Raw genomic sequence first — 44,707 nt, forward strand, 5'->3', positions numbered from 1 at the left:
TAGAGAGTATCTTGGCCGTTTCGATGAAGGTAAAGCGCCCGGGCACCCAAAGGGTTGCCGGGGCCGCCCTTTAGCCCTCCCGCGTATTTTGCATATTTCCCTGGTTCGCGCTTGATCATGTTTGGTGTCGGCGTCCAACGGGGCCATTCAGCCTTCCGGCCAACTACTGCCTGGCCGGAAAAGCTCAGTCCAGCTCGGCCTACGCCGATGCCGTAGCGCCGCGCGAAACCGTCTTCTTCCACCAGGTAAAGGAACCTCGCCTTCGGATCGACGACAATGGTTCCGGGTGTGAAACCAGAGAAGGCGACACGCTGCGGCAGAAACTTCGTATCAAGCTCGAACGCTTGATGCGCGGCCGTTGGACCGGACAGGGCAGAGAATAGCAGGACACCAATCATGAACTGACGTCGGTTGGTCATCTCTTATCTCCGAAGTCTGACGCTGAAGGAGATGGTCGCACATGGCCATTGATATTTGGTTGCTCGAGCGGGTTAGAGCATCGCTGCCGGATCGGGATTTGCCAAATACCAAAGAGCGCAGGTCAGAATTCATGCGCCGACTCCCGCAGTTCGATGAGGACGATTTTCAAGGGCTGATCGACAAACTTGCCGCGGCAGAGGTCGACGATACCGTCGGCGGCGGCGGCGGCGGCGGCAATGCGGTTGGAGGGCCAAGTGTCCCAACGAACTGCCAAACATTCTCGATCGGTTCAGCTCGGGCGATCCGGACATCAGGAATTGGCGGGTGATCGGACCTATTGGCCCGCCTGGTAGGGATCAACGAGAGCTGCATCGGGTCGACTGATCTGGACGGCGGTACTCGATGTTTCCCTGGCGAGCTCCTCCGCGCCGAGACGTGCCAGCAAGCTGCGGAATTTGGGGTGCATCCCGCCATCGACATAAGCCATCGCCATCTCGGCGCGGCCTTCTACAAGAAGCTTCTGCACAACCCGCTCGTCGTCGTGTCGCTTTGCCGACACTCGGGGATCGACCCTGGTATTCATGGCAGGACAGGCAGCGGTCGGTTCGAGTGCCGCAGCGCCGTCAACGCGGCGGGCATCAAACACGTAGCGCCCTCCGCAGGCCGCGACCGTCGGCTCCCTGCGGGTGACTTCGAAGACGTCGTATCCGAGCTTAAGGTTGCGCCAGAACTCGATGTTCGGGTCGCCCTGATGCTTCGCCATCTGCTCAGCCGTCATACGGAATGGGAAAGACTGGACCTGAAAATCGCTTTGTCCGATCCGGAAGGCACTTTGCGCCTCGGCGTACACCTCGGCCACGCCATTGTCTGTCATGGCAAAGCAACCCGCGGAGGAACAGGCGCCGTGGACCATGAGGGAGTCTCCGGTGTAACCGAGCGCTCGTTCCAGTTGGTTCGGATAGCCGAGATTAAAGGAGCGGTGATATTTCGAGTTCGGGTTCATCAGGCTTGCCGTAACCTGATAAAACCCCTCGGGCGCCTGCCTGTCGCCGTCAGCCGTCTTCGGCCCTAGCCGCCCTGACCAGCGGCACATTGGATGGGTCTTGTGAAGCGCGTAGCGGCCGTCTGCCCCCTGCCTCCAAACCTCCAGCTCGCTTTCCTCCTTGAATATGCGCATGAGAATCGAACCTTCCGGGCGGGTTCTCTCGGCCACTGCGAGAGTCGCCGGCGCCAGGTCCGTGTAGGCATCCTCCGTGATCGAGACACACCCGCCGATGGACAACAGGGTGATCGCGGTAAACATTGCCCGCGCCACATACGGCAGGGAAGGCATTAGATCGTAGGAGTTCAGGGTCGCGCCTCTCTCAACGGCTGGATTTGGAACCACGCGTCGGCGGCCGGGATCGTGCACCAGTTTCCGCATCTCAGGAGGCATCTTCGCAGTCAGGCGCCGACGCAAGCTCGAGCTTGGATAGTGAGCCCGAGAACGCGTAGTCGCCGTTGTCGATTATGATGTCGTCCGAGATGCCGTTCTCGTACAGGGTGTAGCTTGTCTGGAACAGTGGCAGGCCGTCCAGCTTGCTGTCACTATTGTAATAGGACTCCGCCACCCGCCATCTGCGCAGATCGAGCATCGCAGCGACAGGCGAGGAGGCAGCCTCAGGATTCGCCGGTCCGGGCGGCGTTGCCTCCGCTTCGACGGGGGTGATGATCGCCGTCGTCGTCAGGAGTTTCCCTGCCTCGTTGTCGCCGTCATAGAGACGGGCCTCGACGAGGCTTTCCCCAGCAATCGCCATGTCGATGAGATCCATCGTGTGCGCTGTGGGAAAGACCGACAATGGCAGGTCGAACGTTTCGGCACTTGGCTCGGCAATTTCAACACGCGTACGAGTATCCGTATTTGTCGCGCTGCCGCGGATGACCCATCCCTCGACGTTGTCGACGAAGGTCCGCGTGGTGAAGTGGTAGGCCCTTGCGGCGAAATTCTCGACCGAAACCGTCTGCTGGTCGGTGACGACGGTGGCATCCTCGCGCTCAAAGCGGGCGACGAAGCGGTAGTCCAGCTCGATCTGCTCACAGGCTTCGCGCTCGAGTTTAAGGGCGATGCGTCCGCTGCCACCGACGAGATCGGAGGACTTGCGGAGCATAGACATATCGTAGACAGCCAGATGGGGCACAATGTCTGCTGCCTTGGCAGGGAACGCAAACAAGCTGGTCGCGATCATCGTCAAGATCAGGGCCGAACGAGATCGATCACGAGCCATGATGATGGTCCTCCGGGGGTGATCCCGCGGCAAGCACATTCGCCACAATGGTCCGTTCGCTGCCGTCGAAGAAGGAAACTGTAACGGGCACCATTGCGCCAGGCGACAAGGCCGGCTCCTGCGGGGCAGCCAGGAGATGCAGGCCTGTCTCCTTCATGAGAAGTTCGGAGCGTGCGGGAACGGCAAGACCACCGGACAGGCCCGCTCGTGGCTTGTCCTCTGAATGCGGACCGCGGGAGACGGCGATGCGGGCAACGGCCGGGCTTGTCACCCCGCTGATCGTCACGCTGCTACCGGTGCCGTTCCAGACGACCAGATAGAGGTCGATCGGCTCGGCAGGATCGGGAGACAGGACGAACTCGGCGTGCTCAACCGTCAAGAGTTCGCCTGGTCTGGAAGGGTGCACCGTCCTGGCAGACGCCGATCCGGGTACGAACGTCAGGATTAGCGCAAGGGTACTGACCGCCACGAAGCGTCGATCCATTTGGGCATTCATCCTTGACTAGGTTCGCGACTGATTTCAGCGACAGTTCCGGCGGATTTGAGGCGATCGCCTCGCCGACGACGGCGGTGGGTGTTTGGCGGACCACCGATATTCGATGATCACGACAGCCGTGGCTCAGCGACCGCGATGCTCGTCCGCTTACGCAATTGTATGGCAGGACTTATCGGCACATCGTTTGGATGGCCGGACCGTCCGAAGATCGGAGATCGGGTCCAAACTCCGGCCCGGTCCTAAACGGCGAACGCTCGAACTTGTGAGGGAGTCCGCCAGACTCGATGGCGCTCGGTCACCCGCTGTTAGGCAGACATAGCGGTCGCTGGATCCGGAATTACTCGGATAGGGGTTCCGTCCGGGACCCGTCCGTACAGGTCGATGACATCCTGATTCAGGAGGCGAATGCAACCAGAGGAAACCGCTTTTCCGATCGACCAAGCCTGATTTGTACCATGCAAGCGGTAGAGCGTATCGCGCCCATCCTGAAAGATGTAGAGCGCCCTGGCCCCGAGTGGGTTGTCGAGGGACGGTGGCATTCCACCGTTCGCCGCACTGTATGGCGCGAGTTCGGGTTCACGCTTGATCATCTCGGCCGGAGGCGTCCATGTCGGCCATTTGCGCTTATAGGCGATCGTCGCCCGCCCTGACCAGGAGAAGCCGCCGCGACCGACGCCGATCCCGTAGCGCATCGCCGTTCCTTCTTCCATCACGAGGTAGAGGTACTTGGCGGGCGTATCGACAACGAGCGTTCCGACCCGCTCGGTGGTGGGGTAGTCGACGACTTGCCGCCAGAGCCGTCGATCGAGATTGCTAACGTCGACCGCCGGGATCGGAAAGCGCTCATTGGGCATCGCCCGGTACATCGCGGGGAGTACGGGCTTGGGCTCTGGAGGCTTGATCGGAACGACACGTGTCGGCTCCTGCGTGGAGACGCAGCCCGTGAGCGCAACGCTCGCCATTACCGCAATGAATGCGCGACGGTCCATGCCGGTCGCTCCATCCCGGCTTGCCGAATCGCACGATGGATGGGTGATTGCCGGGGGGCGGCGCGTCTTGGCGTCGATCATGTCTTCTCCTTGAAATAGGCGTGGCCCGAGAGGCCGTCGAGTTCTCATCGGGTTCTTGGATCGGTTCGCTCATGCGCGCAAACGCGGTACGGCGAGCGCGTGAACCGGCCTTAAAAGCACGGATGCGAGAGCGGCGCGGGAGCGATGAATTCGAGCTGCCGCGCTACAAAAGCTTTCGGCTCAGTGCTGTTGTCTAGTAACTACGAGATGGGTGGACGCTCGATCCGGCCGGGGGAGCCTCCGGAGCCCAACTCGATCGACCGCGGAAGGGGGAGCACGGCTCTGCGAGGGCTCTCCACAAACGGCCCCACGACCTGCATTGCAGGAAGTTTGCAGTGGAGGGCGTGGGCCGAACTCGCCTCCTGCGTCGTCGCTGGCGCCGGGCCGTCCATAGTGCCCGCTCCATAGAGCGGATCCAATGAAAGCCGCTCCGCCATGTGGCAGGGACTTTCGACCGCCTCGACCACGGCCGCGGCGTGACTCATCGACCCAAGTAGCAGGGCGGCAAGCAGCGCGAGGCGGAGGAAAATTCCCATGGATGGGTCATAGCAGCGGCTTTGTTGCTCGCAACTTAAAGAGCGAGCAACTTTGTTTGATGTGACACGCATGGCGACATGGTGGTGGCTTCCGCATTGACCAGCCCCCCCCCCTGGGGCGGGAAAGGGTACGAATGTTATGCTTTCAGGAGCTATGCCATGAGGGAGTTCACGTTCTCCGACCTGAACCGCAGCTCGGGCGACATCCTCGACCGCGCGCTGAGCGAGCCGGTGGGCCTGAGGAAGCGCGGGAAGCGGAAGATCGTCATGGTCCCGTCGGAGGCCTGGGACAGACTCAGCCGGCTCGACGAGGGCCACCAGGCGCACTGGGTCGACCAAGCGCCGGAGGAGGACCTCGAGAACCTCATGGCTGGCTTCCAGGAACTCATCGACGCCGGGGAGCACGCCGAGTGAACGTCGGCGGGGTCTACCGCTTCAACTACCTCTGGGACCATGAGGCGGAGCGCGGCGAGGAGAGCGGCCGCAAGATCCGCCGCATCGTCTTCATGATGTAGATCGGCGGGTGGCGGTACCTGTTCCCGATGTCCGGTGACCCGCCAGCGCCGCGCGAGAACGGCGTTGACGGGTGTTCGTGATCGTTCCCGATATGGAGCGCCGCCGGATTGGGCTCGGGCACGACACCGAGAAGCCAATCCAATGCGGAACGCTTTCATCCTCGGTGCGGCCTCTTTTCACCCCTGTGCCGCAATGAGCGCATTCGCGCGGGCTGGGGCATGTTTCGATTTCCAGATTTTTGCGAAAGGCCGGTTCGTTGGCTGCTTGTGGGTGGCGTCGGCAGCAGCTTTTTGCTCGAGTCAGCTTGAGCGCCGCTTCGGCATCTCTCAGCTAGCCAACAGGCGCTCAACTTTTTGCCGCTGGACCTCTGGCGACTCGTGGATGTCCAATGTGCCGTAAAAGCTTCCGTCGCGATCAAATAGGTAGACCCCGGCGGAATGATCGACCGTGTATTCGCCGTTCTCCAGCGGAACGAGTGCGCGGTAGGCCTTGAAAGCCGAGAATGCCTCGTCAACTTCTGCCTCTGTGCCGGTCAGACCAACAATCTGCGGATCAAACGACTTTAGGTATTCGTTGAGCCGCTCCGGCGTATCCCGCTCCGGATCGCCGCTGATCAAGAGTACCTGAAGATCGTCGCCTTGGGGACCAAGATCGTCCAGCAGCACCGAGAGTTCACCAAGGGTCGTCGGACAGATATCCGGACAATTCGTGAAGCCGAAGAACAGCGCTACCGGCTCACCCCGAAAGTCACGCCATTCACGGCGTCGCCCTTCGTGGTCGACAAGAGAAAACTCGCCGCCAATGTTGGCGATACCGGATGACGCTTCTCCGGGGAGGGGAGCCTGACCCGAAGCGCGCATGATGGTGACGCCAGCAGTCGCGCCCACGAACAGGCACAGGACGACGACGGCGCCCCACAACGTTCTGCGAAGGGTTTTCGGGCTCACTGTCGTTTCTCCAGATGGCTATCTGACGCTTCCGCAGGGCGTCCGCCGAAGCCTTCGACTGTGAACTCGACCGGCACGGAACCCGCCTTCTCGAACACGAGAGTTCCTGCGAAGGGCTCGGCTTCCAGAATCGGCTTCTTCATGCCCGTCAACATCACGTGGGTGGCGCCTGGCTTTAGTGAGATGGTTTCGCCCGGAGCGATTGGGAGCCCACCCTCGAGCGGGCGCATCCGTGCGACTCCGTCGACAATTTTGGAGGTGTGCAACCTGAATCCTGCCGAGACGTCCGCGGAACCGCCAATCAGCCGATCCGGCTCGCTGCCGTTGTTCGTGACTGTCAGATATCCCACGCCGGTCTTGGCTGTTGCAGGCGTTGCGCGCGACCAGGGATGACCGATGACCAGGTCCCCGGCCGTTACTTCGTGCGCGGCCGCAGCTCCGGTCAGGGTGAGGACGAGGACGATCGATGTCGGAAACCTCATTGTACTGGAACATCCTTGGACTGCGGGTAGGTGTCGTAGACGGTTGCAGATCCGTCAGTCTGCACGAGAAGTACGTCGTACGGTTCGCCGCTTTCGCCCATGCCGGGAGACCCCACCGGCATTCCGGGCACGGCGAGGCCGATCGCATCCGGTCGCTCTTTAAGGAGGCGCGCCACAGAGGCGGCCGGAACATGCCCCTCGATGACATATCCTTCGACAAAACCGGTGTGGCAGGAAGTCTGATCCTGCTTCAGTCCGGCCTTCATTTTTCGAGCATACAGATCAGCCATCGCGAGGTTGTCGTTCGTCACTTCGAACCCGGCGCCCTCCATGTGTTTAATCCAGCCGATGCAGCAGCCGCAGCCAGATGTGGAAAAGACCTCCACCGATTCGCCTGTCGCCGATGCGACGGACGACATCATGAGTAAGCCTGCCGCAGCCGTCGCGAGCGTGTTCCCAAAACTACGCATCTTGCTCTCCTTGATTTGACACGGATTAGAACCATCGTCGCACCCGGGACCGGTAAGCGACGTATTGGTCTGTGAAGGCACTTTCGAGGAACCGCTCCTCATCCCGGACCTGAATCTCGCAGGCCAGCCAGAAGGCGGTGGCGCAAACGATCATCGCGATCGACGGAACCGCCAGTGCCAGGCCTAGGGCCATTGCGAGCATGCCGAGGAACACCGGGTTGCGTGAGACCCCAAATGAACCCTGCGTGACCAGTGCGTCCGGCGCGGCGGAGGGAACTCCCACACGCCAACGTCTTCCCATGCTGGACTGTGCAAAAACCGTCAGGAACTGGCCTGCCAGCGCCAACGCCAATCCGACTGCGTGCAGCCATTCGAGCTTGCCGACCGGACGCAGGATCGGCCACCTTATCTCTGCGGCGTATCCGATCAGCGCGCCAAGGGCGCCGATGACACTCAGGCGGAACAATCCCTGTGCGACCTGCTGGCGTGAGTTTCCGGCGAAGCCGTAAGCCTTGCCGTCGATCATGGACGACGTTCGGCTGGTTGCAATCATCAGCCAGAAGCAGGTTGTCAGGAGAACGATGAGAGGCCCGAGGCGGAGGACTTGCTCGGTCACGTTGATCATTGCGGCCTCCAGCCGAGCAGTCGCATGGCGTTGGCTGTCACCAGTACCGTTGCTCCTGTATCTGCCAGGATAGCTGGCCAGAGGCCCGTCACGCCGAGTAAAGTCGTCACCAGGAACACCGCCTTGAGGCCAAGCGCGATCGCGATGTTCTGATGAATGTTGCGCATTGCGGATCGCGACAAGGCAATCATGTCCGGAATGTCCTGAACCCGGCCATGCAGGACCGCGGCGTCCGCTGTTTCCAGAGCCACGTCGGTCCCTCCACCCATGGCGATGCCTATGTCTGCGGCAGCCAGGGCGGGGGCATCGTTGATGCCGTCGCCGACCTTGGCAACGAAATGGCCCTCCGCCTGGAGGTCTCGCACCGCCTGCTGCTTGTCCTGCGGCAGCAATTCCGACCGCGCCCGGATCCCCAGGCTCTTCGCTACGGCGTCTCCTGTCCGTCGGTTGTCGCCCGTCAGCATCATGATCAGGACGCCTCGACCGCGCAGGGCCCTGAGCCCCGATGCGGCATCGGGGCGGGGCTCGTCCCGCATGGCGATCAGACCTGCAACCGTGTTACCGGCCAGAAGGACGGAGACGGTCTTGCCCGCGTCGTTGAGAACGGTGATCTTGGTGCTAACGTTCTCGCAGATCTGCGTGCGCCGACCTGCAGCCAGGGGAGAGCCGAGGAATACCCGTTCGCCGCCGACGCTGCCGGCGATCCCTTCGCCCGGAATGGCTTCGGCGTCGAACGCCGGCGGGAGCGGCGCCTTCCTGGCCTTTGCCTCCTGCAGAATTGCCATAGCCAGCGGGTGGCTTGATCCCTGTTCCAGCGACGCGGCCAAGGAAAGTATGTCCCGCTCCGCTCGGCCGATCGCGATCACGTCGGTGACCTCGGGCTTTCCCATCGTGATTGTCCCGGTCTTGTCGAGCGCGACAGCGGTCACTCTGCCGAGGTTCTCCAGTACCGCACCGCCCTTCATGAGGAGACCTCGGCGGGCACCGGCGGACATTCCGGCAGCGATGGCCGCAGGGGTCGAGATGACGAGCGCGCAGGGGCAGCCGATCAAGAGGATGGCCAGACCCTTGTAGATCCAGTCGTTCCAAGGCTCGGCGAAAAGGAGCGGAGGCAGGATCGCCGTCAGCGCCGCGAATACCAGGACGCCAGGGGTGTAGTAACGGGAGAACCGGTCGATGAACCTCTCGGTTGGGGCCTTTGCCTCCTGGGCCTCCTCCACCAGCCGCACCACACGCGCGATGGTATTGTCGGAAGCGGCGGCAGTGACCTTGATCCGCAGCACACCGCTTGCATTGATCGTGCCCGCGAACACCGTGTCGCCGACGCTCTTGCGCTTTGGTACGCTCTCTCCTGTCACGGGCGCTTCGTCGACCTCGCCGGCTCCCTCGGCGATGACGCCGTCCGCCGCAACGCGATCGCCGGGGCGCACCAGAATTATGGAGCCGACGGCCAGTCCGTCGGCGGCTACCGCGACCGTCTCGCCGTCCCGCACCAGAAGCGCCGTCTTCGGCACGAGGTCCGTCAGGCCCTGAATATTCTTCCGTGCCCGACCGGCGGCCACGCCCTCCAGCATCTCGCCGATCAGAAACAGGAGGACCACGGCCGCTGCTTCTTCCGTCGCGCCGATGATCACCGCGCCGACGGCGGCAATCGTCATCAGCATCTCGATGGAAAACGGCGAGCCGTAGCGAGCTGCTGCGGCGGCGCGCCTTGCGATCGGAACGAGGCCAACGGCGAGTGCTAGCAGGAAGGCCCAGCTCTCAAACGCTGGAAAAGCCACGCCCGCCAGATAGGCAATTGCCAATGCGAGGCCGCACGTCAGCGTCAGAACCGCCTTGGGCGTTCTCCACCACGCTTCATCGCCAGCATGCTCGTGGGCATGCGAATGATGGTTCGGATTCTCGCCATCAGTGGGAGCCGCCGCATTGCCGGTTCCTCGGACGCCGCGGCTAACTTCTCCGATTCCGTAACCGAGGTTCTTTACCTGGCGGATGATTGCTGCCGGAGTGAGCGCCTTCTCGTGTGCCACCGTCATCGTGCCGGCCGCGACCGACACGGCTACGTCTCCGACGCCTTCCAGACGTCGCACAGCCTTGTCGATCTTCGACGCGCACGAGGCACAATCCATGCCGCTGACGCGGTAGCGTGTCTGCTGGAGTTCTGCCGCCATCGGTGGGTCCCATCTTCTGCCACCGGATGGCTACAACCTCCAGCGGCTAGAGGAGCAAGCCCCTGATCGTAGAAATGTTTCACAAGATATCAGCCGACCATCCCGGTGTGCATCAAAGGCGCCTTGAATGACAGGATGAGGCCCCCGCTTTGGCCCGCCGAACCCTTCCGATTCTGTCGCCCGGAGCTAGGTTCATTCAAGCCTTCGGATCGTTGAGCGCAGGGCAGGAAAGCCTGATGAGAGCAACAGAAGTTCATTATCTGCCATCGCACCATCGCCAACACGACAGCTCAGGGGACGCGGCATGAGTAGTTTCTGGCAGGTCTTCTTCCTGTCTCTCCTGCCGGGAGCGGGAAATTTCGCCGGGGCGCTCGTGGCAGAGTTCTGGAAGCCGTCTTCCCGACTACTGAACTGGGCGCTGCATGCCGCTTCCGGAATCGTCATCGCGATCGTCGCGGTCGAACTAATCCCCGAGGCCGTAGACGTTCTGGCCGGCTGGTGGCTCGCGGCAGCCTTCGCGGCGGGCGGCGTCTCCTATGTCATGATCGAGGCCCTCGTGGAGGGACTTCAGAAGGATGGCAGCCGCGGGAACCGAACGGGGATGTGGATGATCTACGTCGCCGTCGCGGTGGATCTCACCAGCGACGGCATGATGCTCGGAACGGGCTCGGCCGTATCCAGCAACCTTGCGATGGTTCTGGCGTTCGGCCAGGTATTGGCCGATGTCCCGGAAGGCTACGCCGCGATGGCCAACTTCCGGGACAAGGGGGTGCCCCGACGGCGTCGGCTGCTTCTTTCGGCGTCGTTCATCCTGTTTTGTGTCGGGTCCGCCCTCGTCGCATTCTTCATACTGCGAGGTGCGGGAGAGAGCGTGAAGATGGCAGCCCTTGTCTTCGTTGCCGGCTTGCTGACCGTGGCAGCCGTCGAGGATATGCTGGAAGAGGCGCACGAGGCGCGCGAGGACGACCGGGGATCCGTGCTTGCTTTCGTGGGGGGCTTCACCCTTTTCACGCTTGTGTCAGCCGGGTTGGAAACCGTGACGGGTGGCGAAGCCCGCGCAAGCGAACCTATCGACGCTCGTATTTTCGCAGGACAGCAAACCCAAACGATGCCTGATGCGGCGGCCTTTGCCGAAGGCTATCAAAATAGCCTCTTGTCGCTCTTGACCTTCCAGTGAGGGGAAGCCCCATCTGTTCACTGCGATGGTAATGGACCATCGTGACGCTAGCCGTGGGATGTCCAGGAGATCAGATGGTCTGCTCGCCATGATCCGGTCTGGCTTCAGGACAGATCGCCCATGTGCCGCGCTGGCAATTGGACAGAACGAGGAATAGCCTACGCTCATGCAGTTCATCGCCCGCCTGATATTTGTCGCACTCCTCGCCGCATTCGCGGCGAGTTCGGTTGCGCATGCGGCTGGCTCGGCAAAGATGGCCGCCGACATGGTGGCCATCGACGTCGCATCCATGGACATGGCGGACTGCGAGGCCTGTGATGGTCCCGAAGTTGGCGGTATGGGCCTCGCCTGCGATTTCCTTTGCGGCTCAGGCAGTCTTGCGGCCGTCCTCGGACCGCACGGCGATCGGTTCGTTCAGCCGACGGGCGGTCTATTGGACCCGGCGGTAACTGACGACCATTGTGGCCTGACGTGCCCTCCGACAGAGCAGCCCCCTCGAACTCTCATCTGATCTGACGCCCGGCGCTATCGCGTCGGGGCGTCTTTCCGTGACTATCGGTGCGTTGGCGCCGAAGCACGGTGGTGACCGATGCCGGATTATTTCCGGCTTTTCGGCAGACGACCAATCGATCAGTGACAGTTGAACAATGGCTCGAAATCCCGACCCGGCGCCTTCGGGCGCCACCATGTCCGCCTCCGGGAGCCCGCAGGGCTTCCTCCATCAGACCCGACGCGGATTTCTGTCTGCTTCCTTGACCGCAGTCGGACTTCTGGCGCTTCCGGTCGCGTTACGCCCGGCCATGTCGGCATCGTTCCCGGCCGTGGTTCTCGCATTCGACGGGAAGGCGCTGCTCGTCGCAGGAGCAACGCTCAGTCGCAGCGACGACGGGGGACGCACGCGAAGCACCTTGTCCGGGCCCGATGGCATCCTTGCGCTGGCAACGCATCCCGAACGGCCAGGCCGCATCGTCGCCGGGCTCGCTTCCGGCCGGGTTGCCATCTCGCAGGATGGAGGACGCACATGGAAAGATCGTGCTGTCGGAAACGGCGAAGGGGCCGTCGACACGGTCATCATGGCGGCTGGCCAGCCCGACATGATGTACGCCGCGATCCGCAGTGACGGCCTCTGGAAAAGCGAGGATGCCGGCAGGAACTGGAGCCTCGCGATGGACCGTCCGTGGCTCGATGATGCGGAGCGTGATCTTCGCTCGCTTGCCTCGGTCGATCTCGCGACCGGCATGGGCGGGATCTGGATCTACGCGGGCACCGACACCGGGATCACGCGCGTGCCGGATTGCTTCTGCCGTTGGCAGGACGTTCAGCCCGGCAACGCGATGGACGCTCTGGTAGCCGGCGATGCACCGCCTCCCGAAGCGCCGCTGCCGTCGGGCGAGCCGGTCCGTGCGCTGGTCAGCGTACATACCGCCCCGGAGACCCTCTACGCCGCGCTGCCGTCGGGTGTCTGGAATTCAAAGGACGCCGGCGTCGTCTGGTCCCGTTTGACGTCGGGTGACGCCTCCGCCGTGGCGGTGAACCCGATCGATCCTGAACACATCGTCGCCGCTCTGGATGGCGGCCTGAAACAGAGCCGCGACCGCGGCATCACCTGGTCCGCGCTTGCGGCATCCTGAAGGATTTTATCATGAAGAAAGCTTTTGCCATCACCTCGATTGCGGCCCTCGCGGTCGCTGGAGGTATTGCCTTCGGCACCTTGTCCTCGGCGCAGGATGCAAGCCGGGCGACCACCGCTGATGCCGCCCCCACGGAACAGACCATGCCGTCCAGGCAGGTCACGATCTGGCGGGACCCCAACTGCGGGTGCTGCGACACCTACGCCGAGTACCTCGAAAGCAAGGGCTATCATGTCACCCGCGTCGACGATCCGGGTTTCGATCGGCGCTCGGTCGAGGTCGGCGTGCCGCAGGACGGGATCGGCTGCCATCTCGCCGAGATCGACGGCTACTACGTCAGCGGCCTCGTGCCGGCGGAGATCATCGAGCGCCTGGTGACGGAGCGTCCGAAGATCGCCGGTATCACGCTCCCTGGCATGCCGGGCAATGCCCCCGGAATGGCACCGGAGAAGACCGGCACGTTGAAGACGTATGCCTTCGGCGAGGGCGGAATCTCCGTCTACTCCGATGAGTGAGTGCATGGGCGGAATGATGGGCGGGCCGATGATGGGCCTGATGATGGCCGGCGGCGGGCTTGTGCTCTTGCTCGTCGTGTCGGTTCTGGTCCTTGGCGTCGTGGCGCTGGCGAAATACGTCCGGGGGCAGAAATGAAGACAATGGCAGTCGTCCTCGCCACCGGTGCTGCGGCGACGGCTTTCGTGGTCGCCGCCGTGCTGGCGGAGCAGCGCGGCGGCGAGGCGGCTGCGCAGGACGTCACCTTCCTGGGCGAGCCGGTCACGGCGGAGGAGATCGCTCTTGGGCAGGACCTTTACGCCGCGAACTGCGCGTCTTGCCATGGCGACAATCTGGAGGGTCAAACCGACTGGATGCGGCGGCTCGATAACGGCCGAATGCCGGCGCCGCCGCATGACGAGACCGGGCACACCTGGCACCACGCGGATCGGCAGCTCTTCATCATTACAAGGCTGGGCGTTGGTGGGGTCGTGCCGGGCTACGACAGCGACATGCCCGCCTTCAAAGACGTGCTGACGGACGAACAGATCCGGACAGTGCTCGCCTTCATCAAGAGCACTTGGCCGGAGCGGCAGCGCACGTTTCAGGCCGACGTCACAGCGAACGACGAGGGTGACTCGTGAACACGGCTGTCGCTCGAGATCCTTGGCAGCGGGACAGCGCGGAGGGCATCGCGCTGTTCGGAAACATCATCGCAAACGGAAGGAACTGAACTTGACCGACACATCTCATCCGGCCCCGAGGCCGCGCTCCGCTGGGTTTCGCATGCCGCTGGGCCGCAGGGGGCTGGTGATCGCCACGATGGCGATCACCAGCGCGGGGATGGCGTTGAACTGGGGCTGGCTCACGGCGATCGGGGCCGCACCGTTGATCCTGGCGCTCGCCCCCTGCGCTGTGATGTGCGCCACCGGATACTGCGTCATGTGCAAGAGCAAAAGCTGTGACGCAGACAGGAGCCCGACCGACGTGCCGGGTACGACCAGGGACTGAAACCAAACCCAACTGAGGTAACGACCATGAAAACGAACACCAGACTTGGCCTTGCGATCGCGTTCGCGGCCATCATTGCCGCACCCGTGACCTTCGCGCAGGAGGATGCCGCGCCTGAGAAGATGATGCAGGGCGACACCATGAAGGGCAGTGACATGCAGGGCGGCGACATGTCCGGCATGCAAGGCATGATGGGCGGTGAGGAGTCCGGCATGCAGGGCATGCAAGGCATGCAAGGCATGCAAGGCATGCAAGGCATGATGCAGATGATGCAGCAGATGCGCCCGATGATGGAGGCCTGCACCGAGATGATGCAGGCAATGGCCGCCCAGCCTCACCACGCCGTCCCGAAAAACGACGGCTAATAGTCGCGCAGGCCCGCACCGACATTCGGGCCTGCGTCTCCCCGCTGAAAGAGACCCGATGAAATCAGCCTACCTCTCCCTGCCTCGCCTACGACTGCGGGCGCTGACGGATATCGGCGCGCTCGGTATTGGCGCTGCGCTTCCCAGGCGAGGGTGCGCAGCGCGGACTATCAGTCAGGCCCGTCACCGACGAGACGGCGCAACCGGGCCAAACCGCCCACGTCAAAGCTCGGGAGTTCTCGGTATCACGCCTGATCCCGGATCAGTTGACGAACCAACCAGTCGGAGCGAGAGAACACGGTCTCTCGCAGGCGCGTCGCGGCGCTCACCGGGAAGGTCACAGCCGGTGGCAGTCCGCCGACGGCTTGGAGGGCGGATAGCGGAACGTATCGTTCTCATCCTGGCGTTGATGCTCGCGCCCATTGGAAGCGCTTCCGCGCATAGTTCCGACGCCCCGATCGACGAACTCATGGCCGAGCGGGAGCCCGCCTTCGAGCATTCCGATGGACGCCTTGCGCCACCGCTGAATGGGACCGCTGCCGACGGATCGACGGTGCGTCTGGACGGGCTTCAGGACAAGATACTCGTGGTCAGCTTCGCACCCGCGGTCTGCGGTTCGCCTTGCATTGCGCAGCAGGCGCTTTTGCGCGCGGTGCAAGAGGGGGTGAACATCACGTCGATGCGCGATCGGGTCACCTTCCTCACGGTGGGTGTCGCCTCTGTCGCAGACTTGGACAGATCGAACTGGCTGCCCGTCACGGTGGGTGATGGCGCCGCCAAGGCGGCGGCGTCCTTCGCAGCCCTGTCCGCGCGTACGACCTACGCGCCAATGATCCATGTCATCGACCGCGGTGGACGCCATGCCGCCATCTTCCACGGCGCGGAATTCGCCCGCACGAACCTGATTGTCTACATCAACGCATTGACGAACACGCCACCGCCGGAGAGCGGCTGGCTCGACAGCATCCTTCGAGCGTTTCAATGATCGCGGCGCCGATGTCACATGTTGCGGAGCGGCGAAACTGGCTGGTCGCGCTGCGCCGTTATCTCGTATTCGCGGCCCTTGCGAACCTTTTGTGGGAGTTCTCCCACCTACCTTCTCTCCGCTCGTTCCCGCGTCCGAGGCGTTCATGAAGGAGGCGGCGTCCGGCAGGACTCCGGTCTGTGCTTCTCGAGAACCCACCGTCGACCGAGGTTGTTGTCGACCTCGGCCGCATGATGACCGTGGGCCGTGGTCTGGAGCTGGACGCGGCAGGAAGGTTTCCGGACTGACGAGGGGCGGGCCGGGTTCGGAAGCGCGCTTGAGCGCAAGCACGGGCGCTTCGTCTACCCGGACGCCTTCGTACGCGCACTATCCAGGTGGCGCAGCCGCATCGTTTCGAAGCACGAGAAGGATTCGGAACTCGGCCGCATCTATCGATCAATCCGGATGCTCCGCGTCACGGCGTACCCGCATTGGGAGGCGGGGGCTGTTGAAGTCCTGCTGTTCGCGGTCCTCGAGGACGGCGAACTTCCCGCCACAGAAAAGGAGTTGGCTGCGGAGCTGAATGCCCAGCTCGACCCCGTCGCCCTTCCGGAGGGGTACTCCTGGGTCGAGGGACGTCTTAAGGATCGGCACCCTCGACCAACTCACGGCGCGCGACCTGCACGAGAGCCAGGTCTTGGACCTGAATTTCCTCAGCGGGATCTGAAACATCGTTCCTGAGCGGCCGAGGGAGTTCGTCGGCACTCCGAAGGCGCCTCGTGGACTGCTTCGCCTTCGCTTAGTGACCTCTGACCCGTGCCGAGTCAACCTTTCGCGCACTCCTTTCGGATCGAGTCAGGTTCCGCGCCGACAGAGTCAAAGACCTAGTCGCAGTGGCGCACCTTAAATCAATATAAACAGAGACTTAGTCGATTCACTGAGTCATTTATCCGGGTGCGGCTACAGGAGAGGAGACGGCGCAGAGCGGGAGGACGATTGAGAAGCTGTCTTCTTCCGAGCCGTAAGCAGTATGCTTCCGAGCCGCCAAGGCTGCGGATTCATTTCAGTGACCGAAGCCCGTCCGACAAATTCCCCGGTGCGCAGTTCCGATTCTGACCCGTCGAAAACCGAGCCTCCGTGCGCACACTGCCTCGTGGATCTGACACCAACCATCATGGAATCGCGCTGTGGAGCCACGACTGGAGGTGGGATTATTCGCCAGAGCCGGGTTGAGGTGTCCGTTTACATCTGCCTCCCAACGCTGTCCGGCGCTCGTCAGAAATCACTTTTGCTGGGCCGAGTTTTCGGCAAGGAGAAGCAGACTCTGGAACTCGGTGCGGCCGGTCTCAATCATCCTCTTGCCGGCTAGGACGGGCGTCGTGGCCATACAGATCTGCGCTGCAATGCGACTGGTCCTCTCGCTCGAACTCGAGCGTTGAATGGGTGATGCCGAACTCGCTTTCGAGCATCCGCTTGATGGCTTGCTTGATGTCTTCGAGGCGATCCCAGGCTTTCTTCTCTATCACCACATGGGTGTCGAGAGCGGCAACATGCTCCTCCATCTGCCAAAAATGGGCATGATGGATGTCCGCGACACCGTCGACTCCGCGTAACGCATCGACAACGGAGTCGTTGTCGATGTCCGGCGGGCTGCCCAGCATCAGGGTCCGGATCGGGCCTCCAATCTCGGTGAAAGCGAGATAGAGGATGTAGAGCGCGATGCCGATCGTGATGGCCGGATCAACCCAGCGCATGTCGTAGAGAATGATGAGCGTACCGCCGATGATGACGGCAAGCGATGCCAGTGCGTCCGAGAGATTATGGAGGAAGAGCGCGCGGATATTCACGCTGCCTTTCTGCATGGAGTACGTGAGCAAAGCCGTTAACGTGTCGACCACAAGTGCCACGCCGCCCAGGATGACCACCGTCCAGCCCGCGACCTCGGGGGGATCGATCATCCGCATGCCGCCCTCGTAGATCAGGTAGAAGCCGACGAGGATCAGCGTGGTGTAGTTGATAAGCGCCGCAACGATTTCGATCCGGCCATAGCCGAAGGTCATACGTGCATCCGCCGGCCTCCGTGCGATCTTGCGTGCGGCAAAAGCAATTGCCAGCGACGCCATGTCGGAGAAATTGTGCAGTGCGTCGGCGACCAGCGCGAGGCTGCCGGACAGGATGCCTCCAAAAATCTGGGCGACTGTCAGTAAAGCGTTGGCCCAGATTGCAATCGAGACCCGGCGGTCGCCGGAATCCGGGTCGATATGCGCATGTCCATGATCGTGCGGCATCGGATGTTCCCTTTGGCCCATAGTGCTGAAGAATCGACGCCCATAACGGTCCGCGGACGCAGTCCAAGGATTTGCGGCCTATCACCCGTGTGCCATAGGTGCATTGGCGCATCGTGCGGATGGAGCGGTGCACCAACATCAGCCGAAGAATCGGTCGACGAGACGTGTAATCGCTCCAGCAACTGTAGCTTCAAGAGGAAAGATTCAGGCGCCACGCGGGGCGGCGAGTATGATCGCTGCGCCGAGTAGGCAGACTGTGGTACCGAGCACATCCCATCTGTCGGGGCGATGTGCTTCGGCGAGCCACATCCAGAGGACCGAGGCCGCGATATAGACCCCGCCATAGGCGGCGAAGGCTCGTCCCGCTGCGATGGTATCGACCTGTGCGAGAAGCCAGCCGAACGCCACAAGAGCGACCACACCCGGCGCGAGCCAAAGGGCAGATGCATCAAGGCGCCACCATGCCCAGATGGCAAAGCAGCCGGCGATCTCGGCCAGCGCGGCAAGCGGATAGACGAGTGCCGCGGGCATTCTAGGCGCCGATCTCGTTGTGGTCGGTCAGGCATTCAGAATGGTCGCGCAGTACCTCCAGCACGCGGCAATCGGCTGTTCGGCCACCGCTACATTCATGCACCATGCGTTCGAGTTCCGTACGCAAGGCTTCCAGCCGCGCGAGACGCTGCTCCACCTGCTTCAACTGCCGTCTCGCAATGGAGTCGGCTTCCTGGCACGGCTTATCTGGCTGATCGCTCAGATTCAGGAGTTCGCGGATCGCTTCCAGTCTGAAGCCGAGCTGTCGAGCATGACGGATGAAGGACAACCGGTCGAGTTCGGCGTCGCCGTAGCGCCGCTGTCCGCCCTCGGTTCGGCCCGGTTCGGGCATCAGCCCGATCTGCTCGTAGTAGCGGATCGTTTGCACCTTCGACCCAGTCTTCCTGGCAAGAGCGCCAATAGTCAGCATCCGCGTCTCCGCAATGTTCCAGTCTTGGTAGATACTGCTGCGCGGATCGGCAAGGGGAGCTCCCGAGTCACAGGCACGTGAAACCATCGTGGGTCTCAGGAAAGCAGCTTGAACCTCCAGTAGCTTGAGGATGTAGGAACGCAATGAACCGAGAATCGCGGTCAGGCCGATTGTATTGAAACTGACACCCTTCCGGAAATCGTGTGCGGGCGTCTCGGAGCACGCGTTCTTCATGCTGCTGGCCCGGACGGGAATTCCCGCTGGGGAGGCGCTCGCTGAGTTGAGAGGGTACATAGACGCATGACAACGAGAGTGACTGGCGAAGCAGCGTTGACTGCCGCATGGGTTGTAACGGTTGTGGCGTCGCTCTCGGTGCTGTTCATCGGCGAGGTGCTGGGCCGGATGCCCTGCCTGCTGTGCTGGTATCAGCGTGCCTTTATGTTTCCGCTACCAATCGTCCTAGGCCTTGGCCTCTGGTGGCAGGATGCCCGCGTCGGGCGCTACGGTGTAGCGCTCAGCCTCGGGGGGGGGATGGTCGCGCTTTGGCATATCGGCCTCTACGCGGGCATCATCCCGGAGCCCGTCCAGCCATGCACCGCGACGGGACCTTCCTGCACCGACGACAACCAGGCAATCCTTGGCGTCCCCATCCCGCTTCTGTCGCTTCTGGCCTTCATTCTCACGGCGAGCTTATCGATTCTCTCTTTGAAGGAACCGCGTTCATGACCCGCCGACCATTGATTCTGTCCATTCTTGTCGTGGGCCTTGCGGTCTTCGCTGCGGCCTCGTGGTTCGCTACGCGCCCCGCGGCCATCACCGCCACTGCCACGGGGACCCTCCCGCCTGAGCAGGCTGAGGCATTGTTGCGACCGTATTCGCCGATCCTTGGACCGGAGCAAGCACCGGTCACTATTGTCGAGTTCTTTGATCCCGCCTGCGAGGCTTGCCGCGCCTTCTACCCGACTGTGAAGCAGATTATAGCCGAGCATGGCGCGGCGGTGCGCGTGGTCCTACGCTACACACCGTTCCATGGCGAGGGGTCCGAAGAAGCCATCCGCGTCCTTGAGGCGGCGAGGATGCAGGGCGTCTTCGAACCGGTGCTTCAAGCCATCATGCGCGAGCAGCCGCAATGGGCCTCGCATGGAGCTCCTGAGCCAGGGCTGGTCCTGCAGATCGCTGCAAGTGCGGGACTCGATGCCGATGCCGCTCGAACACAAATGCAGGCGCCTCAGACAACGGCAATCCTGAACCAGGATCGCGCCGATGTGGAAACCATGGGTGTAAGCCAGACTCCGACATTCTTCGTAAATGGGAGGCCGCTCGCGCCGTTCGGAAAAGCGGAACTGAGGACGAGAGTGGCCGAAGAGGTAGCCGCAAGTGGCTCGTGACTGAATTTTCCCCGATAGCTCTCGGATTTTTGGGCAGCCTTGCTGCCGGATCCCTGACCGCCTTCGGTGCCGTTCCGGTGCTCTTTGGACGACTTCCTTCGCAAGGAACGCGAGATCTCTCGCTCGGGTTCGCGGCGGGGGTGATGCTGGCCGCCTCGTTCTTCTCGCTGATCATTCCTGCGCTCGACGCTGCTGAGTTGCAATTCGACAACGAGGCGGCACCGGCTGCTATCGTCTGCCTGGCAATCCTGCTCGGCATGGGCGCCGTTGCACTGATGAATGAGAAGCTGCCGCATGAGCACTTTAGCGTGGGGCGCGAAGGGCCCGAGGCCGCCTCGCTCAGGCGCGTCTGGCTCTTCATCATCGCGATCACAATCCACAATTTCCCGGAGGGTCTTGCTGTCGGCGTTGGCTTCGGATCAGGCGGGCTGAAGGACGGATTGCCTTTGGCCATCGGGATCGGGTTGCAAAACGCCCCCGAGGGTCTTGCTGTGGCCGTGTCGCTTCTGGGGGAGGGGTATTCAAAGCGTCGTGCTTGGGGCATCGCCGCACTGACTGGGCTGGTGGAACCGATCGGCGGTCTGCTCGGCGCGGGTATCATTACGTTTTCGCAGCCGCTTCTGCCTTGGGGGTTAGCCTTCGCCGCGGGCGCGATGCTCTATGTGATCAGTCACGAGATCATACCTGAGACGCACCGTAGGGGGCATCAGGACAAGGCAACTCTGGGCCTGTCCATCGGTTTCGTCCTCATGCTGTTTCTGGATGTCTGGCTTGGTTAGACATCCTCTCATAACAGCAATTCATTGTGAAATACCGAAAATTCGGCGAGCTATATGTGATTGGTATCGTATATCTATGTAAATCGTGCAGAATCTGGTTAATATTATTATTTGATTATATGAAAGGAATGTAAATTGTTGAGGATTGGAACTCTTGGGGTTATGGCGATAGCTGTAGTATATGCCATGATCGCGTTTTTTGGAGCAATGGGTCTGGGTTACTTGGCTCTAATGATCGCTGGAATGTCAATTTCCATAGGAGACGGGTATTTAAATTTTGTTTACGCAATATTGTTTATGGGTTCGGCAGTAATCGCGATAATCGCCGGAAAAGGCTACCTCGATTCAAGAGATCGTAACGAATGAGTCTAATAATTTCTGCGGAGTTCGAGTAATAATTCCCGAATTTTCTTAGGATGTCTATTCGTCCACTGGCGGTCAGAAGATTGAGTTTGGCCACAATGCGAGAAAATATCAGTAAGCAGTAATCAGCGATCTGCTGACGAGCAGGATCGTGTCCGCCGCGAGGAGGGGAAGGCTGTCGAGTTGACCCGGCAAGCGGAATGGCCCGCGGCTTACATCCGGAAGGAGGCGGTGACGAGCCTCGGATACGAGAAGTGGCTGTCGACGTACCTTTTGGAACACCGGGCCACACGCCGGAAGAACTCGCCCGGCGTTCCGACCACTCCTCAGGTCGTGCTCGAGACGCACTGCGGGACGCGGTCGCACTGCGGAAGGACATGAACAGACCGGGCACGAGGCGCGGGGGGTAGCAGACTGACGGGCCGGCGCGCGCCGACCGCCTCAAAAATGCCGCTGCCACAGGCGCCTCGCGAAGAACGCGCCGACGCACAGTGCAGTCAGCATCCCGGTCGCCACAACAGCGGCCGCCTTCGCGCCCGGCACCTCCGCAAGCTGCCTCCGGTAGGTCGGAGAGCTGGCGAGATGGCCATCTCGCCCACGACGCCGCCGAAACGCCGGCAGCCACCACAAGTCCACGAACAGGCCGAGTGGGAAGCTGGCCGTGATGAGCATCGGCCTCGCCAGAGGAAGGACCGCCGCAGGCCTCCGTACTCCGGCCTTCGCCGGGTTGCCAGCCACCTGCGCGGTGCCCTGAAACAGAAAGGGGCGTCCCATCTTTGAGCCGCCCCCGCAAGCGTCATTCCATCACCAGTCGAGGCCCACCCGCCTTCCGGTGCCGCACCCGATCAGTGAAAGACTCGATCGCCGACGGCTCCTTTCGTCCGGCCAACTCCTCGGCCGACGGCTCCGCTTCCCGACGCCGACACGGTTCGACACCCAGAGCGCCGCCGCCCATCCCCCGCGCCAGCCGCCCGCAGACGAGGCCGCCGGCTGCCGCAAGGCGATTGAGGTCGTGCGGCCGGAGCCGGAGGAGCCAGCTCACCTGGTCCGGCGACAGCGCCGACAGGTCGACCTGCCGGCGGTCCGTCGCCGAAGCGCGGGCGTAGGCGTGAACGATCGCGGACACCGGGTCCGTTCCATCGGGGCGTGGCTCGAGGACGGACGGAAGCAAGCCAGGGAGTTCGCGGGCGCGACCGCGCTTGGCGACCAGCGCCGCGATGTCCTTCGCGGTGTCCGGCGCCGGTGCGGGCTCGGGCGGCATGGGGAGGGAGCCGCCTCCACCGCCGAGCATCCGGCCGGGTATGGACGCCAGCCAGTCGAGTGCGGTCCAGCACCAGCGGCCGGCGGCGGCGAGGCTGGAAGCGGCGGCGCGGAGTGCGGCGGCGATGGCTGCGAGCATGCGGGTGTCCTCCCTCTAAGTGCACCGAAGGATGGTGGCTAAAATTGCAAGCGGCGAATTGAGCCTCTGCGAACCGCATTTCGAGGACGGGCTCGACGCGCCGCCCGACTCCTGGGATGTATCCCGTCCCACATCAATGGACGTCCGATGATCCCCTCCGTCACCCTCATCTCCAGCACTGCCGCCACCGTCGCGGCCCGCCGCATAGGCGGCGTGTGGCTGCCGAGCATGAGGGTGTCTGGCACCGACCCGAACGGGTGCCGCAACGGAGGATCGGCATGTCCGACAACGACAACAGCATCATCAGCCTCGACGACCTGAACGCGACCCAGAAGAATTTCGGGATCGTTTACTCCGACGGCGGAGTCCCGGCCGACTTCGCGAAGGTCGCAATCATCGCACTGACGGTCCGCGAGCAGTTCGCGACCAACCCGGCCCTGTTCGGCGGGGCGCCGGAGATCTTCCCCGACCCCGAGGACCCGACCCGCCAATGCTTCGTCCTTCGCGGCGCTGCGGTGTGGGTATGTACGCAGACCGACTTCGGTCCGCACCTACTCGACTTGGTCAAGTCGACGGGCGCCTGCTTCCGCCGCCGGGATGGGATGGCGTTCCTGATCTCCGCGCTGGCCCGAGACGCGGCATTCGCGGAGCGATTCAACGCCCGCATCGACCCGGTGGAACTCCTCGAGGAGAAGCTGGTCGGTTACCTCGAGCAGCACGGCTACCGTCTCGTCTTCGAGGTGCTCGAGAAGGCCGGCACGCCGGAGGAGCCCTGCACGATGATGATGCACGAACTGCGCGAATTGATCCTCGAACACCACCTCGAAACCGTAGTGTGCACGCGCATGCCGATCTTGGGGCTCACCCGCCTCCAGCTCGGAGACGTGCTCGATGGTTGGATGGGGGCGCACGACAGCAGTGTTCAGCGCCTCCTTGGTGACATGCCGGAGTTCGGGGCGGAGCACGAATGATGGCCGAGGTCGTGAAGCTGAACCCCAAGCTGCGCGCCGAGGGGAACGCGCGGACCAGCGGAGGTGCCGAGGTGCGCGACTTCCCCGACCGCGAGCGCGAGGTAGAGAACGAGCGGCTCGACTTGCTGGCAGACTGGCTCGCGGAGAACGAGGACTGGCTCTTCGAGTTGGTCCTCGAGCGCTCGGACGAGCCGTTCCGGGACCACGACCACTTGTCCGAATGGGTCCAGCTCAACTGGGAAGGATCCGAAACCTTCAGCGGCGCGCCCCGCGAAGGCCTCCGGTGGCAGGCGGCGAACGACTTGCTCTTCCACTGCATGGAAGGCGAGGAGTATGACCTCGAGGCTCTCCGACCCGAATAGGGTCGCTCGACGCCAAGACGATCACGACAAAGGCCCCGGCACCACTGCCGAGGCCTCTTCGTTTCAGGCCCGCCACCCGCAGCGCACGATACCGAACCTGTTGTGCTCCAGCACCTGCCGCACATGGTCGTCCGCCGTCGGCCGGATCGCCTGCCACCCGTCGCAGCCGGACGGGCTACCCGTCGTCGCGCACCCAGCGAGGCAGCTCGTCGCGAGCGGCGCGATTATCGAGACGGTCAACTTGTTCATCGATCCGGTTCCTTTCACACAGCGCGTCGAGGAGGCTGGCGCTACCCGAGACTCCTCGGCTCGCCGCCCGGCGCCGTACACGCGGGCAAGGATGCCGAGGTCTACCAGTGCGCCGGCCCCGGCGGCCGCGAGCCAGCGGCCGGCGGGGGCGCAACCAAGCGAGGGCGGCGGTCATGCGGCGACGCCTTCGTAAGCCCACAACATCGCCGACCCCGATGACCTCGAGTACGAGATCGTCAGGGAATGCGTCGAGCGCGGCCGGGTTTGTATCGTCGCCGCTGACCTTCGGAAGAACGGCAAGTTCGCCGTCCTTGAAGGCGACTTCATGGACCACGTGAGCAAGAAGGTCGCGGAGATCGAAGAGGTGGACAAAAGGCATTGAGAGCGGCGTGCGTCGCTTCCGCCTTCGCTCCCTCCACTGTAGCTCATGGAGCCGCCCCATTCATCCTGGCCGCCGGCTGTAGCAAAGGGCACGGGTTGAACGAACTCATCGCCGCGCGGAACGTGTCAGCATCCGGCGTGCCATGAAGCGCCATCCGTAAACTGCCGTCGCAACAGCATACCGGATGGGCGCGCTCGAGGATCACATCGAAGCCGTGCGCCGCCTCAACGGCCAGCATGCAAGACTCGAACGAGATGACGGATCCTTGGATCGTCGCCCAATCGGCGGGCACCGAACTGGGGTCACGGCACCGGACCAGTGCCGTTTCCGCTGTTCGGCGCGGCTCGAGAAAGCTCGAAAAGTAGCTGCTCTTGCGCAGCGGCGAGCGTGCACCCTTCACGGTGCCTACACTTCCATGTCGAGGTGGATTCGGCGGCGGCGTATGCACAAGACGCCACCTTCCTGATCAGCCGCAGGATAAATTCTCGGGATCATCTAAATCAAACACTTACAGGTGCGATCCTTCCTAAAAAACCATCAAAATCAATGGCTTGAAGATTTTCCAGTTTGACATTGAAGCAGAGTCATGAGATATTGGAGTTGTCTCAATCAAGAGGCGGCGTACTTCGAGGATACTGAAGCATGGCAGTTCGATCTAAGGCGGTTAATACCGCTGAATCAAAAGTAGTTCGCGAAAATCCAGCCGCAGAATTCCGCAAAGCGGTGAAAGCAGCGGGCGCGACCTATGAAATCAACCGCGACCGAAGCAGCTATTCGGACGCAATGAGCATCAGCTTTGCGGATGGTCGAACGCTCCACCTTCGACACATCCCAGCGGAGTGGTCCGATCACATCGACACGTTAGAGGCGTTCATCGCCGACCCGAGCTCGCGTCGCTTCATCGACTGTAAGGACGGTTCATTCGACGTCTGCGGATGAGCCTCGCGCCAACGGAGCTGACCGAACATGAGCAGGTCTAGGGCTCAATACCGGAGGTCCCGCAGTGATGCCGGGGCCTCTATGCTACAAGATCGGCATCAATAGACGGCGGTGCCAAGTCTATAGCGTTCGAGCCCTTGGCTGAAGAAGCCTCGAATGTGGTCGCCACGTCGGCTGCCGACGCCGGATGGTCCACCAGCCATCGCGCTTTCTTGGTCATCGGTGAGATTCCTGGATGCAGGGCTCCAACGCAGGATGACGGAGACAAGCACGAGCGCGTGCGGACGAGACGTGGGATCGGCACTGTTGGTCAACGCCTGAAGCGCCGAACGAACGAGGGGGCAAACCATGACCGCCACCGACCGCTACAGCGCCCTCCGCCGCCGTCTGCGCATGACGCAGCCGGAGATCGCCGTCGACCGCTTGGCGGCCCGGCTGCGCGGGCGCGCGCTGACTGACCTCGCGGAATTTGCAGGACTGATTCAATGACCCGGACCGACGCCGAACTGGAGGCCATCATAATGGCGAGGACCGCCGACATCTTATGCCAACAGCTCTCCGTCGTCGACGGCGTGTGCCGTGTCGAGATCTACGACCCGCCGGGCGCGGACGACGAGAACTGGGCCGTATCGCTCACAGCGTCGCCCGAGCGCGTCGAGGGGGAGTTCTATAGCAAGGGCGGCGCGCGCGGGACCGTCGTCTCGAACCCCGTCGACGCCCACGCCGCACGGGACGACTACGAACGGTTCCTGCGCGATCCCGCGTCCTGGTCGCGAGAGCTGTGGGCCGAGTTCGCCAAGTTCGACGACGTGCGGTGGGTCATCTTCGGCGAGACGTTGAAAATGTTGAGGGCATGATAGCCGACGCTCGCATGGGTCAGCGACCCTACACCTCAAAGTCTCTGGCTATTGTGGATCCGGTCCATCCTGAAAGTTCGAGGATGCCCGCCCTCCGTTTTGTCGATCGCGTGCAGGTATCGCCGGGTGTCGGCCTCTCGAGTGCGGCCTGAGCACCGCGGCGGGGACTGGAAGGTCTACGGTGCATTTGAGCACCGCCTCCCCGAGGGACTCGACCCGAAGAACGGGCGGCATGTCGAGGAGGTCCGGATCTCCCTGTCCGCCCCCGTGGACGACATACGGGCCGCCGAAGAAGCGGTCGCCAAGCGGCTCGCCGAACAGATGCCTTTCACGGAATACCCTGAATGGATTGCCAGCCCGCGCCGGCGACGGCAGGACCCAGAAGCACTGTCACCGCACCAAGGCGCAATCAGAACAAGGCGATGGCCGCACCGCAGAAGAGAAGGAGCGCGACGGGGTCGATGCTTGCCAGGCTCGGGACGTCGAGCGTGAGCGGTCCGACCCGAACCTGGTAGACCTCCCGGAACAGCACGTGCAGGCCGAACCAGAGGGCCAGATTGAGGATCTGTGAACTACGACACAAGCCCTCGTTCTCTCAGCTCACGAGGGCGGCGAGGTTCGTGCGGATCCGTTTTGCCATCTCGCCCTCGGGAATGCCGAATGACGACGCCAGCATTGAGGTGGCCCTGCCGACATCGGCTGGCCGGGCAGCGTCGTCTCCCTCTCGCGCGAACGGACCGTCTGTCTCCGTCAGGATCCGGTCGATCGGGACCACGGTCCTGACGATGGCCGACATCCGGTCGGACTGCATCATCGCCGCGTTGATCGAGAACCAGCATCCAAGGTCGACGGCTCGCCGCGCTTCGGCCTTGCTGCCGGAGAACCAGTGCAGGACGACGTTCGACCGTCCCCGGGGTAGGTGCGCCTCCACCATGTCCAGAACCAGCGTGGCCGCGCGGACACTGTGGACCGAGAGCACCTTGTCACCGGCAGACGCGCACGCCACTAGGACGCGTCGGAACACCTCGCGCTGGCGCTCCAGGGAACGGAAGTGGGCAGGTCCGGCGTCGAGGCCGACCTCTCCGACGTACCGTGTCTCGGGAAGCAGCGCCTCGAACAGGGCGATCTCGTCCCCGTGGTCCGCGACAAGCTGCGGGTGCAGGCCGAGTGCCGCCCTGACGTGTCGGGTCGCCGAAGCGAGATTGTGGTTGCGCCGCCAAGCGCGAGGCGTCGTCGTCACGGCGAGGGTGTAGAGCCCCGCCGCGTCGCACTCGCGCACGAGCTCCTCGAAGTCCGGGAAGAGGTCGAGGTGGCAGTGGAAGTCGACCAGGGCCTCAGCCATCGCGACCATCAAGCGGCCTCGCCTCGACGTCTTCGAGGACCTCGGCGACTTCCGCCATGCCGCGTCGGTAGACGCCGACGAGGTCTGGCACGATGGCGGCGTCCTCCAGCAGCGGGCCCGGCTTGTAGACCCATGTCTCGGGCAGTTCCGGCCTCTCCCGAAGGCGGGCGATCGCGTATTGGAAACCTCGCACCTGCCGTCCCTTAGCTTTGGTCGTATCGAGGACCTCGGAGGTGAGGTCGTCGAGTGCATACCCGGTTTCGTCCCTGCCGTCCCACGGCGTCCGCAGGAGCGAGGCGCGACGGATAATGCAGGGGAGGCAGTAGCCGCAATGGGCGTGGTCGCCCGCATACCAGCGCCTCGTCGACGGGTGCGCGCAGGACAGCGACCAGCGGCGCCAGCGCCTCGAGGGCGGCCGGGTTCGCGCATCCGTCGACCATCTCACCCTTGGTGCGGTCCCAGTAGGGGTTCACGACGCGGCCCCGGATGCCGACGGTCGCGAGCAGCTCGTTCCAGCGGTGGATGTAGAACGGATGCGTCGTCCGCGTGCTGTTGCTTCCCACCCGCGTGACGTCGAGCGGCACGTTCAGGAAGATCAGGCCGTTCTCCGGAACCCGGAGGTCGAACGGTCGGGCGAACGCCGACCCGGCGAACGCCGCGGCCGCGAAAAACAGGAAGGACCGCCCGCGGGTGGAGTTCTCGCCTCCGATTCCGGCGACGAGGTTGCTCGGGATGGTCATGGCCAGGCGGAGCCGGACCGGACGCGCGTGATCTGCCTGACGGGCCGCGAGCTCGCGGAACAGCCTGCCTTGGGGCGCGCTCACGCCGCCTTCGCCGCCGTGGCTGACGAAAAGGGGAAACCCCCCCTCGTGAAGTTCGTCGACTGCCCCGATGAGACTGTCGAGACCGCCGGAGAACAGGGAGACCCCCGTGAACGGATGTCGTGTCCGCGATCTCGGCTGACGCGACAGAGGCGGGCGGCCGGAGCGAGGCAGGGGCGGAAGCGGACCGCCCACAGGTCGCCGGTCAGGAACCGGAGCATGCGCTCTAGGGGGGCGGTCGCCCGATCCCAGACGGCGACGTCGGAGACGGGAACGACGATGCTGATCTCACGCATCCACCCGTCCTGTGAGGCCTGCACCCGGTTCAGCCGCGTGTCCGCGGCATGGACGTGGGCCGCCAACGTGATCAGGTCGATGCCGACCGCAGTGGGAGTCAGGTGCCAGCCAGCGAGGTGCTTCAGGGCGCGGTCCACACCGAAACGCAGGCTTCCCGCGGCGTCGAGGAGGTCGAGAGTGGTCGCGACCGTGTCCACGGCGCGCGGCGGCCGGAAGGCGTCGGCGGGCCCCAAGCGTCCGAAGATGATATGCTTGGTCATGCGTCGCCTCTCTCTGGACCGTCGGCGTAGCCTTCGAGTACGCCCATGGCCATTGTATAGATCCGTTCGATCGCCGAACGGACGCCGGCACCGGACATCAGTCGGCCGACCCCCGCCATCGCGGACCTCACCGCGCCGTCGACGAAGTCCCGGACGTCGGCCTCGGCCGACGCCGCGTCCTCGATGCTGTCGGGAAGGAGCACGATCCCATTGGCCACCGCGTTCTTCAGTCGGTTGTCGATCGTCCCGACGATGAACCGCTCGATTTATGCGCGGTATCCCAAATGAGGTTGATGCATATCGCTACTGCGGCGGCCATCAGCCTCGGCTTTGTCGGCCTCGCCGCGGCGCATGAGTTCAAAGCTGGAGGTCTCACGATCGACCATCCGTCATCCCGCCCGACACTGCCAACGGCGAGGGTCGGGCGGGGTACTCGTCCGTCAGCAGCAGCGATGGAAGTTGAGCAGATCGGCTACCGTCGCGGGCAGGTTCGCGAGCCACGAGTAGCCGGTGGAGGACGGCGTCGCACGGATGCGTCCTGTCAAGGACGAAATCCTCATCAGGCCAGATGCGACGGTCACGCTCGATCCCGGGAGAGGCGCCTACCCGTGGCGGTGAAACGCTGCGGGGTGAACGCAGCAGGACGAACTTAGCGCAGTCATGAGCCTTCGAGCGTTTCCAGAACCGCGCAGTCCGGCACATCACCTCCCGAACATCGGGCCGCCGCCGCCGCAAGCACTATCTCAATCCGTCTGAGGTCTGCAATCTTCGTCCGCACGTTCGAAAGGTGGCGTTCGGTACGCTCCTTGATCTCCGCACAAGTCTGGTCGCCGCCGTCAACGAGGTCGAGAAGCCCCCGAATCTCCTCGATCGAGAACCCAAGCTCTCTGGCGCGCAGGATGAATTTCAGCCGCGAGACATGATCCGAGCCGTAGACCCGGTAGCCTGCCGCCGTGCGCGGCGGATCGGGCATCATACCGATCTTCTCATAATAGCGGACGGTTTCGAGATTGCAGCCGGTTCGTCGCGCCAGCTCAGCGCGCCGCAGACCCCTCCCGGACGCGTGATCGCTCATCGCGAAAAACCCTCTTGAGCCTGTAGTTGCTACAGACCTTATAGAAGATCGAGCGGAGGATCGAAAGGCGAAGATGATGAGCATCACGAACCGGGAACGTTGGCATCCCGCGGAGGAAGTCGGAAGCCGCCGGAAGGACTGGTTCGCGGCCGGAGGTGTCACTGGGGCGGTCTTCGCGTCAAGCTGCTGCATTGGGCCGCTGGCCCTTCTCTCGCTCGGCGTCTCGGGCGCATGGATCGGCAATCTGACTGCGCTCGAGCCCCTGAAGCCCTTGTTCGCAGCTATCGCGCTCCTCTTCATCGGCCTCGGGTTCCGGCAGGTCTACTTCCAGCCGAACACGATCTGCGAGCCCGGCTCCGTCTGCGCCCGGTCGCGATCAGCACTTCTTACCAGGACAGCTCTCTGGTCCGCCACTGTCCTAGTGCTCGTCGCGATCACGATCGACTGGTGGGCGCCGCTTCTTTACTGAGCAAGGAGGCTTTTCATGAAATCCTATTTCGCTTCCACCGCCGCAGCCGCAGCCGTCCTATTGGGGGCGCCGGCGATCCTGGCGATTCAGAGTTTGCCAGCCGCCGGTCAGACGGCATCCGCGCAAGCCGAACTCAAGACCGTGGTGTTCGACGTGGAGAACATGACCTGCGCGACCTGTCCGATAACTGTCCGTCTGGCCATGGAGGCCGTCGAGGGCGTGCGCTCCGTCAAGATCGATTTCGAGGCGAAAACCGCCACCGTCGTCTTCGACCCCGCGATTTCCAATACCGCGGGGATCCGCGCCGCCTCGACGAACGCCGGGTATCCGGCAGCGGCGCAAAGCTGACGTGCGATGAAGGATCGCACCATCACCAGGTCCGGCATCGTTGGCGCCGTGGTCGCCGCGATCTGCTGCTTCACCCCAATCCTCGTCCTTGGCGTTGGCGCAGTCGGCCTGTCGGCCTGTCGGCCTGGCTCGGTTGGCTCGACTATGTGCTCTTGCCGGTGCTTTTCGTCGCGCTGGGGCTGATCGCCTACGGTCTTTGGCTTCAGCGCCGGGCGGCAGATTGCTGCACGCCCCCACTCGATCGAATACCGAAGGACGATGACATGGATGCATGCTGCTCAATGCCCCGCCAGGGCAGCTACGATCTCGCGGTGGTCGGCGCGGGTTCGGCCGGATTTTCCGCCGCCATCACCGCCGCGGACCTCGGCGCGCGGGTTGCCCTCATCGGCCACGGAACGATCGGCGGCACCTGCGTGAATGTCGGCTGCGTGCCGTCCAAGACAATGATCCGAGCGGCGGAAGCGCTGCACGGCGCCAGTGCTGCTGAACGGTTCCTGGGGCTCACGTGCGGAGTTCGGGTAACCGACTGGCCGTCGCTCATCGCAGCGAAGGACGATCTCGTTGCAAGCTTGCGGCAGAAAAAGTACGCGGACCTGCTGCCGGACTACGAAGCCGTGGACTACATCGAAGGCCAGGTGCGCTTCGAGGGCGACGCCCTCCTGGTCGATGGTGCGCCGCTCAGTGCGGGAAAAGTCATCATCGCAACCGGGGCATCGCCGGTGATCCCGGACATCGCCGGCATCAGGGACGTGCCGGTCCTGACCAGCACAACGGCGCTGGAACTGACCGAGCAGCCTGCCTCGCTCCTCGTCATCGGCGGCGGTTACATAGGCTGCGAACTCGCGCAGATGTTCGCGCGTCTGGGAACTGCGGTGACGCTCGTGACGCGGTCCCGTCTCCTGCCCGAAGCCGAGCCCGAGGTTTCGGAGGCGCTGACGGCCTATCTTAGGGACGAGGGCGTAACGGTCCGGACCGGAGTCTTCTACCGTCGCATCGCGCGTCACGACGAAGGGGCCGTGCTCACCGTGCTCTCCGAAGGCAGGGAAGTGACACTGAGCGCCGCCCGCGTTCTGGCGACCACAGGCCGGCGTCCCAACGTGGAAATCCTGAACCTTACGGATGCCGGCGTCGAGCTCGACTGGCGCGGCGCGGTCGTCGTCGACAACCGCATGCGGACCACCCGGCCCGGCGTCTATGCCGCGGGCGACGTCACCGGGCGCGACCAGTTCGTCTACATGGCGGCCTACGGCGCGAAACTTGCGGCGAAGAATGCGCTGAACGGCGACAGCCTGGTCTACGACAATGGAGCCATGCCTTGGGTCGTGTTCACGGATCCTCAGGTGGCGGGCGTAGGGCTGACCGAGGCCGGTGCACGCGCCGCGGGATGTGACCCAAAGACCTCGGTCGTCCCGCTTGATCAGGTGCCGCGGGCACTGGTCGCCAGAGATACGCGCGGGCTGATCAAGCTCGTGGCCGACGCCAGGACCGACCGGCTGCTCGGTGGCCAGATCCTCGCGCCCGAGGGCGCCGACAGCATCCAGACACTTTCGATGGCGTTGCAGGTCGGCATGACGACGCGGGCGCTCGGTGAAACCATCTTCCCATATCTCACCACAGTGGAGGGCCTGAAGCTCGCCGCACAGGGATTCGGCAAGGATGTGGCTAAGCTATCCTGTTGCGCCGGTTGAAACATCGCGCCGCCCAAGACGTTTGCGACGCAGCGAAATGCAATGCCTCATGACCGCCCAGCACGCGCCCTGGGCGGTCTCGCCCGACGATACGGAACAGAGGGAGCAGCGTGTCCGACCGGACCCGCCCTTCCGGGCCGAGATATTCGCCGACTACGCAGGTCTCGATGTCGACGAACCGGAGACGATAGCCGCAGGCATGGCCCTCCACTACACCTCCAGCGTTGGCAGGGGACCGGTCTACTGCGTGATGCGCCGGACGGCCGGGATGGACTCGCTCGGAGCGGTTGCCGCCGGCGGCGTGAGAATGTCCGTCATCCTGCAGGGGTCAATGACCGACGCTCTCGGTCTCAGCCCGCCGGAAAGGGGGCGCGAGCTCCGGGATTGGCGACGGCCTCGCATGGACTTTCGCCGCGGCGGTGGCATCGGCCATTGTCAATTTCCGCTCTGACGAGGAGTCGGCCGAGCAAATCGTTCCCGAGATTCCGGGAGAATGGCGGCTGCGCCGGGCCGGTTCAGACCGACGTCCCGAAGCCGGAGAACTCTGGGACGCTCATCGAGACGGCGATCGGATGACGGATAGTCGCCCAGGAATGCCGCTCCCGACGCTGGGCGGAGCCGACGTCCTCTGCGACATCGGCGCTCCGTTCGGCTGGACAGCCTCGCGGCGGCGCGTCCGCCAACTTCAAGGAAAGGAATGAACCATGGCTATCAGCTACGATCTTCTGATTATCGGCACCGGGACGGCAGCGATGGTTGCCGCGATGCGTGTGCGCGCGGCGGGGTGGAGCGTGGCGGTGGCGGATTTCCGCTCCTTCGGCGGCACCTGTGCCTTGAGAGGCTGCGACCCCAAGAAGATGATGATCGGCGGCACCGATGCGGCCGACCACGCCTGGCGCATGCAGGGCCATGGCGTGGAAGGAGATACCCATCTCGAGTGGCCAGGTCTCCTCGCCTTCAAGCGCAGCTTCACCGTTCCGATTCCGGACAAGCACGAGCAGCGTTACGAAGAGAAGGGCATCGACACCTTTCACGGACGGGCGCGGTTTACCGGACCGAACACGCTCGACATCGGAGGCACGCCGGTCGAAGCGCGACACGTCCTGATCGCTGCCGGTGCGGAGCCGCTGCGGCTCGGAATCCCGGGCGAGGAGCACCTCATCGACAACGAGGGTTTTCTGGAGCTCGAGAGGCTGCCCAAGCGGATCGTGCTCGTCGGCGGCGGCTACATCGCTGCGGAGTTCTCCCACATCGCCGCCCGCGCCGGCGCCAAGGTGACGATCTTCCAGCATGGCGAGCGCATGCTGAAGCACTTCGATCCGGACCTCGTCGGCTGGCTGATGGACAAGTTTCGCGACCTTGGCATCGACGTTCGGACAGATGCAGAGGTGACCGCGATCGAGAAATCCGGAGAAGGCTATCGAGTTTCGGCGATGGACCTTGACGGCGAACTGACCGTAGAGGCCGATCTCGTCGTGCACGCCGCCGGGCGCAAGCCGGCTCTCACCGACCTCGATCTCGCCGCCGCCGGGATCAAGCACGAGAACGGGCGGCTCGTCCTGAACGCGCACCTTCAAAGCGTATCCAATCCGACGGTCTACGCCGCCGGCGACGCCGCTCAGATGGGACCGCCGCTCACCCCTGTTTCGAGCCATGACGCCAAGGTCGCTGCCGCCAATCTGCTCGAAGGCAACAAGCAGAGGCCAAACTACGACGGCGTGCCGAGCGTCGCCTTCACGATTCCGCCGATCGCCGCTGTGGGGCTCACCGAGGCCGAAGCGCGGGATAAGGGCATGAAGTTCGGGATGAAGAGCGCCCGCGCTGAGGGGTGGTTCACGGCGCGTCAGGCGGCGGAGAAGATCTACGGCTTCAAGGTGCTGGTGGACAAAGAGACCGACCTCGTCCTCGGGGCGCACTTGGTCGGTCCGCATGCCGATGAGGTCATCAATATCTTCGCACTTGCGATCCGCCACGGGATCACGGCCGAGAAGCTCAAGTCGACCATGTTCGCCTATCCCAGCGGGGCGTCCGATATTGGATCCATGCTATAGACGTCGAGGGGGCGGGGCTGTCGCGGCCTATCCGGCGGGAAAGTTCACCCTAAGGTATCAACACTCCCGCTAAGCGTCTCGACGCCGGAATTGGCGTCCTTCAGCGCCGCAATGTAATTACGCGGGAAGAGCAAGTGGTTGACCGTTTCCATGCCCATAAAGTCAGCGATCTTGTTCGTGAAAGTCGAGCAGTTATAGGCGACGGCGTGCCAGAGCGGGCTGTTGCCCTGAAGCTGCCGGATCCGGCCAAGGATACGCTGATACTCTTCCGGTGTGAGTGCAATGGTCATCTCGTTCTGAAGATATCTAATCTCGGTGTCGCCGTCCGAGAAGCCGGTCTCGGATGGGACCGGGGCGATATGGCCCATGGTATAGACAGCGTTGCCGCCTGCGGGGTGAAGACCGGCGATCTCGGTCATGTTCGAGATGAGGACTCCCCCATTGTCGTAGGGGACGTTACCGCGCGAATCGAGTTCGCCGAAGGCGACGAACGAATGGCCGTAGCTTTCAGCATTACGGGCACGGAAAGAGATGAAATAGGGCTTCGCCAACTGGCCAACGGCGCTTTGCCCCGACCAGGGTGTGAACCGAACCTGCTGATCGGTCCCGGCGAAGCTCGTGGCAGGAGCACCGACCGTCATGTTCGAATTCGAAGAAGTTGATGAGCAACCGGCAAAGGCCGCGATCAAGATTGCGATCGCAGTGAATTTCGCAAGAAACTTTGCCATGTCGGTCGATCCCAAACGCGTCGTTGTTCAGCCACTCCGGCCTGAGCATTCACGACTTGCTGTGAAAATATGGGTGAGGAGCAAACCCCTAGTGGCTGACTAAGGCCTAAGTAGGGTGGCGTCTAGGAAGCGGAGCGTGAGAGGACGACTTTCTTGAGTTTTCCGGTCCGTATTCTGGGGATGAGATTGAGAAGGCCCGCTTCCTTTGGCATCTCCGCCGCGCGCTCGCGCATCCCGAAGTGTCTTGGCCGGCAGCTCGAGGGTAGCGTGACGAGCGAGAACGCTGATCCGTTTGCATCCAAGAGCAAGGTGACGCCTTTCTTGAGTGGACGGTGCGCCCATCGGAAAAATTTTCCGATTTCATTGCCGCCATGCCTTCCGGGTACGTCGCATCAAACCAGGATACCGGACTCGAGTATGGACGTCTCTCTGAGATCATGATATCGATACCTCAATGACGTTGCACCGATCCCATGCTTGGATGCCAGCTCGGCTGCTGACCGCTTTTGCGGTTGTGCTGAGCATGCTGTTTGCGTCAGTCGGATCGGTTGGGGCGGATATCCCCACAATGTCCACGCAGCCTCCTGCCTTGTCGATGTCCGCTCAATTGGATGTCAGTGGGATGAGGGAGCATGTGCGCGATGGCGACCATGCTCCGTCCAAGGCTCATGACCACAAGGCTGTCGGCGGAAGTGACTGTGCGACGCACTGCGTTACGGCCGTCCCGCAGGCCGTCGGGCCGACCGACGCCGTGCCGGTCAGCCGCAGTCTGTCCTACCCGCTCCTCTCGGCGGATCTGACCGGACAGTCCGGACCCACCACCGAGCGTCCTCCTCGAATCTGATCGTCCAGGGCTTTTCTCAGCCTTATTGCGTCTTCCGGCCATTCCTTGGTCGCAAGAAGCGTGGACGTCAGGAATTCGCCCACGGCGAAGCCTGATCCTCTTCCTCCATGACCGGTTCCGCGAGGCGCATCTCGCGGCGAACGGTATGGCGTTCAGGTTCAACAATGAGATTCTCCATCATTGCCGGCATCCTGCCCGGCCTGCTTCTGGCGGGCTGTGCGGACGCTGCTCGGGGTCTGCCCGAAACAACCGTATTCCCGTCGCCTGAGGACCCGAGCATTCCCGGCGGAACACTTGGCCAAGCTTCCGTCGTCGGTGCCTATACCCATCGCATTGTCCGCGAGCCGGCAGGCTTTCGCGGTACGGGCGTAGATATGGCGCCCGTTGCCGGCCGGGAGCCGGCACTATGAGGCCGCTGTTCAAGGTGAGCAGCGTCCTTCTCCTGCCGCTGATCATGTCCGGCTGCGTCGCGGCTTCGGAGACATTCGAGCCGGATCTCGGCTTCAGTGTCGTGTCGGCAGACGCCGGACGCCGTCTGGGAAAGCAGACGGTCTGGGTCCAGGATCAGGCGCAGGCTGCGGCGGCCAACGAGCGGGTCCGGAACCTGCTCGCGGCAAAATATATCGGCGCCGACGCGGCCGTGCAGGTCGCCCTTCTCAGCAACAAGGCGTTGCAGGCGGACTATGCAGAGGTCGGATTGTCGGTTGCCGAACTCTGGCAGGAAGGGCTCGCCGTCAATCCGAGGCTTTCGCTCTCCTACAGCGGGATTGGCGTCGGACGGACGATCGAGGGGCTGATCGCCGCCAACATCATCCGGATGATGACCCGGGAACGGCGCCTCGACGTCGCCGAGGTCCGGGTCCTCCAAGCGCAATTGCGGGCCGTCGATGCAACGCTGGCGCTTGCGGCCAGAACGCGTGAGGCTTGGATCGAGGCTGTCGCGGCCTGGGAGACGGTCGCCTATCTGAACCGTGCGAAGGTCGCCGCGGACGCTGCCGCGGAACTGGCCAGCGAACTGGGCCGGACCGGAGCGATGCCGAAGGTCGAGCAGGCCCGCGAACAGGCCTTCTATGCCGAGCTGACCGGGCGGACAGCCGAAGCGCGATTGGCCGCGCAACTGGCGAAGGAAAAGCTCTTCCGGGTGATGGGCGTATGGGGGAAGAATCTCGATTTCGAGGTTCCGAACGCATTGCCCGCACTGCCCGGCAAGCTGAAGGCCTTCAAGGCGATCGAGGCGGAGGCTCTTCGCAACCGGGTCGACCTTCAGGTCGCGCGTCTCGAACTCGAGGCGCTGGCGCGGTCCTACGGCCTGACCGAGGCCACGCGATACGTGTCGGACCTGGAACTGGCTGCCGGCCTGGAAGTGGAGAAGGAAGTCGAAGAGCAGGAGGACGGAACTGAAGAAACGAATAACGTTGTTTCGGGTGTCATCGAAGTTGGGCTCGAAATCCCGATCTTCGACAGCGGGCAGGCCCGGCTTCGAAAGGCGGAATTCCAGTACCTGAAGGCCGCCAACCAGTTGGCAGCCAAAGCCGTCGATATCCGGTCGCAGGCACGCGCTGCCTACAAGGCCTATCGCGGCCGCAGCGAGATCGCCCGACACTACCGTTCTCGCGTCGTGCCATTGCGGACGACGGTCGAGAAGGAAGCTCTTCTCACCTACAACGGGATGATCACGAGCACCTTCGATCTCCTCGCCGATACGCGGGCGAAGCTCGACGCGATCCTGCTCTCCCTCAACGCAAAGCGCGAATTCCACCTCGCCGACGCCGCTCTCACCGCGGCCGTCTACGGCGGTGGCGAAGATGCGCCCGAAGCCGCTGGTGACGCCGAGATGGCGTCCGCCTCCGGCGACGATTGATCGAAAGGATCCGAACGATGGTTTCGAGACGACAATTCATCGGGGCCGGAGCGGCTCTTGCAGGCGTCGCCGCCTGGTCGAAGACGTCGGCCATGGGGCTTCCGGAAGCGCCGATCATGGAAACGGCGGCCACCCAGCCGCCGCTGATGCCGACGGCCGGGCCGGACTACAATCCCGTGGTCACGCTGAACGGCTGGTCGCTGCCCTTTCGCATGAACAACGGCGTCAAGGAGTTCCACCTCGTTGCCGAACCGGTGGAGCGGGAGATGGGCGAGGGCATGACCGCCTATCTGTGGGGCTACAACGGCCAGGCGCCGGGACCGACCATCGAATGCGTCGAAGGCGACCGGGTGCGGATCTTCGTATCGAACAGATTGAGGGAGCACACGACCGTTCACTGGCACGGCGTCATCCTGCCCTGCGGCATGGACGGCGTGACCGGACTGACCCAGCCGGGAATCCCGCCGGGCAAGACGTTCGTCTACGAGTTCGACGCCGTGAAGAGCGGGACCTTCATGTACCATCCGCATGGCGACGAGATGGTCCAGATGGCCATGGGGATGATGGGCATGTTCATCATCCATCCGAAGGACCCAACCTTCATGCCGGTCGATCGCGACTTCGTTTTCATGCTGTCGGCCTACGACATCGATCCCGGTGCGTATTTGCCGAAGGTCATGGAGATGACCGATTTCAATCTGTGGGCGATCAATGCCCGGGTTTTCCCGGATGTCGCACCTCTCGTCGCGGCCACCGGCGACCGGGTGCGGGTGCGGGTCGGAAACCTAACGATGACCAATCATCCGATCCACATGCACGGTTACGACTTCGAGGTGACCTGCACGGACGGAGGATGGGTGAGGCCCGAGGCACGCTGGCCGGAGGTCTCGATCGACATTCCCGTGGGGGCAATGCGGGCCTACGAGTTCGACGCGGTCTATCCGGGCGACTGGGCCCTGCACTGCCACAAGTCGCACCACACGATGAACGCGATGGGACACGATATCCCGACGCCGATGAATGCCGACAAGGCCAGGATTGCGGCGAAGATACGCCAGATCCAACCGGACTACATGCCGATGGGCGAAACCGGGATGGCCGAAATGGCCGAGATGGCGATGCCGTTGCCAGACAACACGATCCCGATGATGGCCGGCTGGGGGCAGTTCGGCGCCCTCGAGATGGGCGGCATGTTCACCGTGATGAAGGTTCGGGACGGGCTTGCGGCCGACGATTACGCCGATCCGGGCGATTACGAATTTCCCGCCGGAACGGTGGCCTACGAATGGACCGGATCGCTCCCTGAAGCGCCTGTCGCGCCGGCAGGCAGCGCCGACGGTGCCGCACTACCCCACACGCCATCCGCCAGACGCGTCATGCCGGCCGGCGGCGATCATTCCGGCCATTGAGGCCGGGACGCAAGGGACATCAACCACAACCAAAGAGGACCATTCATGCGCAAACTTACGACGCTGCTGCTCGCCGCCATGTTGCCACTGGCTCCTGCCGCCGCCTTGGCGGCCGGGAGCCATTCGGGCGGGCACCACGACGAGATGATGCTCGGCAAGCCGGCGGAGCCCGCGCAAGCGGAGCGGACCATCGCCGTGCGGATGCTGGAGACCGACGACGGCGAGATGCTGTTCGAGCCATCATCGATCGCGGTCAAGCGGGGCGAGACCGTGCTTCTCGACATCCGCAACGATGGCGAGCTTGAGCACGAGTTCGTCATGGACGGGCAGGAGGCGATCCAGGAGCACAAGGCGCTCATGGAGAAGTTCCCGGAGATGGAGCACGCCGATCCGAACTCCGTGCGTCTGGAGCCCGGCGAGAGTGGCCAGATCGCCTGGACCTTCACGAATGACGGCAGCTTCGAGTTCGCCTGTCTGATCCCCGGCCACTACGAATCCGGCATGCACGGTCCGCTAGACGTGGCCGCCAAGTAATCTCAAACACTGAATACGAGGAATGTAACAAATGAAAAAGATTATCATCGCGGCTATTGCGAGCACGCTGATCACCTCATCTGCCTTCGCCGGCGGGCTAGTGCCCGGATCGGAAGCTGGAATCGAAAGTCATGAGACTGCCGAACGCCTTGCGATAGCGAAAGGAGGAGGGCATATCCCGGCAAATTCGGTGGATCATACCATATTTAGTCATCCGCCTCAGACGTTCGGCTACAGCGTTCCAGATGCAGGCGTAAGCAACCACAACATCATTCCCGGCTCTGAATATGGGATTGAGAAGCTGGAGGAGACCAGAAGAGATCAGGTGCAGTCTGGGAGTTTCGCGACCGGGAAGGCAACTGCCCCGACCCCTCTCGGCTGGAACTTCCTCGTTCCCGGATCCGAGTATGGCCTGCTGTAATGCTGGTTATCGTTGGCCAGATGGAAGAGCGTCTGGCTAGCGACACTCGCGACCAAACAAATCAAATCTTATGAAGGAAAAATACGATGAAATTGACCAAAATCGCGACATTCGCGTTCCTTTCGTTCTCTGTGGCGAGTCCTTCGATAGCCGCTGAATTCACCAAAGGAACCGTGCAGAAGGTCGACGCCAAGGCCAAGAAGCTGACGATCAGGCATGAGGAACTGGTCAATCTCGACATGCCGGCAATGACGATGGTGTTCGTCGTCGCCGATCCCGCGATGCTGGAAACGGCAAAGGAAGGTCAGGCGATCGAGTTCGTTGCGGAACGAGTTCGCGGCAAGTTGACCGTCGTTGAGATGAAATAAGCAACATTCCCGCCGGGCGGCGCCAACCGCCCAGCGGGACCACGTCCCAAGTCCCACCATCCAGAGACCCGCCTCATGAAATACTCGACCTTCGGCGCGATGATCGCGACCTCCACCATCGTGATGTTCGGACTGATGTATCTGAACACCTACAGCCTCGATCACATCCTCTTCAGCGAAACCCGGGCATGGATGGCGATCGTCATGGGGGCGACAATGGCCGTCATCATGCTTGCCTTCATGCTCGGCATGTACCGAAACCGAACGGCCAATGTCGCGATCTTCGCCGCTGCAATCATCGCCTTCGCCGGCTCGCTCTATCTCGTGCGCAGCCAGGACACGATCGCGGACGTCGCCTGGATGAAGGCGATGATCCCGCATCATTCGATCGCCATACTGACCAGCGAGCGTGCCAACATCTCCGATCCGCGCGTCCGCAAGCTCGCCGACGAGATCATCGAGGCGCAGCGCCGGGAGATCGGCGAGATGAAGGCTCTGATTGCCGATCTCGAGGGCCAGGACTGATTCGCTGAGTGACCTTCAAGATCGAAAACGGGAATCGTTTGCGGCGGAGCGCAATTCACACCGATGGCAGTAGTTGACTTTGCAGGGGAGGAACTTGATCGGACGATCATCCGGGTGGAATCCCGCAATGAGATGCGGACCGTCATCTGGCGGTTCTTCGCATTGGCGGTCTTTGCGATTTCGGTGGCTTTGGAACCGGACATCGAAAGCCATGGGATCCATCTGATACTGCTCGCCGCTTACACCGGCACGTCCTTCACCGCAGTGCTTCTCGTCGCGACAGGCGCGTTCCGAGCGAGTTTCAACTGGGTTTACGTGTTCATCGACGCGGTGCTTGTCGTCTACCTCGCGGCAGAGCACATGTTCATCCCGGGAATCTCGGTCTCCGATGCGCTGGCCACGCCAAGTCTCGCCATCGCGTTCGTCCTCCTGGCGCATGCCAGCATGCGAATGCGTGTCGGACCCGTCCTCTTCTTCGCAGCGATCGTGTCGCTCGGGTCCATCGTAACTGGGGCGATGTCACTCTTCGCTGACCCCTACCGATTGGGCCTCGCGCAGGAAGATCTTCAGGCGGCGAGTGTTCGGCTTCTGGCATTCGCCGCTGTTGCGGCCATCCAGATCATGCTGGTCGTGGACATCAAACGCTTGGTGAGATCAACTCTGTCGAAGTCGAGTGAACGTGCCAACCTCGCTCGCTTCTTTTCTCCAGGGACAGCCGAACTCCTCGCTTCGAAAGGGTTGGGCGTTGGCCTGGGACGCCACGAGGCGGCCGTCATGTTCCTGGATATCCGCGGGTTCACCAGCCTCGCAGAGAAGATGCCCCTTGAGGAGGTCGCATCACTGCTATCGGACTTCAGGTACCGCGTCGTCGCGATGGTCTCTGAATACGGTGGCACCATCGACAAGTTCATCGGCGATGGGGTCATGGTCGTATTTGGCTTTCCCGCATCCAGCCAGCAGGACACCGCGAATGCATTCGACTGTTCCCAGCAGTTGATTCAGCAGCTTGACGCGTGGAGTGACCGACGTGTCGGCTCCGGTGAAGCTGCGCTGTCTTTTGGTATAGGTCTGCATCACGGGAGCGTCATCGGAGGCGTGATCGCCGCCGGGGCTCATAACGAATGCACTGTACTCGGCGACGCCGTAAACCTTGCGAGCCGGCTTCAGGCGATGTGTCGAAGCCTCGACGCGGATATCGTGATGTCGCGAGCCATGGCCGAGCGGTTGCATGAGCACCGGTTGGACGAACGCTGGACCGTGAAGTCCCGTGCAAGGATCCCTGGTCGGACTGGAATGTCGGATGTCGTCTACCTTCCATCTAGTCGAGCACGTCCCGCAGTGCCTGAAATGGCGGGCAGGGGAAAGGTTTCATGACATCTGCCGCCGCTGCGGCAATCAATCCGAGCCAGACGGTCGCACCGGCGCGCGATGAAGGCTTCTGCGGCTGGGGAGGGCCAGCACGATGACATGTTCGATCAGTCGCCGGAGCTTCCTGCTCGGATCGAGCGCGATGCTTGCAACGACTGGAATATCGAGGGCATCCGCCGCCACACAGCACCTTCTCGTCGCTGCCGTAGGCCAGGCGCAGATCGTGCCCGAGACATTCGCAGGCCCCACGCCTGTCTGGGCATTCAACGGTACCGCGCCAGGGCCGGTGGTGCGGGTGCGTGCAGGCGAACGTCTGGCCGTCGATGTCGAGAACGGCCTCGATCAGCCGACCAGCGTGCACTGGCACGGCATCCGGATCGACAACGCGATGGATGGCGTGCCTGGCCTCACGCAGGCGGCGATCGCGCCCGGTGAGCAATTCTCCTACGATTTCGTCGCGCCGGATCCGGGGACCTACTGGTACCACTCCCACAATCGATCCTGGGAGCAGAATGCCCGCGGGCTTCACGGGGCGCTGATCGTCGACGAGCCTGAGCCGTGGCGGGGTGCCGACCGCGACCTCGTTCTGGTCCTCGACGACTGGCGTCTCGTCCAGGACGGCTCCATCGCAGACGGCTTCGGCCAGATGATGGAGTGGGCACATGGCGGCCGCATCGGCAACACGCCGACGGTTAATGGACGCCTGGGCTCAAAGATCGCGGTCCGGCCGAACGAGTGGGTCCGGGTGCGCCATTGCCACATGCTGGAGCATGCCGCCGGCGGAATGATGATCTGGTTCGAAGTGACATGAGGAGACGCCGATGACGGCATCGAAAGCGACCATCTCAGCCATCGCCGGCGCGCTCGCAATCGGCGCGTTCCTTCTCTGGTGGACCCCGTCCGGAGGACCGGCATCCGACGAGCATATCGTGGCCGTGACAGTCCCACAGCTCTCCGTCCGGGCGGAGCGTGGACAGGAACTCTTCGCCGCGAACTGTGCTGCCTGCCACGGGGATAACGCCGGCGGCACCGAACAGGGGCCGCCGCTGATCCATCGGATCTACGAGCCGAGCCACCATGGCGATCAGGCATTCCTGATCGCGGCGACGCAAGGCGCCCGTGCCCACCACTGGGGCTTCGGAAACATGCCGCCGGTTGAGGGCGTGAGTGAGCGCCAAGTCGTCGACATCGTCGCCTATATTCGCGAGGTCCAGAAGGCCAACGGCATCTTCTGAACCCGCCACGATCACCGTCGCAGGTATTTCACCAGCGCCGCGATCACCAGCACGAAGACTACAAGGACGAAAATGCCCCAGAGTCCCATGCCAAAAGGCATCCATCCCATATCGCCAGAGTGTTCGCCCATCATCGTTGTTCTCCCTGCTGAAGGTGGCTTTTCCGTCGGGTAGTCTTGAAAGCCAACGGCGGAGTTCTTGTCGAAGACGAGGAGCGTCCCCGATCCCGGTCCGCAGTGTTGGCACATGGTTGGAACGAGGAGGCTTCAGCCTCCCCCGATCATGCGAAGGGGCATCCACAGACCCATGCCGATCATGACAAGGTTCTCGGTCAGCGACACGAAGCCCAGCGGCACGTTCGAGCCGCCGCCGACGCAGGCGCATTTGAGTTCGCGCTTCTGCACATAGACCGCATAGAAGACCGACACGGCGCCGATCGTCCCGATGACCAGCGCGATCGGCGCCGACAGCCAGGTGAGGGTGCCGGC

61 protein-coding genes and 1 pseudogene are annotated in these 44,707 nt (G+C 63.0%); 33 read left to right on the plus strand and 29 right to left on the minus strand.

Annotated elements, in window-relative coordinates; translation table 11 throughout:
* A partial coding sequence (locus tag H536_RS23945; protein ID WP_081652017.1) for a L,D-transpeptidase occupies positions 1–419 on the minus strand: 419 nt, incomplete at its 3' end.
* Between the two features lie 41 nt (positions 420–460).
* Here H536_RS23945 and H536_RS24595 point away from each other — a divergent pair.
* Positions 461–748 carry a hypothetical protein gene (locus H536_RS24595; protein ID WP_148233764.1) on the plus strand — a complete coding sequence of 96 codons (288 nt, stop codon included), beginning with the start codon at positions 461–463 and terminating at the stop codon, positions 746–748.
* Between the two features lie 6 nt (positions 749–754).
* On the opposite strand, the gene H536_RS0120640 is transcribed toward H536_RS24595, so the two are convergent.
* The 4 genes from H536_RS0120640 to H536_RS0120655 form a co-directional block, all read right to left on the minus strand.
* Complete coding sequence (locus tag H536_RS0120640) at positions 755–1,723, minus strand: L,D-transpeptidase family protein (RefSeq protein ID WP_024352256.1); 969 nt, start codon at positions 1,721–1,723, stop codon at positions 755–757.
* Positions 1,724–1,844: 121 nt separating this feature from the next.
* Positions 1,845–2,684, minus strand: coding sequence for an EipB family protein (locus H536_RS0120645; protein WP_060576946.1), 840 nt, complete (start codon positions 2,682–2,684; stop codon positions 1,845–1,847).
* Positions 2,674–3,168, minus strand: a complete 495-nt coding sequence (locus H536_RS0120650) for a copper chaperone PCu(A)C domain-containing protein (RefSeq protein ID WP_024352258.1) — start codon at positions 3,166–3,168, stop codon at positions 2,674–2,676. The genes H536_RS0120645 and H536_RS0120650 overlap by 11 nt, the downstream gene beginning before the upstream one ends.
* 317 nt (positions 3,169–3,485) lie before the next feature.
* A complete protein-coding gene (locus H536_RS0120655; RefSeq protein WP_035695290.1) occupies positions 3,486–4,169 on the minus strand; it encodes a L,D-transpeptidase in 684 nt (227 codons plus the stop codon).
* A 776-nt stretch (positions 4,170–4,945) separates the two neighbouring features.
* Here H536_RS0120655 and H536_RS0120665 point away from each other — a divergent pair.
* The gene (locus H536_RS0120665) at positions 4,946–5,200 is read left to right on the plus strand and encodes a type II toxin-antitoxin system Phd/YefM family antitoxin (protein ID WP_024352261.1); all 255 of its coding nucleotides are present in this window, start codon (positions 4,946–4,948) and stop codon (positions 5,198–5,200) included.
* A 428-nt stretch (positions 5,201–5,628) separates the two neighbouring features.
* On the opposite strand, the gene H536_RS0120675 is transcribed toward H536_RS0120665, so the two are convergent.
* Genes H536_RS0120675 through H536_RS0120695 form a run of 5 tightly spaced genes read right to left on the minus strand, consistent with a single transcriptional unit; the run spans position 5,629 to position 9,997 of the window.
* Positions 5,629–6,249: an SCO family protein gene (locus H536_RS0120675; RefSeq protein WP_009209141.1), complete on the minus strand. Its 621-nt coding sequence runs from the start codon at positions 6,247–6,249 to the stop codon at positions 5,629–5,631.
* A complete protein-coding gene (locus tag H536_RS0120680) occupies positions 6,246–6,731 on the minus strand; it encodes a copper chaperone PCu(A)C (RefSeq protein ID WP_009209142.1) in 486 nt (161 codons plus the stop codon). Before H536_RS0120680 ends, H536_RS0120675 begins: the two co-directional genes overlap by 4 nt.
* The gene (locus tag H536_RS0120685; RefSeq protein WP_024352262.1) at positions 6,728–7,201 is read right to left on the minus strand and encodes a DUF411 domain-containing protein; all 474 of its coding nucleotides are present in this window, start codon (positions 7,199–7,201) and stop codon (positions 6,728–6,730) included. The genes H536_RS0120680 and H536_RS0120685 overlap by 4 nt, the downstream gene beginning before the upstream one ends.
* A gap of 25 nt (positions 7,202–7,226) precedes the next feature.
* Positions 7,227–7,826 carry a methyltransferase family protein gene (locus H536_RS23460; RefSeq protein WP_024352263.1) on the minus strand — a complete coding sequence of 200 codons (600 nt, stop codon included), beginning with the start codon at positions 7,824–7,826 and terminating at the stop codon, positions 7,227–7,229.
* Complete coding sequence (locus tag H536_RS0120695; RefSeq protein ID WP_009209144.1) at positions 7,823–9,997, minus strand: heavy metal translocating P-type ATPase; 2,175 nt, start codon at positions 9,995–9,997, stop codon at positions 7,823–7,825. Before H536_RS0120695 ends, H536_RS23460 begins: the two co-directional genes overlap by 4 nt.
* 304 nt (positions 9,998–10,301) lie before the next feature.
* On the opposite strand from H536_RS0120695, the gene H536_RS0120700 reads away from it, so the two are divergent.
* From H536_RS0120700 to H536_RS0120725, 6 genes are all read left to right on the plus strand, one after another.
* Positions 10,302–11,174 carry a ZIP family metal transporter gene (locus tag H536_RS0120700; RefSeq protein WP_009209145.1) on the plus strand — a complete coding sequence of 291 codons (873 nt, stop codon included), beginning with the start codon at positions 10,302–10,304 and terminating at the stop codon, positions 11,172–11,174.
* Between the two features lie 166 nt (positions 11,175–11,340).
* Positions 11,341–11,685: a hypothetical protein gene (locus H536_RS0120705; protein ID WP_009209146.1), complete on the plus strand. Its 345-nt coding sequence runs from the start codon at positions 11,341–11,343 to the stop codon at positions 11,683–11,685.
* A 289-nt stretch (positions 11,686–11,974) separates the two neighbouring features.
* On the plus strand, positions 11,975–12,805 hold the full coding sequence (locus tag H536_RS0120710) for a WD40/YVTN/BNR-like repeat-containing protein (RefSeq protein WP_202797860.1): 831 nt from the start codon (positions 11,975–11,977) through the stop codon (positions 12,803–12,805).
* A gap of 11 nt (positions 12,806–12,816) precedes the next feature.
* Positions 12,817–13,320 carry a DUF411 domain-containing protein gene (locus H536_RS0120715; RefSeq protein ID WP_024352265.1) on the plus strand — a complete coding sequence of 168 codons (504 nt, stop codon included), beginning with the start codon at positions 12,817–12,819 and terminating at the stop codon, positions 13,318–13,320.
* A gap of 4 nt (positions 13,321–13,324) precedes the next feature.
* Complete coding sequence (locus H536_RS25400; RefSeq protein ID WP_255341185.1) at positions 13,325–13,456, plus strand: hypothetical protein; 132 nt, start codon at positions 13,325–13,327, stop codon at positions 13,454–13,456.
* Positions 13,457–13,461: 5 nt separating this feature from the next.
* Entirely contained in the window at positions 13,462–13,941 is a 480-nt protein-coding gene (locus H536_RS0120725; RefSeq protein WP_202797861.1) for a c-type cytochrome, read from the plus strand.
* Positions 13,942–14,046: 105 nt separating this feature from the next.
* Here the strand turns inward: H536_RS0120725 and H536_RS25050 are convergent, their stop codons facing one another.
* A complete protein-coding gene (locus H536_RS25050) occupies positions 14,047–14,226 on the minus strand; it encodes a hypothetical protein (RefSeq protein WP_192844236.1) in 180 nt (59 codons plus the stop codon).
* A gap of 108 nt (positions 14,227–14,334) precedes the next feature.
* Between H536_RS25050 and H536_RS0120735 the strand changes: the two genes are divergently transcribed.
* Both H536_RS0120735 and H536_RS0120740 read left to right on the plus strand, forming a co-directional pair.
* Positions 14,335–14,673, plus strand: coding sequence for a hypothetical protein (locus tag H536_RS0120735; protein WP_024352267.1), 339 nt, complete (start codon positions 14,335–14,337; stop codon positions 14,671–14,673).
* A 469-nt stretch (positions 14,674–15,142) separates the two neighbouring features.
* A complete protein-coding gene (locus tag H536_RS0120740; protein WP_148233765.1) occupies positions 15,143–15,658 on the plus strand; it encodes a cytochrome-c oxidase in 516 nt (171 codons plus the stop codon).
* A gap of 1,325 nt (positions 15,659–16,983) precedes the next feature.
* On the opposite strand, the gene H536_RS0120750 is transcribed toward H536_RS0120740, so the two are convergent.
* The 3 genes from H536_RS0120750 to H536_RS0120760 all read right to left on the minus strand — a co-directional run bounded on the left by H536_RS0120750 (position 16,984) and on the right by H536_RS0120760 (position 18,886).
* Positions 16,984–17,925, minus strand: coding sequence for a cation diffusion facilitator family transporter (locus H536_RS0120750; RefSeq protein ID WP_024352270.1), 942 nt, complete (start codon positions 17,923–17,925; stop codon positions 16,984–16,986).
* 204 nt (positions 17,926–18,129) lie between these two features.
* On the minus strand, positions 18,130–18,456 hold the full coding sequence (locus H536_RS0120755) for a YnfA family protein (protein WP_009209152.1): 327 nt from the start codon (positions 18,454–18,456) through the stop codon (positions 18,130–18,132).
* Position 18,457: 1 nt separating this feature from the next.
* Positions 18,458–18,886 carry a MerR family transcriptional regulator gene (locus H536_RS0120760; protein ID WP_009209153.1) on the minus strand — a complete coding sequence of 143 codons (429 nt, stop codon included), beginning with the start codon at positions 18,884–18,886 and terminating at the stop codon, positions 18,458–18,460.
* Between the two features lie 312 nt (positions 18,887–19,198).
* Here H536_RS0120760 and H536_RS0120765 point away from each other — a divergent pair, with 312 nt between their 5' ends.
* The 4 genes from H536_RS0120765 to H536_RS24815 all read left to right on the plus strand — a co-directional run bounded on the left by H536_RS0120765 (position 19,199) and on the right by H536_RS24815 (position 21,419).
* Positions 19,199–19,612, plus strand: coding sequence for a disulfide bond formation protein B (locus tag H536_RS0120765; RefSeq protein WP_205620018.1), 414 nt, complete (start codon positions 19,199–19,201; stop codon positions 19,610–19,612).
* Positions 19,609–20,274 carry a DsbA family protein gene (locus H536_RS0120770; RefSeq protein ID WP_009209155.1) on the plus strand — a complete coding sequence of 222 codons (666 nt, stop codon included), beginning with the start codon at positions 19,609–19,611 and terminating at the stop codon, positions 20,272–20,274. Before H536_RS0120765 ends, H536_RS0120770 begins: the two co-directional genes overlap by 4 nt.
* Positions 20,271–21,053: a ZIP family metal transporter gene (locus tag H536_RS0120775; RefSeq protein WP_009209156.1), complete on the plus strand. Its 783-nt coding sequence runs from the start codon at positions 20,271–20,273 to the stop codon at positions 21,051–21,053. The genes H536_RS0120770 and H536_RS0120775 overlap by 4 nt, the downstream gene beginning before the upstream one ends.
* 135 nt (positions 21,054–21,188) lie before the next feature.
* Positions 21,189–21,419 carry a hypothetical protein gene (locus H536_RS24815; protein WP_161600114.1) on the plus strand — a complete coding sequence of 77 codons (231 nt, stop codon included), beginning with the start codon at positions 21,189–21,191 and terminating at the stop codon, positions 21,417–21,419.
* 438 nt (positions 21,420–21,857) lie between these two features.
* On the opposite strand, the gene H536_RS0120780 is transcribed toward H536_RS24815, so the two are convergent.
* Both H536_RS0120780 and H536_RS0120785 read right to left on the minus strand, forming a co-directional pair.
* Positions 21,858–22,088 carry a hypothetical protein gene (locus H536_RS0120780; RefSeq protein WP_148233766.1) on the minus strand — a complete coding sequence of 77 codons (231 nt, stop codon included), beginning with the start codon at positions 22,086–22,088 and terminating at the stop codon, positions 21,858–21,860.
* A 124-nt stretch (positions 22,089–22,212) separates the two neighbouring features.
* Positions 22,213–22,815, minus strand: coding sequence for a hypothetical protein (locus H536_RS0120785; protein ID WP_024352272.1), 603 nt, complete (start codon positions 22,813–22,815; stop codon positions 22,213–22,215).
* A gap of 278 nt (positions 22,816–23,093) precedes the next feature.
* Between H536_RS0120785 and H536_RS0120790 the strand changes: the two genes are divergently transcribed.
* Together H536_RS0120790 and H536_RS0120795 are read left to right on the plus strand one after the other, a co-directional pair.
* Entirely contained in the window at positions 23,094–23,786 is a 693-nt protein-coding gene (locus H536_RS0120790; RefSeq protein ID WP_024352273.1) for a hypothetical protein, read from the plus strand.
* Positions 23,783–24,148, plus strand: a complete 366-nt coding sequence (locus H536_RS0120795; RefSeq protein ID WP_024352274.1) for a hypothetical protein — start codon at positions 23,783–23,785, stop codon at positions 24,146–24,148. Before H536_RS0120790 ends, H536_RS0120795 begins: the two co-directional genes overlap by 4 nt.
* 63 nt (positions 24,149–24,211) lie before the next feature.
* Here H536_RS0120795 and H536_RS0120800 read toward each other — a convergent pair whose 3' ends face one another.
* Both H536_RS0120800 and H536_RS0120805 read right to left on the minus strand, forming a co-directional pair.
* Positions 24,212–24,397 carry a hypothetical protein gene (locus H536_RS0120800; protein WP_024352275.1) on the minus strand — a complete coding sequence of 62 codons (186 nt, stop codon included), beginning with the start codon at positions 24,395–24,397 and terminating at the stop codon, positions 24,212–24,214.
* A gap of 425 nt (positions 24,398–24,822) precedes the next feature.
* Positions 24,823–25,179: a hypothetical protein gene (locus H536_RS0120805; protein ID WP_148233767.1), complete on the minus strand. Its 357-nt coding sequence runs from the start codon at positions 25,177–25,179 to the stop codon at positions 24,823–24,825.
* Positions 25,180–25,421: 242 nt separating this feature from the next.
* Here H536_RS0120805 and H536_RS24600 point away from each other — a divergent pair, with 242 nt between their 5' ends.
* Positions 25,422–25,718, plus strand: coding sequence for a hypothetical protein (locus H536_RS24600; protein WP_148233768.1), 297 nt, complete (start codon positions 25,422–25,424; stop codon positions 25,716–25,718).
* Positions 25,719–25,797: 79 nt separating this feature from the next.
* On the opposite strand, the gene H536_RS24605 is transcribed toward H536_RS24600, so the two are convergent.
* A complete protein-coding gene (locus H536_RS24605; RefSeq protein WP_154653361.1) occupies positions 25,798–25,938 on the minus strand; it encodes a hypothetical protein in 141 nt (46 codons plus the stop codon).
* Between the two features lie 128 nt (positions 25,939–26,066).
* Between H536_RS24605 and H536_RS24610 the strand changes: the two genes are divergently transcribed.
* Both H536_RS24610 and H536_RS0120820 read left to right on the plus strand, forming a co-directional pair.
* On the plus strand, positions 26,067–26,207 hold the full coding sequence (locus H536_RS24610) for a hypothetical protein (RefSeq protein ID WP_154653362.1): 141 nt from the start codon (positions 26,067–26,069) through the stop codon (positions 26,205–26,207).
* Positions 26,204–26,575 carry a hypothetical protein gene (locus H536_RS0120820; RefSeq protein ID WP_009209162.1) on the plus strand — a complete coding sequence of 124 codons (372 nt, stop codon included), beginning with the start codon at positions 26,204–26,206 and terminating at the stop codon, positions 26,573–26,575. The genes H536_RS24610 and H536_RS0120820 overlap by 4 nt, the downstream gene beginning before the upstream one ends.
* Before the next feature lie 409 nt (positions 26,576–26,984).
* Here H536_RS0120820 and H536_RS24615 read toward each other — a convergent pair whose 3' ends face one another.
* The 7 genes from H536_RS24615 to H536_RS0120845 form a co-directional block, all read right to left on the minus strand.
* Positions 26,985–27,158 carry a hypothetical protein gene (locus H536_RS24615; RefSeq protein ID WP_154653363.1) on the minus strand — a complete coding sequence of 58 codons (174 nt, stop codon included), beginning with the start codon at positions 27,156–27,158 and terminating at the stop codon, positions 26,985–26,987.
* A 12-nt stretch (positions 27,159–27,170) separates the two neighbouring features.
* Entirely contained in the window at positions 27,171–27,917 is a 747-nt protein-coding gene (gene qatD / locus H536_RS0120830; protein ID WP_148233949.1) for a Qat anti-phage system TatD family nuclease QatD, read from the minus strand.
* On the minus strand, positions 27,910–28,110 hold the full coding sequence (locus H536_RS25225) for a hypothetical protein (protein WP_024352277.1): 201 nt from the start codon (positions 28,108–28,110) through the stop codon (positions 27,910–27,912). The genes qatD and H536_RS25225 overlap by 8 nt, the downstream gene beginning before the upstream one ends.
* Before the next feature lie 10 nt (positions 28,111–28,120).
* Positions 28,121–28,741 (minus strand): hypothetical protein, encoded by a 621-nt coding sequence (locus H536_RS25230; protein ID WP_009209165.1) that lies wholly within the window; start codon positions 28,739–28,741, stop codon positions 28,121–28,123.
* Positions 28,738–29,295: a hypothetical protein gene (locus tag H536_RS25235; RefSeq protein WP_009209166.1), complete on the minus strand. Its 558-nt coding sequence runs from the start codon at positions 29,293–29,295 to the stop codon at positions 28,738–28,740. The genes H536_RS25230 and H536_RS25235 overlap by 4 nt, the downstream gene beginning before the upstream one ends.
* Entirely contained in the window at positions 29,292–29,513 is a 222-nt protein-coding gene (locus H536_RS0120840) for a hypothetical protein (RefSeq protein ID WP_024352278.1), read from the minus strand. Before H536_RS0120840 ends, H536_RS25235 begins: the two co-directional genes overlap by 4 nt.
* Before the next feature lie 440 nt (positions 29,514–29,953).
* Positions 29,954–30,370 (minus strand): MerR family transcriptional regulator, encoded by a 417-nt coding sequence (locus tag H536_RS0120845; protein WP_009209168.1) that lies wholly within the window; start codon positions 30,368–30,370, stop codon positions 29,954–29,956.
* A gap of 76 nt (positions 30,371–30,446) precedes the next feature.
* Between H536_RS0120845 and H536_RS0120850 the strand changes: the two genes are divergently transcribed.
* The 5 genes from H536_RS0120850 (at position 30,447) to H536_RS0120870 (ending at position 34,926) form a co-directional block, all read left to right on the plus strand.
* The gene (locus H536_RS0120850; protein WP_148233769.1) at positions 30,447–30,839 is read left to right on the plus strand and encodes a mercuric transporter MerT family protein; all 393 of its coding nucleotides are present in this window, start codon (positions 30,447–30,449) and stop codon (positions 30,837–30,839) included.
* 15 nt (positions 30,840–30,854) lie between these two features.
* Positions 30,855–31,187, plus strand: coding sequence for a heavy-metal-associated domain-containing protein (locus tag H536_RS0120855; RefSeq protein WP_024352279.1), 333 nt, complete (start codon positions 30,855–30,857; stop codon positions 31,185–31,187).
* A gap of 158 nt (positions 31,188–31,345) precedes the next feature.
* Complete coding sequence (merA, locus tag H536_RS0120860) at positions 31,346–32,875, plus strand: mercury(II) reductase (RefSeq protein WP_306302720.1); 1,530 nt, start codon at positions 31,346–31,348, stop codon at positions 32,873–32,875.
* A gap of 49 nt (positions 32,876–32,924) precedes the next feature.
* Complete coding sequence (locus H536_RS23465; RefSeq protein ID WP_024352281.1) at positions 32,925–33,326, plus strand: hypothetical protein; 402 nt, start codon at positions 32,925–32,927, stop codon at positions 33,324–33,326.
* 253 nt (positions 33,327–33,579) lie between these two features.
* The gene (locus tag H536_RS0120870; protein WP_009209172.1) at positions 33,580–34,926 is read left to right on the plus strand and encodes a dihydrolipoyl dehydrogenase family protein; all 1,347 of its coding nucleotides are present in this window, start codon (positions 33,580–33,582) and stop codon (positions 34,924–34,926) included.
* 44 nt (positions 34,927–34,970) lie between these two features.
* On the opposite strand, the gene H536_RS0120875 is transcribed toward H536_RS0120870, so the two are convergent.
* Positions 34,971–35,654: a hypothetical protein gene (locus H536_RS0120875; RefSeq protein WP_035695289.1), complete on the minus strand. Its 684-nt coding sequence runs from the start codon at positions 35,652–35,654 to the stop codon at positions 34,971–34,973.
* Positions 35,655–36,904: 1,250 nt separating this feature from the next.
* Between H536_RS0120875 and H536_RS0120885 the strand changes: the two genes are divergently transcribed.
* The 9 genes from H536_RS0120885 (at position 36,905) to H536_RS0120920 (ending at position 44,219) form a co-directional block, all read left to right on the plus strand.
* Positions 36,905–38,359 (plus strand): TolC family protein, encoded by a 1,455-nt coding sequence (locus tag H536_RS0120885; protein WP_009209175.1) that lies wholly within the window; start codon positions 36,905–36,907, stop codon positions 38,357–38,359.
* A 17-nt stretch (positions 38,360–38,376) separates the two neighbouring features.
* Positions 38,377–39,768: a multicopper oxidase family protein gene (locus H536_RS0120890; RefSeq protein WP_024352282.1), complete on the plus strand. Its 1,392-nt coding sequence runs from the start codon at positions 38,377–38,379 to the stop codon at positions 39,766–39,768.
* Between the two features lie 45 nt (positions 39,769–39,813).
* Positions 39,814–40,302 (plus strand): cupredoxin domain-containing protein, encoded by a 489-nt coding sequence (locus tag H536_RS0120895; RefSeq protein WP_009209177.1) that lies wholly within the window; start codon positions 39,814–39,816, stop codon positions 40,300–40,302.
* A gap of 31 nt (positions 40,303–40,333) precedes the next feature.
* Positions 40,334–40,723, plus strand: coding sequence for a hypothetical protein (locus H536_RS24625; RefSeq protein WP_009209178.1), 390 nt, complete (start codon positions 40,334–40,336; stop codon positions 40,721–40,723).
* An 86-nt stretch (positions 40,724–40,809) separates the two neighbouring features.
* Positions 40,810–41,091, plus strand: a complete 282-nt coding sequence (locus H536_RS0120900) for a copper-binding protein (RefSeq protein ID WP_024352283.1) — start codon at positions 40,810–40,812, stop codon at positions 41,089–41,091.
* A 75-nt stretch (positions 41,092–41,166) separates the two neighbouring features.
* Positions 41,167–41,616, plus strand: a complete 450-nt coding sequence (locus H536_RS0120905; RefSeq protein WP_009209179.1) for a DUF305 domain-containing protein — start codon at positions 41,167–41,169, stop codon at positions 41,614–41,616.
* A gap of 63 nt (positions 41,617–41,679) precedes the next feature.
* A complete protein-coding gene (locus tag H536_RS0120910; RefSeq protein ID WP_009209180.1) occupies positions 41,680–42,990 on the plus strand; it encodes an adenylate/guanylate cyclase domain-containing protein in 1,311 nt (436 codons plus the stop codon).
* Between the two features lie 217 nt (positions 42,991–43,207).
* Complete coding sequence (locus tag H536_RS0120915; protein ID WP_244495437.1) at positions 43,208–43,795, plus strand: multicopper oxidase domain-containing protein; 588 nt, start codon at positions 43,208–43,210, stop codon at positions 43,793–43,795.
* Between the two features lie 10 nt (positions 43,796–43,805).
* The gene (locus H536_RS0120920) at positions 43,806–44,219 is read left to right on the plus strand and encodes a c-type cytochrome (RefSeq protein ID WP_009209182.1); all 414 of its coding nucleotides are present in this window, start codon (positions 43,806–43,808) and stop codon (positions 44,217–44,219) included.
* Between the two features lie 11 nt (positions 44,220–44,230).
* On the opposite strand, the gene H536_RS25405 is transcribed toward H536_RS0120920, so the two are convergent.
* Positions 44,231–44,353 carry a hypothetical protein gene (locus H536_RS25405; RefSeq protein WP_255341181.1) on the minus strand — a complete coding sequence of 41 codons (123 nt, stop codon included), beginning with the start codon at positions 44,351–44,353 and terminating at the stop codon, positions 44,231–44,233.
* A 132-nt stretch (positions 44,354–44,485) separates the two neighbouring features.
* A pseudogene (locus H536_RS24820) lies at positions 44,486–44,707 on the minus strand (glutaredoxin); the annotation flags it as partial.

It is taken from the genome of Aurantimonas coralicida DSM 14790, assembly GCF_000421645.1.
Lineage (GTDB): Bacteria > Pseudomonadota > Alphaproteobacteria > Rhizobiales > Rhizobiaceae > Aurantimonas > Aurantimonas coralicida.

Excerpts from the sequence above, each read along its gene's own strand:
- H536_RS23460 (WP_024352263.1), bottom strand. The coding sequence starts at position 7,826 with ATGATCAACGTGACCGAGCAAGTCCTCCGCCTCGGGCCTCTCATCGTT.
- H536_RS0120795 (WP_024352274.1), top strand. The coding sequence starts at position 23,783 with ATGATGGCCGAGGTCGTGAAGCTGAACCCCAAGCTGCGCGCCGAGGGG.
- H536_RS23465 (WP_024352281.1), top strand. The coding sequence starts at position 32,925 with ATGACCGCCCAGCACGCGCCCTGGGCGGTCTCGCCCGACGATACGGAA.
- H536_RS0120680 (WP_009209142.1), bottom strand. The coding sequence starts at position 6,731 with ATGAGGTTTCCGACATCGATCGTCCTCGTCCTCACCCTGACCGGAGCT.
- H536_RS0120755 (WP_009209152.1), bottom strand. The coding sequence starts at position 18,456 with ATGCCCGCGGCACTCGTCTATCCGCTTGCCGCGCTGGCCGAGATCGCC.
- H536_RS0120845 (WP_009209168.1), bottom strand. The coding sequence starts at position 30,370 with ATGAGCGATCACGCGTCCGGGAGGGGTCTGCGGCGCGCTGAGCTGGCG.
- H536_RS0120850 (WP_148233769.1), top strand. The coding sequence starts at position 30,447 with ATGAGCATCACGAACCGGGAACGTTGGCATCCCGCGGAGGAAGTCGGA.
- H536_RS0120715 (WP_024352265.1), top strand. The coding sequence starts at position 12,817 with ATGAAGAAAGCTTTTGCCATCACCTCGATTGCGGCCCTCGCGGTCGCT.
- H536_RS0120700 (WP_009209145.1), top strand. The coding sequence starts at position 10,302 with ATGAGTAGTTTCTGGCAGGTCTTCTTCCTGTCTCTCCTGCCGGGAGCG.
- H536_RS0120800 (WP_024352275.1), bottom strand. The coding sequence starts at position 24,397 with ATGAACAAGTTGACCGTCTCGATAATCGCGCCGCTCGCGACGAGCTGC.
- qatD (WP_148233949.1), bottom strand. The coding sequence starts at position 27,917 with ATGGCTGAGGCCCTGGTCGACTTCCACTGCCACCTCGACCTCTTCCCG.
- H536_RS25235 (WP_009209166.1), bottom strand. The coding sequence starts at position 29,295 with ATGACCAAGCATATCATCTTCGGACGCTTGGGGCCCGCCGACGCCTTC.
- H536_RS0120685 (WP_024352262.1), bottom strand. The coding sequence starts at position 7,201 with ATGCGTAGTTTTGGGAACACGCTCGCGACGGCTGCGGCAGGCTTACTC.
- H536_RS24610 (WP_154653362.1), top strand. The coding sequence starts at position 26,067 with ATGACCGCCACCGACCGCTACAGCGCCCTCCGCCGCCGTCTGCGCATG.
- H536_RS24605 (WP_154653361.1), bottom strand. The coding sequence starts at position 25,938 with ATGACCAAGAAAGCGCGATGGCTGGTGGACCATCCGGCGTCGGCAGCC.
- H536_RS0120885 (WP_009209175.1), top strand. The coding sequence starts at position 36,905 with ATGAGGCCGCTGTTCAAGGTGAGCAGCGTCCTTCTCCTGCCGCTGATC.
- H536_RS24600 (WP_148233768.1), top strand. The coding sequence starts at position 25,422 with ATGGCAGTTCGATCTAAGGCGGTTAATACCGCTGAATCAAAAGTAGTT.
- H536_RS0120900 (WP_024352283.1), top strand. The coding sequence starts at position 40,810 with ATGAAATTGACCAAAATCGCGACATTCGCGTTCCTTTCGTTCTCTGTG.
- H536_RS0120725 (WP_202797861.1), top strand. The coding sequence starts at position 13,462 with ATGGCAGTCGTCCTCGCCACCGGTGCTGCGGCGACGGCTTTCGTGGTC.
- H536_RS0120655 (WP_035695290.1), bottom strand. The coding sequence starts at position 4,169 with ATGGACCGTCGCGCATTCATTGCGGTAATGGCGAGCGTTGCGCTCACG.
- H536_RS25405 (WP_255341181.1), bottom strand. The coding sequence starts at position 44,353 with ATGATGGGCGAACACTCTGGCGATATGGGATGGATGCCTTTTGGCATG.
- H536_RS0120665 (WP_024352261.1), top strand. The coding sequence starts at position 4,946 with ATGAGGGAGTTCACGTTCTCCGACCTGAACCGCAGCTCGGGCGACATC.
- H536_RS0120920 (WP_009209182.1), top strand. The coding sequence starts at position 43,806 with ATGACGGCATCGAAAGCGACCATCTCAGCCATCGCCGGCGCGCTCGCA.
- H536_RS0120790 (WP_024352273.1), top strand. The coding sequence starts at position 23,094 with ATGTCCGACAACGACAACAGCATCATCAGCCTCGACGACCTGAACGCG.
- H536_RS0120710 (WP_202797860.1), top strand. The coding sequence starts at position 11,975 with ATGTCGGCATCGTTCCCGGCCGTGGTTCTCGCATTCGACGGGAAGGCG.
- H536_RS0120890 (WP_024352282.1), top strand. The coding sequence starts at position 38,377 with ATGGTTTCGAGACGACAATTCATCGGGGCCGGAGCGGCTCTTGCAGGC.
- H536_RS0120855 (WP_024352279.1), top strand. The coding sequence starts at position 30,855 with ATGAAATCCTATTTCGCTTCCACCGCCGCAGCCGCAGCCGTCCTATTG.
- H536_RS0120750 (WP_024352270.1), bottom strand. The coding sequence starts at position 17,925 with ATGCCGCACGATCATGGACATGCGCATATCGACCCGGATTCCGGCGAC.
- H536_RS24595 (WP_148233764.1), top strand. The coding sequence starts at position 461 with ATGGCCATTGATATTTGGTTGCTCGAGCGGGTTAGAGCATCGCTGCCG.
- H536_RS24625 (WP_009209178.1), top strand. The coding sequence starts at position 40,334 with ATGAAAAAGATTATCATCGCGGCTATTGCGAGCACGCTGATCACCTCA.
- H536_RS0120820 (WP_009209162.1), top strand. The coding sequence starts at position 26,204 with ATGACCCGGACCGACGCCGAACTGGAGGCCATCATAATGGCGAGGACC.
- H536_RS0120760 (WP_009209153.1), bottom strand. The coding sequence starts at position 18,886 with ATGCTGACTATTGGCGCTCTTGCCAGGAAGACTGGGTCGAAGGTGCAA.
- H536_RS0120770 (WP_009209155.1), top strand. The coding sequence starts at position 19,609 with ATGACCCGCCGACCATTGATTCTGTCCATTCTTGTCGTGGGCCTTGCG.
- H536_RS0120650 (WP_024352258.1), bottom strand. The coding sequence starts at position 3,168 with ATGGATCGACGCTTCGTGGCGGTCAGTACCCTTGCGCTAATCCTGACG.
- H536_RS0120870 (WP_009209172.1), top strand. The coding sequence starts at position 33,580 with ATGGCTATCAGCTACGATCTTCTGATTATCGGCACCGGGACGGCAGCG.
- H536_RS0120640 (WP_024352256.1), bottom strand. The coding sequence starts at position 1,723 with ATGTTTACCGCGATCACCCTGTTGTCCATCGGCGGGTGTGTCTCGATC.
- H536_RS0120645 (WP_060576946.1), bottom strand. The coding sequence starts at position 2,684 with ATGGCTCGTGATCGATCTCGTTCGGCCCTGATCTTGACGATGATCGCG.
- H536_RS0120785 (WP_024352272.1), bottom strand. The coding sequence starts at position 22,815 with ATGCTCGCAGCCATCGCCGCCGCACTCCGCGCCGCCGCTTCCAGCCTC.
- H536_RS25400 (WP_255341185.1), top strand. The coding sequence starts at position 13,325 with ATGGGCGGAATGATGGGCGGGCCGATGATGGGCCTGATGATGGCCGGC.
- H536_RS0120910 (WP_009209180.1), top strand. The coding sequence starts at position 41,680 with ATGGCAGTAGTTGACTTTGCAGGGGAGGAACTTGATCGGACGATCATC.
- H536_RS0120895 (WP_009209177.1), top strand. The coding sequence starts at position 39,814 with ATGCGCAAACTTACGACGCTGCTGCTCGCCGCCATGTTGCCACTGGCT.
- H536_RS0120735 (WP_024352267.1), top strand. The coding sequence starts at position 14,335 with ATGAAAACGAACACCAGACTTGGCCTTGCGATCGCGTTCGCGGCCATC.
- H536_RS0120695 (WP_009209144.1), bottom strand. The coding sequence starts at position 9,997 with ATGGCGGCAGAACTCCAGCAGACACGCTACCGCGTCAGCGGCATGGAT.
- H536_RS0120780 (WP_148233766.1), bottom strand. The coding sequence starts at position 22,088 with ATGCTCATCACGGCCAGCTTCCCACTCGGCCTGTTCGTGGACTTGTGG.
- H536_RS0120875 (WP_035695289.1), bottom strand. The coding sequence starts at position 35,654 with ATGGCAAAGTTTCTTGCGAAATTCACTGCGATCGCAATCTTGATCGCG.
- H536_RS0120705 (WP_009209146.1), top strand. The coding sequence starts at position 11,341 with ATGCAGTTCATCGCCCGCCTGATATTTGTCGCACTCCTCGCCGCATTC.
- H536_RS0120740 (WP_148233765.1), top strand. The coding sequence starts at position 15,143 with ATGGCCGAGCGGGAGCCCGCCTTCGAGCATTCCGATGGACGCCTTGCG.
- H536_RS0120905 (WP_009209179.1), top strand. The coding sequence starts at position 41,167 with ATGAAATACTCGACCTTCGGCGCGATGATCGCGACCTCCACCATCGTG.